The 41,043-nt window shown below is 65.1% G+C and carries 45 protein-coding genes and 1 tRNA gene; 35 read left to right on the top strand and 11 right to left on the bottom strand.

Annotation, left to right across the window (positions count from 1 at the left end; translation table 11 throughout):
• The 13 genes from nuoH to JNN06_RS00735 form a co-directional block, all read left to right on the top strand.
• The coding region (nuoH, locus tag JNN06_RS00795; RefSeq protein ID WP_291237695.1) for an NADH-quinone oxidoreductase subunit NuoH at positions 1 to 928 on the top strand (928 nt) is incomplete at its 5' end.
• A 2-nt stretch (positions 929 to 930) separates the two neighbouring features.
• Entirely contained in the window at positions 931 to 1,434 is a 504-nt protein-coding gene (gene nuoI / locus JNN06_RS00790) for an NADH-quinone oxidoreductase subunit NuoI (protein ID WP_291237694.1), read from the top strand.
• 9 nt (positions 1,435 to 1,443) lie between these two features.
• Positions 1,444 to 1,950 (top strand): hypothetical protein, encoded by a 507-nt coding sequence (locus tag JNN06_RS00785; RefSeq protein WP_291237693.1) that lies wholly within the window; start codon positions 1,444 to 1,446, stop codon positions 1,948 to 1,950.
• Entirely contained in the window at positions 1,947 to 2,357 is a 411-nt protein-coding gene (locus tag JNN06_RS00780; RefSeq protein WP_291237697.1) for a carboxymuconolactone decarboxylase family protein, read from the top strand. The genes JNN06_RS00785 and JNN06_RS00780 overlap by 4 nt, the downstream gene beginning before the upstream one ends.
• On the top strand, positions 2,354 to 2,968 hold the full coding sequence (locus JNN06_RS00775; RefSeq protein ID WP_291237692.1) for an NADH-quinone oxidoreductase subunit J: 615 nt from the start codon (positions 2,354 to 2,356) through the stop codon (positions 2,966 to 2,968). The genes JNN06_RS00780 and JNN06_RS00775 overlap by 4 nt, the downstream gene beginning before the upstream one ends.
• 82 nt (positions 2,969 to 3,050) lie before the next feature.
• Positions 3,051 to 3,644 carry a hypothetical protein gene (locus JNN06_RS00770; protein WP_291237691.1) on the top strand — a complete coding sequence of 198 codons (594 nt, stop codon included), beginning with the start codon at positions 3,051 to 3,053 and terminating at the stop codon, positions 3,642 to 3,644.
• A 69-nt stretch (positions 3,645 to 3,713) separates the two neighbouring features.
• A complete protein-coding gene (nuoK, locus tag JNN06_RS00765; RefSeq protein ID WP_054302297.1) occupies positions 3,714 to 4,019 on the top strand; it encodes an NADH-quinone oxidoreductase subunit NuoK in 306 nt (101 codons plus the stop codon).
• A gap of 4 nt (positions 4,020 to 4,023) precedes the next feature.
• Positions 4,024 to 6,258, top strand: coding sequence for an NADH-quinone oxidoreductase subunit L (gene nuoL / locus JNN06_RS00760; protein ID WP_291237690.1), 2,235 nt, complete (start codon positions 4,024 to 4,026; stop codon positions 6,256 to 6,258).
• Positions 6,258 to 7,799: an NADH-quinone oxidoreductase subunit M gene (locus JNN06_RS00755; protein WP_291237689.1), complete on the top strand. Its 1,542-nt coding sequence runs from the start codon at positions 6,258 to 6,260 to the stop codon at positions 7,797 to 7,799. Before nuoL ends, JNN06_RS00755 begins: the two co-directional genes overlap by 1 nt.
• Before the next feature lie 12 nt (positions 7,800 to 7,811).
• The gene (gene nuoN, locus JNN06_RS00750) at positions 7,812 to 9,251 is read left to right on the top strand and encodes an NADH-quinone oxidoreductase subunit NuoN (RefSeq protein WP_291237688.1); all 1,440 of its coding nucleotides are present in this window, start codon (positions 7,812 to 7,814) and stop codon (positions 9,249 to 9,251) included.
• A complete protein-coding gene (locus JNN06_RS00745) occupies positions 9,241 to 10,002 on the top strand; it encodes a biotin--[acetyl-CoA-carboxylase] ligase (protein WP_291237687.1) in 762 nt (253 codons plus the stop codon). The genes nuoN and JNN06_RS00745 overlap by 11 nt, the downstream gene beginning before the upstream one ends.
• Before the next feature lie 16 nt (positions 10,003 to 10,018).
• The gene (locus tag JNN06_RS00740; RefSeq protein WP_291237686.1) at positions 10,019 to 10,798 is read left to right on the top strand and encodes a type III pantothenate kinase; all 780 of its coding nucleotides are present in this window, start codon (positions 10,019 to 10,021) and stop codon (positions 10,796 to 10,798) included.
• Positions 10,795 to 12,474, top strand: coding sequence for a ribonuclease J (locus tag JNN06_RS00735; protein ID WP_291237685.1), 1,680 nt, complete (start codon positions 10,795 to 10,797; stop codon positions 12,472 to 12,474). The genes JNN06_RS00740 and JNN06_RS00735 overlap by 4 nt, the downstream gene beginning before the upstream one ends.
• 69 nt (positions 12,475 to 12,543) lie before the next feature.
• Here JNN06_RS00735 and JNN06_RS00730 read toward each other — a convergent pair whose 3' ends face one another.
• From JNN06_RS00730 to JNN06_RS00710, 5 genes are all read right to left on the bottom strand, one after another.
• Positions 12,544 to 14,244 carry a DEAD/DEAH box helicase gene (locus tag JNN06_RS00730; RefSeq protein ID WP_291237684.1) on the bottom strand — a complete coding sequence of 567 codons (1,701 nt, stop codon included), beginning with the start codon at positions 14,242 to 14,244 and terminating at the stop codon, positions 12,544 to 12,546.
• A gap of 144 nt (positions 14,245 to 14,388) precedes the next feature.
• A complete protein-coding gene (locus tag JNN06_RS00725; protein WP_291237683.1) occupies positions 14,389 to 15,393 on the bottom strand; it encodes a glycosyltransferase family 2 protein in 1,005 nt (334 codons plus the stop codon).
• Between the two features lie 24 nt (positions 15,394 to 15,417).
• Positions 15,418 to 16,065 carry a hypothetical protein gene (locus JNN06_RS00720; protein WP_291237682.1) on the bottom strand — a complete coding sequence of 216 codons (648 nt, stop codon included), beginning with the start codon at positions 16,063 to 16,065 and terminating at the stop codon, positions 15,418 to 15,420.
• Complete coding sequence (locus JNN06_RS00715) at positions 16,062 to 17,660, bottom strand: peptide chain release factor 3 (RefSeq protein ID WP_291237681.1); 1,599 nt, start codon at positions 17,658 to 17,660, stop codon at positions 16,062 to 16,064. The genes JNN06_RS00720 and JNN06_RS00715 overlap by 4 nt, the downstream gene beginning before the upstream one ends.
• A gap of 179 nt (positions 17,661 to 17,839) precedes the next feature.
• Entirely contained in the window at positions 17,840 to 18,835 is a 996-nt protein-coding gene (locus JNN06_RS00710; protein ID WP_291237680.1) for a Hint domain-containing protein, read from the bottom strand.
• Positions 18,836 to 18,974: 139 nt separating this feature from the next.
• On the opposite strand from JNN06_RS00710, the gene JNN06_RS00705 reads away from it, so the two are divergent.
• Both JNN06_RS00705 and JNN06_RS00700 read left to right on the top strand, forming a co-directional pair.
• Positions 18,975 to 19,754 carry an SDR family oxidoreductase gene (locus tag JNN06_RS00705; protein WP_291237679.1) on the top strand — a complete coding sequence of 260 codons (780 nt, stop codon included), beginning with the start codon at positions 18,975 to 18,977 and terminating at the stop codon, positions 19,752 to 19,754.
• A gap of 62 nt (positions 19,755 to 19,816) precedes the next feature.
• Positions 19,817 to 20,899: an ABC transporter ATP-binding protein gene (locus tag JNN06_RS00700; RefSeq protein ID WP_291237678.1), complete on the top strand. Its 1,083-nt coding sequence runs from the start codon at positions 19,817 to 19,819 to the stop codon at positions 20,897 to 20,899.
• Here JNN06_RS00700 and JNN06_RS00695 read toward each other — a convergent pair.
• Positions 20,853 to 21,572 carry a YafY family protein gene (locus tag JNN06_RS00695; RefSeq protein ID WP_291237677.1) on the bottom strand — a complete coding sequence of 240 codons (720 nt, stop codon included), beginning with the start codon at positions 21,570 to 21,572 and terminating at the stop codon, positions 20,853 to 20,855. The genes JNN06_RS00700 and JNN06_RS00695 overlap by 47 nt on opposite strands.
• A gap of 437 nt (positions 21,573 to 22,009) precedes the next feature.
• On the opposite strand from JNN06_RS00695, the gene tatA reads away from it, so the two are divergent.
• The 4 genes from tatA to JNN06_RS00675 are packed head-to-tail and all read left to right on the top strand — an operon-like array spanning position 22,010 to position 24,400.
• On the top strand, positions 22,010 to 22,225 hold the full coding sequence (tatA, locus tag JNN06_RS00690) for a twin-arginine translocase TatA/TatE family subunit (protein ID WP_291237676.1): 216 nt from the start codon (positions 22,010 to 22,012) through the stop codon (positions 22,223 to 22,225).
• Positions 22,226 to 22,231: 6 nt separating this feature from the next.
• Positions 22,232 to 22,672, top strand: a complete 441-nt coding sequence (gene tatB / locus JNN06_RS00685) for a Sec-independent protein translocase protein TatB (RefSeq protein ID WP_291237675.1) — start codon at positions 22,232 to 22,234, stop codon at positions 22,670 to 22,672.
• Positions 22,673 to 22,676: 4 nt separating this feature from the next.
• Positions 22,677 to 23,561: a twin-arginine translocase subunit TatC gene (gene tatC, locus JNN06_RS00680; protein WP_291237674.1), complete on the top strand. Its 885-nt coding sequence runs from the start codon at positions 22,677 to 22,679 to the stop codon at positions 23,559 to 23,561.
• Positions 23,558 to 24,400, top strand: coding sequence for an ATP-binding protein (locus JNN06_RS00675; RefSeq protein ID WP_291237673.1), 843 nt, complete (start codon positions 23,558 to 23,560; stop codon positions 24,398 to 24,400). The genes tatC and JNN06_RS00675 overlap by 4 nt, the downstream gene beginning before the upstream one ends.
• A gap of 63 nt (positions 24,401 to 24,463) precedes the next feature.
• Here the strand turns inward: JNN06_RS00675 and JNN06_RS00670 are convergent, their stop codons facing one another.
• The 3 genes from JNN06_RS00670 to JNN06_RS00660 form a co-directional block, all read right to left on the bottom strand.
• Positions 24,464 to 25,708 carry a peptidoglycan DD-metalloendopeptidase family protein gene (locus JNN06_RS00670; RefSeq protein WP_291237696.1) on the bottom strand — a complete coding sequence of 415 codons (1,245 nt, stop codon included), beginning with the start codon at positions 25,706 to 25,708 and terminating at the stop codon, positions 24,464 to 24,466.
• A gap of 220 nt (positions 25,709 to 25,928) precedes the next feature.
• Positions 25,929 to 27,218: a serine--tRNA ligase gene (gene serS / locus JNN06_RS00665; protein ID WP_291237672.1), complete on the bottom strand. Its 1,290-nt coding sequence runs from the start codon at positions 27,216 to 27,218 to the stop codon at positions 25,929 to 25,931.
• Between the two features lie 291 nt (positions 27,219 to 27,509).
• A complete protein-coding gene (locus JNN06_RS00660) occupies positions 27,510 to 27,875 on the bottom strand; it encodes a helix-turn-helix domain-containing protein (protein WP_291237671.1) in 366 nt (121 codons plus the stop codon).
• Positions 27,876 to 27,974: 99 nt separating this feature from the next.
• Here JNN06_RS00660 and JNN06_RS00655 point away from each other — a divergent pair, with 99 nt between their 5' ends.
• The 10 genes from JNN06_RS00655 (at position 27,975) to JNN06_RS00610 (ending at position 35,414) form a co-directional block, all read left to right on the top strand.
• The gene (locus JNN06_RS00655; RefSeq protein WP_291237670.1) at positions 27,975 to 28,991 is read left to right on the top strand and encodes a zinc-binding alcohol dehydrogenase family protein; all 1,017 of its coding nucleotides are present in this window, start codon (positions 27,975 to 27,977) and stop codon (positions 28,989 to 28,991) included.
• Positions 28,992 to 29,159: 168 nt separating this feature from the next.
• Positions 29,160 to 29,486, top strand: coding sequence for a preprotein translocase subunit YajC (gene yajC, locus JNN06_RS00650; protein WP_291237669.1), 327 nt, complete (start codon positions 29,160 to 29,162; stop codon positions 29,484 to 29,486).
• A gap of 83 nt (positions 29,487 to 29,569) precedes the next feature.
• A complete protein-coding gene (secD, locus tag JNN06_RS00645) occupies positions 29,570 to 31,267 on the top strand; it encodes a protein translocase subunit SecD (RefSeq protein ID WP_291237668.1) in 1,698 nt (565 codons plus the stop codon).
• Positions 31,268 to 31,279: 12 nt separating this feature from the next.
• A complete protein-coding gene (gene secF / locus JNN06_RS00640) occupies positions 31,280 to 32,248 on the top strand; it encodes a protein translocase subunit SecF (protein WP_291237667.1) in 969 nt (322 codons plus the stop codon).
• Positions 32,249 to 32,251: 3 nt separating this feature from the next.
• On the top strand, positions 32,252 to 32,605 hold the full coding sequence (locus JNN06_RS00635; protein WP_291237666.1) for an Mth938-like domain-containing protein: 354 nt from the start codon (positions 32,252 to 32,254) through the stop codon (positions 32,603 to 32,605).
• 49 nt (positions 32,606 to 32,654) lie between these two features.
• Positions 32,655 to 33,278, top strand: coding sequence for a heme ABC exporter ATP-binding protein CcmA (ccmA, locus tag JNN06_RS00630; protein WP_291237665.1), 624 nt, complete (start codon positions 32,655 to 32,657; stop codon positions 33,276 to 33,278).
• Positions 33,275 to 33,931 (top strand): heme exporter protein CcmB, encoded by a 657-nt coding sequence (gene ccmB, locus JNN06_RS00625; RefSeq protein ID WP_291237664.1) that lies wholly within the window; start codon positions 33,275 to 33,277, stop codon positions 33,929 to 33,931. Before ccmA ends, ccmB begins: the two co-directional genes overlap by 4 nt.
• Before the next feature lie 40 nt (positions 33,932 to 33,971).
• Positions 33,972 to 34,703: a heme ABC transporter permease gene (locus JNN06_RS00620; protein WP_291237663.1), complete on the top strand. Its 732-nt coding sequence runs from the start codon at positions 33,972 to 33,974 to the stop codon at positions 34,701 to 34,703.
• Positions 34,700 to 34,855, top strand: a complete 156-nt coding sequence (ccmD, locus tag JNN06_RS00615; RefSeq protein ID WP_291237662.1) for a heme exporter protein CcmD — start codon at positions 34,700 to 34,702, stop codon at positions 34,853 to 34,855. The genes JNN06_RS00620 and ccmD overlap by 4 nt, the downstream gene beginning before the upstream one ends.
• A gap of 7 nt (positions 34,856 to 34,862) precedes the next feature.
• Positions 34,863 to 35,414 (top strand): DsbE family thiol:disulfide interchange protein, encoded by a 552-nt coding sequence (locus JNN06_RS00610; RefSeq protein WP_291237661.1) that lies wholly within the window; start codon positions 34,863 to 34,865, stop codon positions 35,412 to 35,414.
• A 90-nt stretch (positions 35,415 to 35,504) separates the two neighbouring features.
• Here the strand turns inward: JNN06_RS00610 and JNN06_RS00605 are convergent, their stop codons facing one another.
• Complete coding sequence (locus tag JNN06_RS00605) at positions 35,505 to 35,639, bottom strand: hypothetical protein (protein ID WP_291237660.1); 135 nt, start codon at positions 35,637 to 35,639, stop codon at positions 35,505 to 35,507.
• A gap of 317 nt (positions 35,640 to 35,956) precedes the next feature.
• Here JNN06_RS00605 and JNN06_RS00600 point away from each other — a divergent pair, with 317 nt between their 5' ends.
• The 3 genes from JNN06_RS00600 to JNN06_RS00590 all read left to right on the top strand — a co-directional run bounded on the left by JNN06_RS00600 (position 35,957) and on the right by JNN06_RS00590 (position 38,239).
• Complete coding sequence (locus JNN06_RS00600) at positions 35,957 to 36,274, top strand: hypothetical protein (RefSeq protein WP_291237659.1); 318 nt, start codon at positions 35,957 to 35,959, stop codon at positions 36,272 to 36,274.
• A gap of 301 nt (positions 36,275 to 36,575) precedes the next feature.
• A complete protein-coding gene (locus JNN06_RS00595; protein WP_291237658.1) occupies positions 36,576 to 37,406 on the top strand; it encodes a YdiY family protein in 831 nt (276 codons plus the stop codon).
• A 356-nt stretch (positions 37,407 to 37,762) separates the two neighbouring features.
• Entirely contained in the window at positions 37,763 to 38,239 is a 477-nt protein-coding gene (locus tag JNN06_RS00590) for an MmcB family DNA repair protein (RefSeq protein WP_291237657.1), read from the top strand.
• 44 nt (positions 38,240 to 38,283) lie between these two features.
• Here the strand turns inward: JNN06_RS00590 and JNN06_RS00585 are convergent, their stop codons facing one another.
• A complete protein-coding gene (locus JNN06_RS00585) occupies positions 38,284 to 38,499 on the bottom strand; it encodes a DUF6324 family protein (RefSeq protein ID WP_291237656.1) in 216 nt (71 codons plus the stop codon).
• A gap of 104 nt (positions 38,500 to 38,603) precedes the next feature.
• Between JNN06_RS00585 and JNN06_RS00580 the strand changes: the two genes are divergently transcribed.
• The 3 genes from JNN06_RS00580 to JNN06_RS00570 form a co-directional block, all read left to right on the top strand.
• A tRNA-His gene (locus JNN06_RS00580) sits at positions 38,604 to 38,680 on the top strand.
• Positions 38,681 to 38,778: 98 nt separating this feature from the next.
• The gene (locus tag JNN06_RS00575) at positions 38,779 to 39,798 is read left to right on the top strand and encodes an acyltransferase (protein WP_291237655.1); all 1,020 of its coding nucleotides are present in this window, start codon (positions 38,779 to 38,781) and stop codon (positions 39,796 to 39,798) included.
• 59 nt (positions 39,799 to 39,857) lie between these two features.
• Positions 39,858 to 41,043 (top strand): Tex-like N-terminal domain-containing protein (locus tag JNN06_RS00570; RefSeq protein WP_291237654.1); only part of this gene is annotated, 1,186 nt, incomplete at its 3' end.

The following is a 41,043-nucleotide window of genomic DNA, read 5'->3' as shown; positions in this document are numbered from 1 at the left end:
CCGCAAGATCTGGGCCGCCGTGCAAATGCGGCGCGGGCCGAACGTGGTGGGGGCCTTCGGCCTGCTGCAATCGGTGGCCGACGCGCTGAAATATGTGCTGAAAGAGGTGGTTGTGCCCGCAGGTGCCGACCGCCCGGTGTTCTTCCTGGCGCCGATGCTGTCCATCGTGCTGGCGATGATCGCCTGGGCCGTAATCCCGTTCAATGACGGTTGGGTGCTGTCGGACATCAACGTGGCCATCCTGTTCGTCTTCGCCATTTCCTCGCTGGAGGTTTATGGCGTGATCATGGGCGGTTGGGCCTCGAACTCCAAATATCCCTTCCTCGGCTCGCTGCGCTCGGCTGCGCAGATGATCTCCTATGAGGTCAGCCTTGGCCTGATCATCATCGGCATCATCATCTCCACCGGCTCGATGAACTTCTCGAACATCGTGGCGGCGCAGGATACCGGCTGGGGCCTGTTCGGCTGGTATTGGCTGCCGCATCTGCCGATGGTGGCGCTGTTCTTCATCTCGGCGCTGGCCGAAACCAACCGCCCGCCCTTCGACCTGCCGGAAGCGGAATCCGAGCTGGTGGCCGGCTATCAGGTGGAATACAGCTCGACCCCGTTCCTGCTGTTCATGGCCGGCGAATACATCGCCATCTTCCTGATGTGCGCGCTCATCTCGCTGCTGTTCTTCGGCGGCTGGCTGTCGCCCATTCCGGGCGTGCCGGATGGCGCGCTGTGGATGGTGGGCAAGATGGCCTTCTTCTTCTTCCTCTTCGCCATGGTGAAGGCGATCGTACCGCGCTACCGCTATGACCAGCTGATGCGGATCGGCTGGAAAGTGTTCCTGCCGCTGTCGCTGGGCTGGGTGGTGCTGGTGTCATTCCTTGCAAAATACGAAGTCCTCGGCGGCCTCTGGGCACGCTGGACCATCGGAGGCTGATCATGGGCGAGACCCGCGCAATCGACTTCAACCGCGCCGCCAAGTATTTTCTGCTGGTGGATTTCATCAAGGGTTTCGGCCTTGGGTTGAAATACTTCTTCGCGCCGAAGGCCACGCTGAACTACCCGCATGAGAAGGGGCCGCTGTCGCCCCGCTTCCGCGGCGAACATGCGCTGCGCCGCTATCCCAATGGCGAAGAGCGCTGCATCGCCTGCAAGCTGTGCGAGGCTGTCTGCCCGGCGCAGGCCATCACCATCGACGCGGAACCCCGCGAAGATGGCAGCCGCCGCACCACGCGTTATGACATCGACATGACCAAGTGCATCTATTGCGGCTTCTGCCAGGAGGCTTGCCCGGTGGATGCCATCGTCGAGGGGCCGAATTTCGAATTCGCCACCGAGACGCGCGAAGAGCTGTATTACACCAAAGAGAAACTGCTGGAGAATGGCGCCCGCTGGGAAGCCGAGATCGCCCGCAATCTCGAACTTGACGCGCCCTATCGGTAAGGCATTGGCATGACGATTCGTCTCAACACTTTGGCCGCAAAGGTTCTGGCGTCAGCTGTGACGCTGGCTTGCCTGTGCGGGCAAGCTGTGTCCGCGGACGATTTGCTTGACTGGAATAAGGCGCGGGCCAAGCTGTTCTCGCAGGTTTGCATGAAAGCCGCGCCTGATTTCGGGGCTTTTGCTCGCCTTGCTGCAAAGGCAGGGTTTCAGCAGACAGGGGACGATCTTCTGTATCAGCCGGAGGTCGTCATCAGTCTCCAACAAGATCAGGGTGCCTGCACCTGCATGATGACAGCGGGCGCCCCTGAACCGGCAAGCTTGGTCGTGGCAATGTTTGAGAGGATGCAGGCTGATTTTCCGGGGGCGTGGATGCCCAAATCCCAATCAGGAAGCGTCAACAATACGGTTTTCAAGCGCGGTGGCGTTGATGTCGCCGTGCGATTGATGCCGGCTGAGGTGGACGGGCAGCCTTGGATTCTCGCGACTGCCACGACCCCGGGGGCATGTCCAAAATGACCGAGGATTTCACCAAGCTTTTCAAGTCGATGATGGAGCAGGGCCAGGAAATGGTCCGCGCCTTCAACCCTGCGCTTGAAAATCTGTCGGTGAAAGGCTTCGAGAGCCTCTTCCCCACCATGACGAAAGACATGATGGAGATGTGGTTCGGAAAAACCTTCAACCGCGATGGTCTGGATGCCAAGACGAGGCTTCTGGTCACCATCGCGGCGCTGACCGTTCTGGGCGCCCAGGCCGAGCCGCAGTTGAAGCTGGCGATCCGGCACGCGCTGGAGGCAGGGGCGACCCAACGCGAGATCGCGGAAGTGATCTGGCAGATGAGCATGTTCGGCGGCTTGCCCGCCATGCAAAAGGCGCTTGAGCTGGCTCAGGCTGTTTTTGCGGAAACCGAGGAGAAAGCGCCATGAGCGTTGCCGATATCGCCTTTTACTGCTTTGCCGTCGTGACGGTGGCGGCGGGTCTGATGGTCACCGTGTCCCGCAATCCGGTGCATTCGGTGCTGTGGCTCATCCTCGCCTTCCTGTCTTCGGCGGGGCTCTTCGTGCTGCTGGGGGCGGAATTCGTCGCCATGCTGCTGATCATCGTCTATGTCGGCGCCGTGGCGGTGCTGTTCCTCTTCGTGGTCATGATGCTGGACGTCGATTTCGCCGAGCTGAAGGGCGAGATGGCGCGCACCATGCCGCTGGCCTTGCTGATCGGGGTGATCCTGATCCTGCAATTCGGCATGGCCTATGCCGCCTGGGTGCAGGCCGATGGCGCGCTTGGCCTGCGTCAGGCCGTGACGCCGGACATGGCGCAGGTAGAGAATACCCGCGCGCTTGGCCTGCTGATCTATGACAAATACCTGTATCTGTTCCAGGCCTCGGGGCTGGTTCTGCTGGTCGCCATGATCGGCGCCATCGTGCTGACGCTGCGCCACCGCAAGGACGTGAAGCGCCAGAACGTGCTGCACCAGATGTGGCGCGACCCGGCCAAGGCGATGGAGCTGAAAGACGTGAAACCGGGGCAGGGGCTGTAAGACTTTAGCAACGGGCGGGTGCGTGCCAAGGCGCGCACCTTACGGAAGATGCGGGGCTAATGCCTTGGGAGACAAATTGAGAATGCGCAAGCAGGCAAAGATCAAAGCAGAGCGTCGCGCGGTCATTAGACCGCTGCTTGCGCTTGCCTTTGGCCTTGCTTGTGTTTCTTTTGTTACCCCTGCGGCTGCGTGCATGCCATATGAGAACGAAGCATCCCAAAGCATTCGGAGCAAGGATTGCTCTGTTTCGCATCGGGCCAAGGGGGAATATGGTGGAGAGTTGCTGAGCGAGCCGGTCGACCTTGGTGGCGGCTTTGTGCTTCAGACCTACGGGAACGGTTCTGTTTGCGGGGCCAGTTACATGCCATTGCTGACGGATTGTTCCACGGGGGAGACGCTCGCAGTCGGATATGCGAGTTCATCTTTCGACGATCAGGGCGATGCTGATCCGGTTGCGGATTTCCAACAAGCAGCCACGCAACGGATAGCCAAAGGTGGTCCGAACGTGTTGCAAGACATGCAGAAGCTCGCGGCGAAATCCTTTGAGGAAACCTCGATAGTCTCAATGCGCAATGGGTTGCGCCTCTCGATAGGATCGCAGAAGCCCAAGCATAGCTACAACCTGCGCTGCGGTTGCAAGCGCTTCTATCCTGAAAGCTCTGTCGCGACTGACTGAGCTTTGAAAGACGACGGGGCCACGGCCCCGCACTGTAAGAAATACGGGCAAACACCCGGAGGGACGAGAATGGTAGGACTGGAACATTACCTGACGGTGGCGGCGGCGTTGTTCGTCATTGGCATCTTCGGCATCTTCCTCAACCGGAAGAACGTGATCGTCATCCTGATGTCGATCGAACTCATGCTGCTGTCGGTCAACATCAATCTCGTCGCCTTCTCGTCCTTCCTGGGCGATCTGGTGGGGCAGGTGTTCACCATGTTCGTGCTGACCGTCGCCGCCGCCGAGGCTGCCATCGGGCTTGCGATCCTGGTCAGCTTCTTCCGGACCCGCGGCACCATCGACGTCGAAGACGCCAACGTGATGAAAGGCTGAACGAATGGCCACGATCATTCTCCTCGCGCCCCTTGTCGGGGCCCTGATCTGCGGCTTCGGCTGGCGTTTCATCGGTGAGAAGGCCGCGCAGGTCTTCACCACCGCCATGATCTTTCTGGCCGCCGCGCTGTCCTGGGTGATCTTCCTCACCTTCAATGGCGAGACGCAGCATATTCACCTGCTGACCTGGATCCAGTCGGGTAGCCTTGACACCGAATGGGCGATCCGGCTGGACCGTCTGACCGCGATCATGCTGGTGGTTGTGAACTCGGTCTCGGCCTTGGTTCACCTCTATTCCTTCGGTTATATGGCGCATGACGACAATTGGCATGAGGGCGAGCATTACAAGGCGCGCTTCTTCGCCTATCTGTCCTTCTTCACCTTCGCCATGCTGACCCTGATCACCAGCGACAATCTGGTGCAGATGTTCTTTGGCTGGGAAGGCGTGGGCGTGGCCTCTTACCTGCTGATCGGCTTCTACTACCGCAAGCCCTCGGCCAATGCGGCCGCGATGAAGGCCTTTGTGGTGAACCGTGTCGGCGATTTCGGCTTTGCGCTTGGCATTTTCGGGCTGTTCATGCTGACCGACAGCATCCGTCTGGATGATGTCTTCGCCGCTGCGCCGCAGCTGGCGGAGACCCAGATCCGCTTCCTGTGGACCGACTGGAACGCCGCCAACCTGCTGGGCGTGCTGCTGTTCATCGGCGCCATGGGCAAATCGGCGCAGCTGGGTCTGCACACATGGTTGCCCGACGCGATGGAAGGCCCGACCCCGGTGTCGGCGCTGATCCACGCCGCGACCATGGTGACCGCCGGGGTGTTTCTGGTGTGCCGCATGTCGCCGCTTTATGAATTCGCCCCCGATGCCAAATCTCTGATCGTGGTGCTGGGTGCCACCACCGCCTTCTTCGCCGCGACCGTGGGTCTGGTGCAGAACGACATCAAGCGCGTGATCGCCTATTCGACCTGTTCGCAGCTGGGCTATATGTTCGTGGCGGCGGGTGTGGGCGTCTATTCGGTGGCCATGTTCCACCTGTTCACCCATGCCTTCTTCAAGGCGATGCTGTTCCTCGGCGCCGGTTCGGTGATCCATGCGACGCATCATGAACAAGACATGCGCAATTATGGTGGCCTGCGGAAGAAAATCCCGGTGACCTTCTGGGCCATGATGATCCGCACGCTGGCGATCACCGGTGTGGGCATTCCGCTGACCCATTTCGGCTTTGCCGGCTTCCTGTCGAAAGACGCCGTGATCGAAAGCGCCTGGGTTGGGTCGTCCTATGCCTTCTGGCTGCTGGTGATCGCCGCTTGCTTCACCAGCTTCTACAGCTGGCGCCTGATGTTCCTGACCTTCTACGGCGAAAGCCGGGCGCATGGTCACGCTGCCCACGGGCATGACCATCACGGGCACGATGCGCACGGGCACGATGCGCACGGCCATGATGCGCATGGTCATGACGACCACGGCCATGGCCATCACGAGCCGCATGAAAGCCCGCTTGTCATGCTGATCCCGCTGGGCGTTCTGGCGCTTGGGGCGATGTTCTCGGGGATGCTGTGGTATAACGTGTTCTTTGGCGACGAGGCCAAGATGCGCAGCTGGTTTGGCATGGAGCAGGCGGCTGCCCATGGCACCGAACATGCTGCACCGGCTGCCGAGGCTGAGGGCCATGCGGCCCCGGCGGCGGAAGGCCATGCGGCACCTGCGGCAGAGGCGGTGGCGACTGAGGGCCATGCGGCCCCGGCTGATGCGGCTTCGACCGAAGCCCATGCTGCGGCAGCAGCTCCGAAAGGCGCGCTCTATCTGGCGGCGGACAATCACATGATCCACGCCGCGCATGAGGCGCCGAAATGGGTCAAGGTTTCGCCCTTCATCGCCATGCTGATCGGCTTTGCAACGGCCTGGCTGTTCTACATCAAGAACCCCAGCCTGCCGGGGCGTCTGGCCGCCGCGCAGCGCCCGCTGTACAACTTCTTCCTGAACAAGTGGTATTTTGACGAGCTTTACAATGCGGTCTTCGTGAAGCCTGCGCTGTGGATCGGCAATTTCCTGTGGAAGAAGGGCGATGGTGTGGTGATTGACGGGGCCATCAATGGCGTCGCCATGGGCCTCATCCCGGCGGTGACCCGCATCTTCAACCGGGCGCAATCCGGTTACATCTTCCACTACGCTTTCGCCATGGTGCTGGGCATCGCTGCCCTCGTCACCTGGATGTCGCTCTCGGGGGGCGCGCACTAATGGAACACCTCCTTTCCATCATCACCTTCATCCCTGCGGTGGCCGCGCTGATCCTGGCGCTGTTCCTGCGGGGGGATGACCCGGCGGCGCAGCGCAATGCCAAATGGGTTGCCCTGCTCGCCACTGTCGCGACCTTCCTCGCCTCGATCCCGGTGCTGACGAATTTCGATCCGGCCAATACCGGTATGCAATTTGTCGAAGAGGCCGACTGGATTCTGGGCCTGAAATACAAGATGGGCGTGGATGGCATTTCGGTGCTGTTCGTCATGCTCACCACCTTCCTGATGCCGATCACCATCGCCTCTTGCTGGGGCGTGGAGAAGCGGGTGAAGGAATACATGATCGCCTTCCTGCTGCTGGAAACGCTGATGCTCGGCGTGTTCTGCGCGCTGGATCTGGTGCTGTTCTACCTGTTCTTCGAGGCCGGTCTGATCCCGATGTTCCTGATCATCGGCATCTGGGGCGGCAAGGAACGCATCTATGCCGCGTTCAAGTTCTTCCTCTATACCTTCCTCGGCTCGGTGCTGATGCTGGTGGCGATGATCGCCATGTATGCGGATGCGGGCACAACTGACATTCCGACGCTGATGACCCACACTTTCGCCAGCGAGACGCTGGAGATTGCGGGTTTCCATGTGGTCGGCGGCGTGCAGACCATCCTGTTCCTGGCCTTCTTCGCCAGCTTCGCGGTGAAGATGCCGATGTGGCCGGTGCATACCTGGCTGCCCGATGCGCACGTGCAGGCCCCGACCGCAGGGTCAGTGGTTCTGGCGGCGATCCTGCTGAAAATGGGCGGCTACGGCTTCCTGCGCTTCTCGCTGCCGATGTTCCCGGTGGGGGCCGACACGATGTCGGGCCTCGTGCTGTGGATGTCGGCCATCGCCATCGTCTATACCTCGCTGGTGGCGCTGGCGCAGCAAGACATGAAAAAGCTGATCGCCTATTCCTCGGTCGCCCATATGGGCTATGTGACCATGGGGATCTTTGCCGCGAACCAGCAGGGCATTGACGGCGCGATCTTCCAGATGCTGTCGCACGGCTTCATCTCGGGCGCGCTGTTCCTCTGCGTCGGCGTGATCTATGACCGGATGCACACCCGTGACATCGACGCCTATGGCGGCCTTGTCATCCGCATGCCGGCCTATGCGCTGATCTTCATGTTCTTCACCATGGCCAATGTGGGCCTGCCGGGCACCTCGGGTTTCGTGGGCGAGTTCCTGACGCTGATGGGCATCTTCCAGGTGAATACCTGGGTCGCCGCTGTCGCAACCTCGGGCGTGATCTTCTCGGCGGCCTATGCGCTGTATCTGTATCGCCGGGTCGTGTTCGGCGATCTGGTGAAAGAGGCGCTGAAGTCGATCACCGATATGGAGGCGCGCGAGCGTCTGGTCTTCGCGCCGCTGGTGGTGATGACCCTGCTTCTGGGCGTCTATCCCTCGCTGGTGACCGACATCATCGGGCCTTCGGTGAAGGCGCTTGTTACTGACTATCACGCAGCACTGCCCGTCCTTGCGGATGTGGCCGAAGCGGCATCGCATTAAGGGCTTGGGGACATGACCGGCACTGATTTCAACACCGTTCTGCCCGAGGTTCTGCTGGCCATCTATGCCATGGCCGCGCTGCTCTTCGGGGTTTACACCAGCAAAGACAAGGCGGCGGGGCTGCTGACCTGGGTGACGGCAGGCGTCATGGTGGCGCTGGCCTTCTGGATCGGCACCACGGGCGAGGGCGCCCGCACCGCCTTTGGCGGCATGTTCAACGATGATCCCTTTGCGCGTTTCGCCAAGGTGACCATCCTGCTCTCCGCCGCCGCCGTGCTGGTGATGAGCCAGGATTACATGCAGCGCCGAGATCTGGCGCGGTTTGAATATCCGATCCTGGTGGCGCTGTCGGTCATCGGCATGATGATGATGGTGTCGGCAGGCGATCTGATGGCGCTTTATGTCGGGCTGGAGCTGCAATCGCTGGCGCTTTACGTCATCGCCTCGTTCCGCCGCGACAGCGCGCGGTCCACCGAGGCGGGCCTGAAATACTTCGTGCTGGGCTCGATGTCCTCCGGCCTGCTGCTGTACGGCGCTTCGCTGACCTATGGCTATGCGGGCACCACGCTGTTCTCGGGCATCCTGTCCACCCTGGGCCAGGGCATCCCGACCGGCCTGCTGTTCGGTCTGGTCTTCATGCTGTCGGGTCTGGCCTTCAAGGTCTCGGCCGCGCCCTTCCACATGTGGACGCCCGACGTCTATGAGGGCGCGCCGACCCCGGTGACGGCCTTCTTCGCCACCGCGCCGAAAGTTGCCGCCATGGCGCTGTTTGCCCGGCTGGTGCATGACGCCTTCGGCACCATCCCCGGCGATTGGGGGCAGGTGATTGCCGCCATGGCTGTGCTGTCGATGTTCGTGGGCGCCATTGCCGCCATCGGCCAGAAAGACATCAAGCGCCTGATGGCCTATAGCTCGATCGCCCATATGGGTTACGCGCTGCTGGGTCTGGCGGCGGGCACGGCTTACGGCGTGCAGGCGATGCTGGTCTATATGGCGATCTATGTCACCATGAATATCGGCACCTTCGCCTTCATCCTGTCGCTGGAGCGCGATGGCCGCCCGGTCTCCGATCTGGCTTCGCTGAACATGCTGTCCAAGCGCGAGCCGCTGAAGGCGCTGGCCGTGCTGGTCCTGATGTTCAGCCTGGCGGGCGTGCCGCCGATGCTGGGCTTCTTCGGCAAGTTCTACGTGCTGAAAGCCGCGCTGGATGCCGGGATGATGTGGCTGGCGATTGCAGGGGCGGTGGCCTCGGTGATCGGCGCCTTCTATTACCTGCGCGTGGTGTTCTTCATGTATTTCGGCACCGAAACCGAAGGCGTCACCAGCCGCATGGCCCCCGTGCAATGGGTGGCGCTGATGGGCGTGGCGCTGATCGTGCTGGTCGGCTCGGTCTATCCCTTCGGCGTGATCGACCCGAAAGCAGCCGTCGCGGCGGAAGCCCTTGTCCGCTGACGATCCGACATGGCCCGAGGGCGTGGCCCGCCACGCCTTCGAGACTCTGGGCAGCACCAATGCCCATGCCACTTCCCTTGCGCCGGGCCTGACGGGTCCGGCGTGGGTCATTGCGGGCCAGCAAACCGAGGGGCGGGGGCGTCGCGGGCGGCCTTGGCAAAGCCCGGCGGGCAATTTCTATGGCAGCCTGGTGTTTCGCCCCGCAGGCCCGCCCGATCAGGTGGCGCTTTACAGCTTTGTCGCCGCGCTGGCCCTGCATGAGGCCTGCACCGGCCTCACCGGCCTGCCGCAGGCCTTTGCGCTGAAATGGCCCAATGATGTGCTGCTGAATGGCGGCAAGCTGGCGGGCATCCTGCTGGAAAGTGCCGGGCAGGGCGGGCGCGTCAGCCATCTGGTGATCGGCATTGGCGTCAACCTGATCGGCGCCCCGCCGCTGGAGGCGGTGGAGCCGGGCGCAGTGCCGCCGGTCAGCCTGCTGGGTGAAACCGGGCTGCGCGTCACGCCCGAGCGCTTTGGCCTGCATCTGGCCGCCGCCTTTGCCCGCTGGCAGGCGCTGTTTGTCGCCCAGGGCTTTGCGCCGATCCGCAGCGCATGGCTCGACCGCGCCGCCCGTCTGGGCGAGGTGATCCGCGCCCGCACCGGCGCGACCGAACGGCGCGGCATTTTCGAGACCATCGACGAGACCGGCGCGCTGGTCCTTTCCTCTGACGGGCGGCGCGAGGCGATCCCGGCGGCGGATGTGTTTTTCTGAAACAGGGGGCAGACCCATGCTGCTGGCCATCGACTGTGGCAATACCAACACCGTTTTCTCGATCTGGGATGGAACGGCGTTCATCGCCACATGGCGCATCGCCACCGATCACAAGCGCACGGCGGATGAATATTACGTCTGGCTGCACACCCTGATGACGCTGAAAAAGCTGGATGTGACGGTGACCGAGGCGATCATCTCCTCCACCGTGCCGCGCGTCGTGTTCAATCTGCGGGTGCTGTGCAACCGCTATTTCGACTGCCGCCCCTATGTGGTGGGCAAGCCGGGCTGCGACTTGCCGGTGGCGCCGCGCGTCGATCAGGGCACCACCGTCGGCCCCGACCGGCTGGTGAACACGGTCAGCGGCTTTGACCGCCATGGCGGCAATCTGGTGGTGGTCGATTTCGGCACCGCCACCACCTTCGACGTGGTGGATACCGACGGCGCCTATATTGGCGGGGTGATCGCACCCGGCGTCAACCTCAGCCTTGAGGCATTGCACATGGCCGCCGCCGCCCTACCTCATATCGACATCGCGCGCCCGGCGCTGGCCATCGGCACGAATACGGTGGCCTGCATGCAGGCGGGCGTGTATTGGGGGTATATCGGCCTTGTCGAAGGCATCGTGCGGCAAATCCGGGCCGAGCGTGACCGCCCGATGAAGGTCATTGCCACCGGGGGCCTCGCGCCTCTCTTTGCGCAGGACACTGCGATTTTTGATTTTGTTGAGGACGATCTGACCATGCATGGCCTCGTCCTCATCCACCGCTACAACAAGGAACTGGAAACCGCATGAGTGTGAAAAACCGCCTGATCTATCTGCCGCTGGGCGGCGCCGGAGAGATCGGGATGAACACCTATGTCTATGGCTACGGGCCGGAAGATCGGGAACGCCTGATCGTCGTCGATCTGGGCGTGACCTTCCCCGATATGGACACCACGCCGGGTGTCGACCTGATCATGGCGAATGTGCAATGGCTGGAAGAACGCGCCGAGCGGATCGAGGCGATCTTCATCACCCATGCCCATGAGGACCATATCGGCGCGCTTGGTCATCTGTGGCCTAAGCTGAAGAAGCGGGTCTATGCCCGCCGCTTTACCGCTGCCATCGGGCGGCTGAAATTCGAGGAACATGGCCATCCGACTGATGTGATCCACACGGTCGAGGCGCGGCCCACCGTGGTGGAGGCTGGGCCGTTCCGCGTGCAATTCGTGCCGGTGGCGCATTCGATCCCCGAAAGCTCGGCCCTCATCATCGACACGCCCGCCGGGCGCATCGTCCATTCGGGCGATTTCAAGATGGACCCGACCCCGGTGGTGGGCGAGGGCTGGAACGAGCCGCTGTTCCGCGAGATCGCCGCCGAGACCCCGGTGAAGGCGCTGATGTGCGATAGCACCAACATCTTCTCGCCCCATGCGGGCCGGTCGGAGGCGACGCTGGCCGATCCGATCCACGGGTTGATCGCCAATGCGGGCGGCATGGTGGTGGCGACGACCTTCGCCTCCAACGTGGCGCGGCTGAAAACCCTGGCCGAGGCGGGCCGGGCGGCGGGGCGGTCGGTCTGTCTGCTGGGCCGTGCCATGCAGCGCATGGTCAAGGTGGCGACCGAAACCGGCGTGCTGACCGATTTTCCGCCGACCATCCCTTCCGAGGCCGCCTCGGAGGTGTCGCGCCAGAACCTGATGCTGATCGTGACCGGCAGCCAGGGCGAGCGTCGCGCCGCCACCGCGCAACTGTCGCGCGGCAAATATCTGGGGCTGGAGCTGAAAGAGGGCGATCTGTTCCTGTTCTCCTCCAAAACCATCCCGGGCAATGAGCGCGACGTGCTGCGCATCATGAACAGTTTCTCGGAAATGGGCGTGGATGTGGTGGATGACACCAATGGCCGCTATCACGTCTCCGGCCATGCCAACCGCCCGGATCTGGAGCTGATGCACGAGGTGCTGCGGCCCCAGATGCTGATCCCGATGCATGGCGAGCATCGCCACCTGCGCGAGCATGTGCGTCTGGGCGAAACGCGCGGCATCGCGGGCGAGATTGCCACCAATGGCATCATGCTGGATCTCACCGGCGACACGCCGGAGATTGCCGAATATATCGACACCGGGCGGCTCTATCTGGATGGGTCGGTGCTGATCGGCGCGATGGACGGGGTGATCCGCGACCGCATCCGCATGGCGCTGAACGGGCATGCGATGGTCAACGTGATCCTCGATGAGGAAGACGCCCCGCTGGGCGAGGCCTGGGTGGAGCTGATGGGCCTGCCGGAAATCGGCAAGCGCGGGCAGGGTCTGGCCGAGCTGATGGAGGCCGAGGTCACCGAGTTCCTGGAAACCGCATCGGCCAAGGTCTTGCGCGATGATGACAAGCTGGAGGAGGCGCTGCGCCGTATCCTGCGGCAGGTCTCGGTCGAGGAAATCGGCAAGAAACCCGAGGTCACCGTGGTGGTCAGCCGTCTCTCGGCAGAGTGACGGCGCCGCCCCGGCGCCACTGGATGCAGCAAAAGAAAAGGCGCCCCGCGGGGCGCCTTTTTCGTCTGCTTATTCCGCGTCGCCCGCTTCGGCCATTTCGGGCCGGGCCATTTCGGCCGAGGCCTCGGGGCCCTCATCCGACAGGGCCGGGCGCTCTTTCAACTTGAAGCTGCGCAGGATGAAATCGGGCACATGATCGCCCATGCCCACCACGCGGTCGTCGCGGTCATGGCGGCGATCCTCGCGGCGGCGGTCGTCGCGCCGATCTTCCCGCCGCTCTTCGCGGTGGTGGTGACCATGCGGCGCGCTGCCATGGGTATGGACATGCGGGCGCGGGCCGCGCTCGTCGCGACGGTCTTCGCGGCGCTCGTCCCGACGGTCATCGCGCCGATCCTCACGCCGATCCTCACGACGGTCTTCGCGGCGCGGTTCTTCCTTGGCGACCTCGACCACGGCCACCGGGGCCACGGCCTCGCGCGGCTCGCGGCCCGAGTCACGACCCGAGTCACGACCCGACTCGCGGCCACCTTCACGGCCCGAACGACCGCCACGGCCCTTGCCGCCCCGCTCGTCCCTGCGCTCGCGCCCGCCGCCGCCCTCGCGGGCCTCCGGCATGGTAAAGCCCTCGGGCAGGCTGCCGCGCGGGATCGCCTGTTTCACCAGATTTTCGATATTGGTCAGATACTTCTCATCCGAAGGCGTCGCGATGGAGAAGGCCTTGCCCTTGCGGCCGGCGCGGCCGGTGCGGCCAATGCGGTGGACGTAATCTTCCGGGTGCGACGGCAGATCGAAGTTGAACACATGGCTGACCGAGGGCACATCCAGCCCGCGCGCCGCCACATCCGAGGCCACGAGGATTTGCAGCGTGCCTTCGCGGAAGCCATCCAGCGTGCGCATACGCTGCGACTGGTCCAGATCGCCATGGATCGGAGCTGCGTCAAACCCATGCGATTTCAACGATTTCGCCACCACATCCACATCCATCTTGCGGTTGCAGAACACGATGGCATTGGTGCAGGCCTCGCCCTCGGCCCGGATCAGCGCCCGCAGCACGGCGCGCTTTTCGGTAAAGCTGCGATCCTTGCGGCTGGGGGTGAACTGGATCAGCGCCTGTTCGATGGTGTCCGAGGTGGTCGATTGCCGCGCCACTTCGATCTTGGCCGGGTCGCGCAGGAAGGTTTTGGTGATCCGCTCGATCTCGGGCGCCATGGTGGCCGAGAAGAAGAAGGTTTGGCGCGTGGCGGGCGTCAGGCTGAAGATGCGCTCGATATCGGGGATGAAGCCCATATCCAGCATCCGGTCGGCCTCATCGACCACCATGATCTGCACGCCCGTCAGCAGCAGCTTGCCGCGCTCGAAATGGTCCAGCAAGCGGCCGGGCGTGGCGATCAGCACATCGACGCCGCGGTCGATCAGCTTGTCCTGCTCGCCAAAGGCCACGCCGCCAATCAGCAGCGCCTTGGTCAGCTTGGTGTGTTTGGCATAGGTGTCAAAGTTCTCGGCCACCTGCGCCGCCAGCTCGCGCGTGGGGCACAGCACCAGGCTGCGCGGCATCCGCGCCCGCGCCCGGCCCTTGCCCAGCAGCGTGATCATCGGCAGCGAGAAGCTCGCGGTCTTGCCGGTGCCGGTCTGGGCGATGCCCAGCACATCGCGACCTTCCAGCGCATGAGGGATCGCCTGCGCCTGAATCGGGGTCGGGGTTTCGTAACCCGTCTCAGCGACGGCTTGCAGCACGCGCGCATCCAGCGCGAGATCGGAGAATTTGGTCATCAGCGTCCTGTGGCAGCGGGATCGGCCCGCAAAGGTCTTGAAGGGACGCGAATATCCGGGCGCCCCGGCGTCTGGCCGCCCCGCAGGGCAGACCTCACTTGGCCGTTATCGGAAAAACCGCTGCGCGTCAAGTATCGGCTTGCCTTACAGGTATTCCGCATAGGGCCCGACGACCGGCACATGGCCCTCGAATTTCGCGCAATCGCGGCGCAGCTGGCGGGTTTCCGGCTCTTCCATCAGGATCACGAATTTCTCCTTGTGGATCGCCACCGATTGCCGTCGCAGCCGCATCAGCCGCCCGCCCGAGGCCGCATCCAGCGCCTGCATCCGCGCGCGCAGCCGCTCCATCCAGGGGCTGATGCTGCGATCTTCCACGAAGTTGCGGTTGCGATAGGCCCAATATTTCACGCCCACCGTGCGGTCGTCATTATGGGCCGAGCCGCGCGCGGTTTTCACGATGAACGTATCCAGATCGCGCACGATATAGTGGTTGATCTGCACGAGGCTTTGCCCGCCCGGATCGGTCGAGTTGTAATTCTTCACCTGATACTGGTCGAGCTTCAGGCCCGAGCCATTGACGACGCGCAGCCCCGGCATCTCCTCCTCGGCCTCGGGCGGTTTATGAACGCCGGGGCGGCTGAACAAGGCGGGGCGGAACAGCGCCTTGTAGGCGTTGAAATGGTCGTTATCCGCCATGACGTAATCGCACATGGTGAAGCGTTCGGATTGCAGCTGGAAGCCCTGCATCTTCTTGCCAGAGCTGCCGAACAGCCGCCAATTGGCCATCATCAGGTCAAAGGGCGGGGCGGCGGCGATCAGGTCGGCCAGCCGCCCGTCGCCCACCTTCACCACCAGCATCTCGTCCAGATCCAGTGCCATGGCGAAATCGGCGGCCTTGTATTCGGGCAATTCCGCCGCGCGGGTATAGGCCTTCACCTGATGCGCCCCGCGCCGCGCCGGGTTGGGGAAATATTGCACCACCCCCAGCCCGGCCAGGGTCTTCATGATCTCATGCGTCAGATCATCGGAATCGTTCTGATACAGGGCAATATCGGTGAAACCGACCTCAAGGTGATGGGCGACCCATTCGAGGATCCAGGGCCCCTCGTTCTTTGCGGTGCCCACCAGAAAAGCGCGGGGGGGGATCATCCGGCCTCCAATCAACCTCGGGCGTCAAGCCTGTCCTGTCTGCCCGTCATAGGGGGTCGCGGGGCGCGATGGCAAGCTGGCATGTGGCCGCAGGACATAGCCCGCCGCCAGAACTGCCAAAGTCGGCGCCGGGGTGAGGATGGTTTGCGAGCCCTGGGGCAGGGGTTCTGCCGGGCCATAGCCTTCGGGCGACCAGCCATGCAGGGCGCCGTGCCAGATCAGGGCCGGGCCGCTGGCGCGCAGTATCACCGCGCCCTGTGGCAGGTCTTGCGCGGGCAGGGACAGCCGCAGCTGCGTGCGATTGCGCCGCACCCGCGCGGCATGCAGCGCGCGGTCCATCGCCTTGGCATCGGTCGGGCCAAACACGGCCTCCCAGGCGCTGCGATAGCGGGTGTAATCGGCGCGGCGGCATTCGGCGCAGGGGCGATGCCCGGCGGCGAGGGCCTGTGCCTCATCATAGAAAAACAGCTCTGTATAGCGGCCCGGCGCCATCACCGCGCGTTTGCGGCCCTCGAACGACAGCGCGCAGCAGACCCAGTTCTGGTGCCGCCAGCGCGCCGGCCCGAGCTGCCGGTTGTCATCATGCAGGATGCCGCGATTGCCCATCCATGCCCCGCGCCAGCCCGCCGCGACAATCTCGCCATCGGCCTGAACGCGGTTTTGCAGGGTCACACCATCATTTCCTTGGTCGCGGTCAGCTTCACCTCCGGGTAGTCGCGCTCCACCCGGTCGATGTCCCATTGCAGGCGCGTCAGGAACACCGCGTCGCCGTCGTGATCCTCGGCCATATGGCCCTTGTTCACATTGATCAGCTTGTCCAGTTCCGCCTTGGGGCCGGAAACCCAGCGGGCCGATTTGAACTGGCTGGGTTCAAACCGCACCGGCAGGCCATATTCCTGCTCGATCCGGCTGGCCAGCACGTCAAATTGCAACGCCCCCACCACGCCCACGATGAAGCCCGAGCCGATCATCGGCTTGAACACCTTGGCCGCGCCTTCCTCGGCAAACTGCATCAGGGCCTTTTCCAGATGCTTGGCCTTCATCGGATCGCCCGCCCGCACGCCTTGCAGCAATTCCGGCGCGAAGGACGGAATGCCGGTGAAGCGCAGCTTCTCGCCCTCGGTCAGCGCATCGCCGATGCGCAATTGCCCGTGGTTCGGAATGCCGATGATGTCGCCCGCCCAGGCCTCCTCGGCCAGTTCGCGGTCGGCGGCCAGAAACAGCACCGGGTTGGTGATCGCCATCGGCTTGCCGCTGCGCACATGGGTCAGCTTCATCCCGCGCTCGAAATGCCCGGAGGCGAGGCGCACAAAGGCCACGCGGTCGCGGTGCTTGGGGTCCATATTGGCCTGCACCTTGAACACCACGCCGGTCACCGCGCTTTCTTCCGGCGCCACCTTGCGCCCGGCGGTCGGCTGCGGCTGCGGCTCGGGGCCGAAGGCGCCGATGCCATCCATCAATTCCTTCACCCCGAAAGAGTTGATGGCCGAGCCAAACCAGATCGGCGTCATCGAGCCATTCAGCAGCGCTTCGCGGTCAAAGGCGGGCAACAGCTCGCGCGCCATTTCCAGCTCTTCGCGCAGTTTTGCTAGCAGATCGGCGGGCACATGCTGTTCCAGCAGCGGGTCATCCAGGCCCTTGATCTGGATCGTCTCCGCCACCCGGTTGCGGTCGGCGCGGTCCATCAGCTCCAGCCGGTCGTTCAGAATGTCATAGCAGCCCAGAAACTCGCGCCCCGAGCCGATGGGCCAGCTGGCAGGCGACACGTCAATGGCCAGGTTTTCCTGAATCTCGTCGATGATCTCGAAGGTGTCGCGCGCCTCGCGGTCCATCTTGTTACAGAAGGTCAGGATCGGCAGGTCGCGCAAGCGGCAGACCTCGAACAGCTTGCGGGTCTGGCTTTCCACCCCCTTGGCGCCGTCGATCACCATCACCGCGCAATCCACCGCCGTCAGGGTGCGATAGGTATCTTCGCTGAAATCGCTGTGGCCGGGCGTATCCACCAGATTGAAGCGGAACTCGCGGAAATCAAACGACATGGCGCTGGCCGAGACCGAGATCCCGCGCTCCTGCTCCATCTTGATGAAGTCCGAGCGCGTGCGCCGCGCCTCGCCCTTGGCGCGCACCTGACCGGCCATCTGAATGGCGCCGCCGAACAGCAGGAACTTTTCGGTCAGCGTGGTCTTGCCGGCATCGGGGTGTGCGATGATCGCAAAGGTCCGACGACGGGCGATTTCGGGCGGGAGGGAGGGGCGATTGTCCAGCATGGCCGGGAAATAGCGTGGCCTTGCCATTTTCGCAATGGCCCCGGCGCGCGGCACAGGAAAGGGCGCAATGCACCCCTTCATCTTGGCCCAAATATCCGTCTTCACCTTGCCGCCCGCGCGCCCTGCACAGACTGTCGCAAGGTGGATATTTAAGCCAAGATGAAGATGGGGCGTTCGGATCAGCGCCCGCCGCCGCGCCTGTTCAGCGGGGGCAGCGCATCCAGCACCTGCCGCCCGGCCTCGGTGCCGAAATGCTGCACCTGGCTCAGGCCGGGGAACCGCGCCTTCACCTCGCCCGACAGTTCGGGCGGCAGGCGATTGATCACCGCCTCCGACACCATCAGGCTTTCGGCGGGGATGCCCTCGGCATAGACGATCTCATGGCGGTCGAAGACGAGGCTGAAATAATCGACAAAGCCACCCTCGCGGATGAACACCGCCTCGCCATCCACCAGATGCCGCGCCTGCACCAGAAGCTCCGACGTGGCGATACCCGCCACGCGCTGCCGCTGATAGAGGAACATCCGGTGTTGCTGGCTCACGATCAGATCGCCCGCATTGCCCATCGCCCCCGCCGAGATCACCACCGGCGCAAAGGCGCCCACGCCGCGCAGCGTGGCATGGCCCACCCACAGCACCGGCTGCGGCCCGTGATCGCGCGTCAGCACCCGGTCGCCGCGCGCCAGCGTCTCGATCGGGCGCTGCGCCCCGTCAGCCATGGTGATCATGGTGCCGCGTGCAAAGCTGACGCAAAGCAGATCGGACAGCGCGGTCTCCTCCGGCGCTTCCTCAACCTTCAGCAGCTGATAGCCCAGCCCCTGACCCATCGGCGACAGCGGCAGTGCGAACAGTTCTTGTGCTACCCGCAGCGCCAGCAGCTCCACCCGGTTGCCATCATCACCCATCAGCGTATAGCGCGCCACGATCTCCACCGTCGCGCCCGGCGCCCCAAAGGCCGAGCCTTCGGCCACCGCGCCGCCCGCCACCACCAGACGCAGCGGCTGAGCGCCATGCTCCAGCTCGTAAATATCGCCGGGGCAGATGTCATCGGGCAGCGACAGGGCCTCGCCCGCATTCACCCCATGGGCGACAAAGATCAGATCGGCCGGAAAGACCATGCAGGCCTGGCCCGGCGCGGTCTGGCCTTGCTGGTCGCGGTCTTGCGGTGCAGTCATCGCGGCCTCTCCCTTCCGGTGCTTCGCGGCGCTTCTACCGTTGCTTGTGCCGGATGAATACAGCAAATTTCTGGCAGAGTGCGGCCAGGGGCAGGGCCACGGGCCCGCGATCAAGGATTTTCACCCGCAGGAGGGGCCAATGGATCTGGGCATCAAAGGCAAGCGCGCATTGGTTTGCGCGGCGTCAAAGGGGCTGGGGCGGGGCTGCGCCGAGGCTTTGGCCGAGGCGGGCGTGGCGCTGGTCTTGAACGCGCGCGGCGCATCGGCGCTGGAGGAGACGGCGCAGGCGATCCGCGCCCGCTATGGCGTGGAGGTGACGACCGTTGCCGCCGACATCACCTCGGAGGCGGGCCGCGCGCAGGTGCTGGCGGCCGCCGGGCCGGTGGATATTCTGGTCACCAATGCCGGTGGCCCGCCGCCGGGCATGTGGAGCGATTGGGAGCGCGAGGATTTCATCCGCGCGCTGGATGCCAATATGCTGACCCCGATCGCGCTGATGAAGGCGCTGCTGCCCGGCATGATGGCGCAGGGCTGGGGGCGGGTGATCAACATCACTTCGGCCTCGGTGCGGGCGCCCATCGGGGTGCTGGGCCTGTCGAACGCCGCGCGTTCGGGCCTTACCGGCTATGTGGCGGGCACGGCGCGGCAGGTGGCGCCGCAGGGGGTGACGATCAACAACCTGCTGCCCGGCATCCACGACACCGACCGCGCCGCCGCGCTGGATGGCGCGGTGATGCAGGCGCAGGGCATCCCGCTGGACGAGGCGCGGGCGCAGCGCATGGCGACGATCCCGGCCCGGCGCTATGGCACGGCGGCCGAGTTCGGCGCCGCCTGCGCCTTCCTCGCCTCGCAACATGCGGGCTTCATCGTGGGGCAGAACCTGCTGCTGGATGGCGGCGCCTTCCACAGCACGGTGTGAGGCTTGCGCCTCCCCGGCGGGGCTGTTAACCGCATCTGCGATGCATTTTCCCGGATAGACCCGTGACGCAGACACCCCGCCTGGAAATCGACGGCCTGACCCGCAGCTTCGGCGCGCGGCCTGTGGTCGATCAGGTCTCGCTCACCATCGCGCCGGGGCAGGTGACCTGCCTGCTCGGGCCCTCGGGCTGCGGCAAATCCACCACGCTGCGCATGATCGCCGGGGTCGAAACGCCGGATGCCGGGCGCATCCTGATCGACGGGGCCGAGGTCTGCGGCCCCGGTCGCATGCTGCCGCCCGAGGCGCGCGGCATCGGGCTGATGTTTCAGGATTTCGCGCTGTTTCCGCATCTGACCGTGGCGCAGAATGTGGGCTTCGGTCTGCGCGGCGAGCGGGAGGCGCGTCTGAGCCGCGTCGCGGAACTTCTTGAAAAGGTAAGCCTTTCTGGTTATGGCGCCAAACACCCGCACGAGCTTTCGGGCGGCGAGCAGCAGCGCGTGGCGTTGGCCCGCGCGCTCGCGCCGCGCCCCAGGCTGATGCTGATGGATGAGCCGTTTTCCGGCCTCGACAACCGGTTGCGCGATGGCATTCGTGACACCACGCTGGCGGTGTTGAAGGAAGAAGGCGCCGCCGTGCTGCTGGTGACGCATGAACCCGACGAGGCGCTGCGCATGGCCGATGAAATCGCCCTGATGCGCGGCGGGCGAATCGTGCAGCGCGGCTCGCCCTATAATGTCTATAACAGCCCGGCGGATAAGGCTGCGGCGGCTTTTTTCAGTGACATCAATGTGATACGCGGTGTTTCTCATGGGGCGCTGACCCAGACGCCTTTTGGCGCCTTCCTCACCCCCGGCCATGCCGATGGTGCGGCGGTCGAGATCGTGATCCGGCCGCAGCATCTGAAGATTGACTTTGACCGGGCCGGGCGCGGCCCGAACCCGACCCCGCAGGATGGCACGCCCGCGCGCGGCACAGTAAGGCGCGCGCGCTTTCTGGGGCGCGAAAGTCTGGTCGAGTTTTCAATGGATTACGAGGGCGCGACCCTCACCGCCGCCGTGCCGGGCGTGTTTTTGCCCAAGGCGGGCACGGTGCTGTGGCTCATGATCCGGCGGGATCGCTGCTTCGTGTTTCCGGCGAAACTGTAAGCTCTGCCTCGATCCGGGCGCGGTAATCGGCAAGGCTGCGGCCCGGCTCTTCTGGGAAGCGCTCGCCGGTATCCTGCACCGCCACGATGCGATCCACCCGAAAGGCGCGAAAATCCTCGCGCGCCTCGCAATAGGCTGCCAGCGTCCAGACCCGGCCCCAGAATTCCAGCTGCAAAGGGCGAATGTCGCGAAAACTTTCGTGGTTTTGAATGTCTATGTAACTAATTGAAAGGCGGTGCTTTTCTCGGATTGCGGCGCGGATCAGCGGCAGATGCGGTGCCGCGCGCGCGGTCTCGTCGCCACTATAGATAAACAGCTCATCGGGCTCAGGCTCGGTGGTGGCAGGGGTCACAGCGGCGATTTTCGAGGCCAGCGTCCGCGCCGCCCGTGCCAGACCGGGATCGGCGCCCTCGGCCACCAGCCGCACCCCCAGACGTAGCGCCTCCATCTCGGCGCTGGTCAGGATCATCGGCGGCAGGGTGATCGGCGCGCGCAGGATATAGCCCACCCCGCGCTCGCCCTCCAATGGCAGGCCAGACCCCATCAGCGTCGCCATGTCGCGCCAGATGGTGCGCACCGAAACCCCAAGCTTTTCAGCTAGTTCCGAGGCACGGTGCAAGCGCCCGTCGCGCAGGATCTGGATCAGTTCAAACAGGCGGTCAGTGCGGCGCATGACCCATGCTGACCCCTCGCGCCGCAGGCGTCAACCGCCATCATGGCCTCGTTCTGCTGCGGGCACATGTGGCGTTTGGTAACCTCAGAGCTTGTGAACGCGGCAGAGCGATGCCTCTTGCAAGAACCGAGGCTTGGATCGGTATCTTGATGTTTTGCATTCAAAGAGGTCTGCAAGACATTGCTTAATAATGAATATATGGAATTTTTCTCTGATCTTCGCCAATCTCGCGATGCCGCAATGCCAACACTGTGCCCCGGAAACCTCCCTCCGGCCTCAGGCTCTTCCCGACACAGGGCAACTGACATATACCTGTCAGCAAGATCGCCGCCGCGACCCCGTTTCGCATTGCGCCGCCGGGTTCAAGGCGTAAGGGTCTGGGCAAGTCATCGGGGCCCATGTCATCGGGATCGCGGCCCCGCGCAAAGGAGACCGTCATGGGACGTTTCGGACCGTTGGAAATTCTGATCATCGCCGTCGTGCTGCTGGTGCTGTTTGGCCGGGGCAAGATCTCGAACCTGATGGGCGAGGTCGGCAAGGGGATCACCGCCTTCAAGAAGGGCGTGAAGGACAGCGCGCAAGAGGTCGAGCAGGCCGCCGACCCCCGCGACGTGACCCCCGCGCCGCAGCCGGTCGAGAAAGACAAGGTCTGATCGCCCATGCTGGATATCGGCTGGAGCGAGCTTGTCCTGATCGGCATCGTGGCGCTAATTGTGGTTGGTCCCAAGGACTTACCGCGCATGTTTCACACATTGGGCCGGTTCACCGGCAAGCTGCGGTCGATGGCGCGCGAGTTCCAGTCGGCGATGAATGACGCCGCGCGCAGCACCGGGCTGGATGAGGTGCGCCGCGACATGAATGACATCGTGTCGAAGAAAAGCCTCGGCCTCGATGCGCTGGAAAATGCCGCCAGCAAGTTCGAGCAATGGGATCCGACCAAGCCGCGCAGCGCGGCACCGGGCGCGGCAGCCGTGGCTGCGGCGACGGCGGCCGAGGAAGATGCCGATGCGGGGCTGGCGGAGGAGCTGATCGACAGCGCCTTGCAGCCCGGCACCGCGCCCAGGCCGCCGGTAGCACCTGCGCCCGCCAAGAAAGACTGAGGACATGTTGCAAGACGACACGCTGGACGATACCGCCGCGCCGCTGGTCGAACATCTGGCCGAGCTGCGCAAGCGGCTTTTGTGGTCTGTGGTGACCTTCATTGTGGCCATGTTCGCCGTCTATCCCTTTGCGATGACGGTGTTTAATTTTCTGGCCCGTCCGATCTGCAAGGCCTTGGCGGAGAGCGGGCAGAATTGCCTGTTGCAGCTGATCTCGCCGCAGGAGGGCTTTTTTGTCGCGATCAACATCTCGCTGTTCGGGGCCTTGATCCTGTCATTTCCGGTGATCGGTTTTCAGCTGTGGCGCTTTGTGGCGCCGGGCCTGTATCGGTCGGAAAAAAATGCCCTGCTGCCCTTTCTGATCGCCTCGCCGGTGATGTTCATGATCGGGGCGACATTCGCATATTATGTTGTCTTGCCAATGGCTTTTGGCTTTTTCCTCACCTTTCAGCAGATGGGGCAGGAGACCGCCGGCGCGCTGGCCATGGGGACTGATGCCGTGACCTCGGGGGTGGCTGCGCCGGGCGAGACGCCGCTGCCGGGCATCGTGTTCCAGGGCTCGGCGCAGGAATATCTGGGCCTGACGATGAAATTCGTGCTGGCCTTTGGCCTGTGCTTTCAGCTGCCGGTCTTGCTGGTGCTGCTGGGCAAGGCGGGGATCGTCAGCTCCAGGGGGCTCGCCGCCTTCCGCAAATATGCCATTGTCGGCATTCTGGTGCTGGCCGCCGTTGCCACCCCGCCCGATGTCATGAGCCAGGTGATCCTGTTTGCCGCCGTTTACCCGCTTTACGAATTGTCGGTCGTGCTGATCCGCATGATCGAGAAGAAGCGCAAGGCCCGCTTGCAGGCCGAGGGGCTTTGGGACGAAGAGGACGAGGACGAGGCATGACCGACGCCAGCCTGTTGCGCATCGCCGAGGCGCTGGAGCGGCTGGCGCCGCCCGCACCGCCGCTGCCCGATGTGGGCGAGGCGGAGGCCTTTGTCTGGCATACCGGCCCCGACCGGCTGGAGCCGGTCGCGCAGGTCAGCCGGGTGGATCTGCGGCTGTTGGTGGCGGTGAATCGCTCGCGCGATACGCTTTTGGCCAATACGCTGCATTTCGCGAAAGGACTGCCTGCCAACAATGCGCTGCTCTGGGGCGCGCGCGGCATGGGAAAATCCAGCCTTGTCAAGGCGGTGCATGCCGAAGTTCGCGCGCGCGGCCATGATCTGAAGCTGGTGGAGCTGTCGCGCGAGGATCTGCCCTCGGTCAGCCGTCTGCTGGCGGTGTTGCGGCAGGCCAAGGCACGTTTCGTGCTGTTTTGCGATGACCTCTCGTTCAGCCATGATGATCAGCATTACAAGAGCTTGAAGGCCGTTCTTGATGGCGGACTTGAAGGGCGGCCCGAGAATGTGATCCTCTATGCCACCTCGAACCGTCGCCATCTGATGCCGCGCGACATGATCGAGAATGAACGCTCCACCGCGATCAATCCGTGGGAAGCGGTGGAGGAGAAGGTCTCGCTCTCGGATCGTTTCGGGCTGTGGCTGGGCTTTCATCCATGCAGCCAAGACGAATATCTGGCGATGATCGACGGCTATTGCGCGGCGCATGGCGTGCAGGTCGCGCCCGAGGTGCTGCGCGCCGAGGCGATCGAATGGCAGGCGACGCGGGGCGGGCGCTCGGGCCGGGTGGCCTGGCAGTTCTTCACCGATCTGGCCGCACGCCATGGGGTGCGGCTGGCCTGATTGCGGGGGCTGCGGATTGCGCCAAAAGCAAGGGGGAAAGGCCGCGCCTTTCCCCCTTTGGCTTTATTGCAGATATTTGGTCGGATCGACCGAGTCAAAGCCCTTGCGCACCTCGAAATGCAGGAAGGCCGGGCTGCCCGCGCGCACTTTGGCAATGCTTTGGCCGCGCTTCACCGTGGCGCCCTTGCTGACCGCCACCGCATCGATGCCGCCATAGACCGTCAGCAGATTGTCGGCATGGCGGATCACCAGGATCGGTACGCCATCGGTGTTCTTGGTGATGGCGGCCACGGTGCCGTCCCCGGCGGCGGCGACGCTGGTGCCTGCGCTGGCGCCGATGTCGATACCGTCATTGCGGCCCTTGGAATAGCCGCGGATGATCTGGCCCGAGACCGGCATGCCAAATTTCGCGCCCGAGGCCGTGCTGCGGGTGGCGCCCAGATCGGCCACCGGCTTGGGTGCCGGGGCGGCGGGGGTGACGGCGCTGCCCTTGACGGCGCCGGGGGCGGCGGTGGTAGCACCTGCGGCCACTTTGGGCGCGGCGGCCACGGGGGGCTCGTCCACGGCGGGCAGGGGTTTGGCAGCCGAGGGCGGCACCGGGGTGGGCGAGCCTGCGCCCGGCGCGGTCACCGGCTCGGGCACAGCCGCAGCCACCGGCGTGACCGGCGCGGCCGCCATCACCGGGATCAGCAGATATTGCCCTTCACGCACCGAGAGGTTGGCATCGAGGCTGTTCCAGTTCGCCAGATCCTTGGGCGCCACATTATAGGCGCGCGCAATGGTGAAGGCGGTTTCGCCGCGCTGCACCTGGTGGCGGGTGGGTTCCACGCCGGGGGCCTGGCTGGCCGAGGCGGCGCCGGTTTGCCAGCCCTGCGGCGCGCCCTTGGGGGCGGCCTTGTTGATGGCATTGCCCGCCACCGAACTCACGTCGATGGCGCCGGATTTGATGGCGCCGCCCGTGATCGCGCCGCCCGTGATCGCGCCGCCGGTGATGCCGCCCGTGGCGGCGCTGGCCATCGGGGCGCTTTCGGCCACGCGGCGGGGCAGGGCCATGATCTCGCCGTCGCGCAGCTGGTTGCCCGGCTGCACGGCGTTATAACGCGCCAGCTCCCCGGCATCGACACCGACCCGCGCCGCGAGGCTGGAGACCGTATCGCCGCGCCGCGCCACCGCGACCTGATAGCCGGGATAGGAGATCACGCCGCGCCCGTCCGGCGCCGGGCGGCTGGCCGCCGCGCCGCGCGCCGCTTCGGCAGTGGAGAGTTTGCCGGGCCGGAAGTCCCAGTCAAAGGCCTTGCCGCCGCCCATTGAGCAGGCCCCCAGCAGCACCAGCATGCCAGAGAGCCCGGCCAGGCGCAGGGCAGGCGAAAACGAAACGGGTTTCACAGCAATATCTGACATGGCTCGCCTCATGACTGCCCGGTTGGCCCGGGTCATACCCTTGGAACATTGGCGCATATTGTGCGCAATGGGGGGCAGGACGCAAGCCCTTCGATTTGCGCCCTGCATGTGTTTGCCGGGGTCTGGCTTATTCCAGCGCGCCGGTTGCGCTGATCCGGGTCTTGCCGCCCAGATAGGGGTGCAGTGCTGCGGGCAGATCGACCGAGCCATCGGCCTGCTGGCCGTTCTCCAGCACCGCAATCAGGCAGCGCCCGACCGCCAGCCCCGAGCCGTTCAGCGTATGCACGAATTCCGGCTTGCCCTCGGCGCGGCGGAAGCGCGCATTCATCCGGCGGGCCTGAAAATCACCGCAGACCGAGACCGAGCTGATCTCGCGATAGGTGTTCTGGCCCGGCAGCCAGACCTCCAGATCATGCGTCTTTGTGGCGCCAAAGCCCATATCGCCGGTGCAAAGCACGATGGTGCGATAGGGCAGCTCCAGCTTTTCAAGGATCGCCTCGGCGCAGGCCGTCATGCGCGCATGTTCGGCCAGGCTGTCCTCGGGCCGGGTGATCGACACCATCTCGACCTTCTCGAACTGGTGCTGGCGCAGCATGCCGGTGGTATCCTTGCCCGCCGAACCCGCCTCGGAGCGGAAGCATTGCGTATGCGCGCACATGCGGATCGGCAGGGTGGCCTCGTCCAGCACATCGCCCGCGACGGTATTGGTCAGCGTCACCTCGGAGGTCGGCACCAGCCACCAGCCATTCGTGGTCTGATAGCTGTCCTCGGCGAATTTCGGCAGCTGGTTGGTGCCATACATCGCCTCTTCCTTGACCAGAACCGGGGTCCAGGTCTCGGTCAGCGCATGTTCGGTCACATGGGTATCCAGCATGAATTGCGCCAGCGCGCGATGCACGCGGATCACCGCGCCGCGCAGCACCACAAAGCGCGAGCCCGAGAGTTTCGCGGCGGTGGCGAAATCCATGCCGGGTTTCACGCCCGCGATGTCGAAATGCTCTTTCGGCGCGAAATCGAGGGTGCGCGGCGTGCCCCAGCGGCGGATTTCCACATTCCCGGCCTCGTCGGCGCCTTCCGGCACCTCGGGCAGCGGGCTGTTCGGGATGCGCAGCAGCATGTCGCGCAGCTCGCCATCCTTGACGCCGGCCTCTGCCGTCATCGCGGCGACCTCGGCCTTTTTCTCGGCCACCAGCGCGCGCAGGCGCTCGAATTCCGCATCATCGCCGCGTGCCTTGGCGGCGCCCACCTCTTTGGAGGCGGCATTCTGTGCAGCCTGCGCGGTTTCGGCGGCGCGGATCGCGGCGCGGCGCGCCTCATCCAGCGCCAGCACATCCGACGAGAGCGGCGAGAGGCCCCGGCGCGCCAGAGCGGCGTCAAAAGCGGCAGGGTTTTCGCGGATCGCGCGGATATCGTGCATGGTATCACCTTTGGATTGCAGGTGCCCTTCTATGCAACATTGAGGGGGCGGGGTGAAGGGGGCACCGCGCGCCTTGGCAGAGGCCATCGCCTCTGCCATGCGAGACAGTGGCCACCGGATGCCGGGTGCCCCAAAGGCACCCGGCCAGCGCCCGCCCTTCGGGCGGCGGGCGCTTCGCACCCGCCAGGGCAGGCGCTGGCCTCTGGGGGCACAGGGGACCCGATTTGCCGGGCCAATGGCGCGCAGGGGCGGGGAAACGCGGTGCGTTTCCAGTTTCCGCCCCCTTTGGGATCACGCCCCCGCCACCTCATGCGGCTTGCCGTAAAGCCCGATATGTGCATCGCCCCAAGCCTTCAGCGCCATCAGCACCGGCTCCATGCTGCGCCCCAGCGGTGACAGCGCGTAATCCACCCGTGGCGGCACCTGCGCAAACACCGTGCGGGTGATCAGCCCATCCGCCTCCAGCTCCCGCAGCTGATTGGTCAACATGCGCGGCGTGACATTGGGGATCAGCCGGTGGATCTCGCCAAAGCGCAGCGTGCCCTTCAGCAATTGATAGAGGATGATCGACTTCCACTTGCCGTCGATCAACCCCACCGCCGCCTCCACCGCACAGCCGGGCGCGCAGTCAAAGCGGGAGTGGCGCAGCTTGGCCATCATGCTATCCTTTATGATAGTATAGGCTGATTTTGTGCATATTGCCTGCATCCGCGTGCAAGGGCAAGCTCGGCGCATGACACCCATCAGGAGGCCATCATGAAAGCCATCGGCTATACCCAACCCGGCAGCATCGACCGCGCGGGCGCCCTTCAAGACATCACCCTGCCGCGCCCGCAGCCCGGCCCGCATGACCTGCTGGTGAAGGTCGCCGCCGTCTCGGTCAACCCGGTCGATACCAAGGTGCGCCGCGCTGTCGCGCCGGATGCGGGCCAGTGGAAGGTGCTGGGCTGGGATGCGGTGGGGCAGGTGGAGGCCATGGGGGCCGAGGCCAAGGGCTTCGCCGCCGGGGATCGCGTTTGGTATGCGGGCTCCATCGCGCGGGCCGGGGCCAATGCCGAATATCATCTGGTGGATGCCCGCATCGCCGCCCTCGCTCCGCCCAGCCTCAGCGACCCGGAGGCCGCCGCCCTGCCGCTGACCGCCATCACCGCCTGGGAAATGCTGTTTCACCGGCTGGAGGTGGCGCGGCCCGTGCCGGGCGCGGCGCAGGCCATCCTCATCATCGGCGGGGCTGGCGGGGTCAGCTCCATCGCCGTGCAACTGGCGCGGCAATTGACCGGCCTGACCGTGATCGCCACCGCCTCGCGGCCCGAGACGACGGCCTGGGTGCAGGGCCTGGGCGCCCATCATGTGCTGGATCACGCCAAACCGCTTGCCGCCCAGGTGGCCGCCCTGGGCCTTGGCGCCCCCGCTTTCGTCTTTTCCACCACGCAAACCCATCAGCATCTGGCCGAGATCGCCGAGCTGATCGCGCCGCAGGGCCGCTTTGGCCTGATCGACGATCCCGATCAGCTGAACATCATGCCCTTCAAGCGCAAATCGGTGTCGATCCACTGGGAATCCATGTTCACCCGCCCGGTGTTCCAGACCGCCGACATGGCGGCGCAGGGCGCGCTGCTGGCCGAGGTGGCGGCGCTGGTCGAGGCGGGCCGGTTGCGCAGCACGCTGGCCGAACGCTTTGGCCCGATCACGGCGGCGAACCTCACCCGCGCCCATGCGCTGATCGAGACGGGCCGCGCCAGGGGCAAGATCGTGCTGGAGGGTTTTGCCTGAGCGCAGGCCCCAACCTGTTTGCGATCACAACCGGGTCACTCTGCGGCGGCGCCTTCGGGCGCCGCCTTGCGCTTGGCCCCTTGCATGGATAGGGTGCGCCACCAAATTGGGCCGAAATGCCCGTGAAAACCACCCCGGCCCGACCGGGAAGAACCCAAAGGACGCCCCATGTTCGTGACCCCCGCTTTTGCCCAGGCCGCCGGTGGCGCCGGTGCCGCCTCGGCCTTTGGCAGCTTTGTTCCGCTGATCCTGATCTTCGGCATCATGTATTTCCTGATGATCCGCCCGCAGCAGAAAAAGATGAAGGATCATCGCGCCATGGTCGATGCCCTGCGCCGCGGCGATCAGGTGCTGACGCAAGGCGGGCTGATCGCCAAGGTCGTGAAGGTGCATGACGATGGCGTGCTGGAGCTGGAAATCGCCCCGAATGTCGTGGTGAAAAGCCCGCGCGCAACCATCGCGCAGGTGATGAACAAGACCGAACCGGCTGCCTGATCGCCTGTTCCCCCGGGGGCCGCGCAGGCCCTCGATGGGCCTCCCGCGCCGCGCCCGATCTCGACGCCTGAACTGGATACGCCATGAGTGACACGCCCCTGTGGAAAACCCTGCTGATCTGGGCGCTCTGCGCGCTTGGTCTGGTGTTTGCCCTGCCCAATGCCTTTTATGACCGGGTAGAGCGGCATAATGACGCCGTGGCCGCGATCGAAAAGACCCGCGGCCCCGAGGTGGACGGGGTGAGGCCCGAGGGCACCGCCACGCCGGAACAGGCGGCGGATCGCGCGCTTTGGCCCGATTGGGCGCCCTCGGCCATCGTGCCGCTGGGGCTTGACCTGCGCGGCGGCGCGCATCTTCTGGCCGAGGTGCAGGTGGCCGATGTCTATGCCGCCCGCATCGACGGCATGTGGCCCGATGTGCGCGACGCCCTGCGCGATCTGCGCGACCAGATCGGCAATGTGCGCCGCCAGCCCTCGCCCGAGGGCGTGCTGCGCGTCGCCATCTCCAACCCCGCCGGGCTGGAGGCCGCCGTGGCCAAGGTGCGCAGCCTGGCCGCCCCCGTCACCACCCTGACCGGCATGGGGCAAAGCGACATCGAGGTCTCGACCGACAATGGCGAGATCGTGGTGCAACTGTCCGAGGCCGAGCGTCTGGCCACCGATCAGCGCACCTTGCAGCAAAGCCTTGAGATCATCCGTCGCCGGGTGGATGAGGTCGGCACCCGCGAACCCACCATCCAGCGCGTCGGCGATGACCGCATCCTCATTCAGGTGCCGGGCATCGGCTCGGCGGCCGAGCTGAAATCGCTGATCGGCACCACCGCCAAGCTGACCTTCAACCCGGTGGTGCGCGTCACCTCGGATGCCGGCGCCCGCCCCGGCCCGCGCGAGGCGCTGCTGCCCGCGCAGGATGATCCAAACACCTATTACATCGTCGAGAAGACCCCGGTGGTGACCGGCGAGGAGCTGACCAATGCGCAGCCCTCTTTCGATCAGAACAGCCGCCCCGCCGTCGAATTCCAGTTCGATCCGACCGGCGCGCGCAAATTCGGCGATTACACCGCCAACAACATCGGCAAACCCTTCGCCATCGTGCTGGATGATCAGGTGATCTCGGCCCCCGTCATCCAAAGCCATATCCCCGGCGGGCGCGGCATCATCACCGGGCAATTCACCGTCGAGGAAAGCACCGAGCTGGCCGTGCTCTTGCGCGCAGGCGCGCTGCCCGCCGAGATGACCTTCCTGGAAGAACGCACCATCGGCCCCGAACTGGGCGCCGATTCGGTGCGCGCGGGGCAGGTGGCGGCGGTGGTCGGCGCGGGCCTCGTGGCGCTTTACATGATCGCCTCTTACGGCCTGTTCGGCACCTTCACCGTCATCGCGCTGGCCATCAACATCGCGCTGATGTTCGCCATCCAGTCGCTGATCGGCGCCACGCTCACCCTGCCGGGCATTGCGGGCATCGTGCTGACCATGGGCATGGCGGTGGATGCGAACGTGCTGATCTATGAACGCATGCGCGAGGAACTCCGCGCCGGGCGCAGCCCGCGCGTCGCCATCCACGAGGGCTATGACAAGGCGTTGTCGGCCATCACCGATTCCAACGTGACCGGCATGCTGACCGCGCTGATCATGTTCTTTGTCGGCACCGGCCCGGTGCGCGGCTTTGCCGTCACCACCGCCATCGGCATCGTCACCTCGATGTTCACCGCCGTCTATGTCACGCGCGCGATCATCGCCATCTATATCGGGTGGCGTCGCCCGAAGACCATCATCGTCTGAGGAGGGGAAACCATGGCATTCCGTCTGAAACTGGTTCCCGAAAAGACCAATATCGACTTCTTCAAATGGCAATGGCTGACCTTTGGCGCCTCGATTGCCGCCGTTGTGATCTCCATTCTGGCCGTGGCGATCATGGGCCTGAACTTCGGGGTGGATTTCAAGGGCGGCACCACGATCCGCGTTGAAAGCACGCAGGCTGTGGATATCGCCACCTATCGCACCGCGCTGGACGAGCTGGGCCTGGGCGAGGTGGCCATCACCGAGGTCTTTGACCCTTCGTTCCGCGCCGATCAGCATGTGAAGATGCTGCGCATCGCCCCGCAGGAAGGCTATGAGGCGGTGACCCCGGAAACCATCGTCGAGGTGGAGCAGGCGGTGCTGAAGATCGACCCCGCCGCCACCTTCCCGTCTGTCGAATCGGTCGGGCCCAAGGTCTCGAACGAACTGATCTGGAAGGCGTTTCTGGCAGTGACGGCGGCCTCGGCGGGGATCTGGATCTATGTCTGGCTGCGCTTTGAATGGCAATTCGCCGTCGGTTGCGTGGCCGCGCTGATCCATGATGTGATCGTCACCGTCGGCGTCTTCGCCATCTTCCAGTTCAAGTTCGATCTGACCATCGTGGCGGCGCTGCTGACCATCCTTGGCTATTCGGTGAACGATACCGTGGTGATCTTTGACCGCCTGCGCGAGAACCTGCGCAAGTTCAAGGAGATGCCGCTGCGCGACCTGATGAACCTGACCACCAACGAGACGCTTTCGCGCACCATCATGACCATGACCACCACCGCGCTGGCGCTGACCGCGCTGGTGATCTTTGGCGGCGATGTGATCCGGGGCTTTGTCGGCGCCATGCTGTTTGGCGTGTTCATCGGTGCCTATTCGACGCTCTATGTGGCCAAGAACATCGTGCTGATGCTGGGTCTTGACCGCAGCAAGCACGAGGGCGAGCCGGGCGCGGATGCCGAAGTGGCGGAGGCCTGAGCCATGCGCCTGACCGAGATCGCCTTTGGCTCTGCCCAGCCGGTCGAAAGCTATGGTCCGGGGTTTTTCCGCATCGGCGGCAAGGTGCTGAACGGCGCCGTCATCATCACGCCAGAGGGGGCGGGGGCCTGGGGCGGGCTGGAGGATCTGGCCAGCCTGATCGCCCTGGCCGATCAGGCCGATGTGCTGTTCCTGGGCATGGGGGCCGAGATCGCCCACCCGCCGCGCGCCCTGCGCGAGGCGGTGGAGGCCACGGGGCTGGGGCTGGAAGTGATGTCCTCGCCCGCCGCCTGCCGCACCTATAACGTCCTGCTCAGCGAGGGGCGCCGCGTGGCGCTGGCGCTCCTTCCCGTATGATGCACCATGCCGCAGCGCCAATCCGCGCGGCATCGGATAAAGAGGGGCCATGGAACTGGTCGTGCAAGATCTGGCGGTGGCGCGGGGCGGCCTCTGCGTGCTGGAGGGCCTGGGCTTTGCCCTTGCCCCCGGCGCGGCGCTGATCCTGCGCGGCGCCAATGGCATCGGCAAGACCACCCTTCTGCGCACGCTGGCGGGCCTGCAACCCGGCCTGCGCGGCACCATCTCGGCGCCGCCCGAAAGCATCGCCTATGCCGCCCATGCCGATGGGCTGAAAGCCACGCTGACCGTCACCGAAAATCTGGCCTTCTGGGCCGCCGTGCATGGCACCTCTGGCGTCGAGGCAGCCCTGGCGCACATGAACCTCACCCTCCTGCGCGACCGCCGCGCCGCCAACCTCTCGGCCGGGCAAAAGCGGCGGCTGGGGCTGGCGCGGCTTCTGGTCTCCGGGCGGCCGATCTGGCTGCTGGATGAACCCACCGTCAGCCTCGATACGGCCTCGGTCGCGCTGTTCGGCGCGGTGGTGCGGGCGCATCTGGCGGCGGGTGGGGCGGCGGTGATCGCCACCCATATCGACCTCGGCCTGCCCGAGGCGCAACTGCTGGACCTCACCCCCTTCCGCGCCCGCGGCGAGGTGCAGGCCAGCCACGGCTTTGACGAGGCCTTCCTGTGATCGCGTTGCTGATCCGCGACCTGCGGCTGGCCTTGCGCGCCGGCGGAGGCTTTGGGCTTGGCCTCGCCTTCTTCCTGCTGCTTGCCGTGCTGATCCCCTTGGGCGTCGGCCCCGAGGGCGGCACCCTGGCGAAAATCGCGCCCGGCATCCTCTGGGTCGGGGCGCTGCTCGCCTGCCTGCTCAGCCTTGATCGCATCTTCGCGCTGGATTTCGAGGATGGCTCGCTTGACCTGCTGGCCACCGCGCCGATCCCGCTGGAGGGCGCGGTGGCGGTGAAGGCCTTGGCGCATTGGCTGGTGACCGGCCTGCCGCTGACACTCGCCGCGCCGCTGCTGGGGGTGCTGCTTCATCTGCCGGGGCAGGGCTATGGCTGGCTTCTGGCCTCGCTGGCGCTTGGCACGCCTGCGCTTTCCAGCATCGGCGCCTTTGGCGCGGCGCTGGTGGTGGGGGTGAAGCGCGGTGGCCTGCTGCTCTCGCTCCTCGTGCTGCCGCTTTATGTGCCAACGCTGATCTTCGGCGCCGAGGTGGTGAAACGCGGGGCTGCGGGCATGGATGTGGGCGTGCCGCTTGCCCTGCTGGCCGCCATCACGCTGGGCGCCATGGCGGCGCTGCCCTTCGCCTCGGCCTTAGCCCTTCGTATCAACCTGCGATAAGGGCCTTGCCCCGTCGCCCGCAAGGATTTAGCCAAGCCCCATGTCACTCTGGGAATATGCCAATCCAAAGAAGTTCAGCGAGACCGCTGCGCGCGTGCTGCCGGTGGTGGCGCCGCTGGCGGGGCTTTGTCTGGCGGTCGGCCTGATCTGGGGCTTTTTCTTCACGCCCGAGGATTACAAGCAGGGCGCGACCGTCAAGATCATCTTCCTGCATGTGCCCGCCGCCATGATGGCGATCAATGCCTGGATCATGATGCTGGTGGCCTCGCTGGTCTGGATCGTGCGGCGCCACCATGTTTCGGCGCTGGCGGCCAGGGCGGCGGCGCCGGTGGGCATGGTGTTCACCCTGATCGCGCTGGCGACCGGGGCCTTCTGGGGCCAGCCGATGTGGGGCACCTGGTGGGAATGGGACCCGCGCCTGACCTCGTTCCTCATCCTGCTGCTGTTCTACCTTGGCTATATCGCCCTGTGGCAGGCGGTCGAAGACCCCGACACCGCCGCCGATCTGACCGGCGTTCTCTGCGTCGTCGGTTCGGTCTTTGCGGTGCTGTCGCGCTATGCGGTGAAGTTCTGGAATCAGGGCCTGCATCAGGACAGCACCATCATGAAGGTCGGCGAGAAAGACCCGCTCGACCCCGCCTATTACTGGCCGCTGATCGTCTGCCTGATCGGCATTGTGGCGCTGTTCGTGGCGCTTGTGCTGCTGCGCACGGTGACGGAAATCCGTCTGCGGCGGCTGGCGGTGATCGAAGCGCGGGAGAAGCAGGAATGATGCCGGATCTGGGGAAATACGCTTTCGCGGTGCTGGCCTCCTATGGCGTCAGCCTGACGCTGCTGGCGGCGCTGGTCGGTTGGTCGGTCTGGCGTTACCGCGCGGTGAAGGCGGCGCTGGAAGCGGCGGAAGCACGGGTCAGGAAGGGCTGAAAGCATCATGGCAAACCGTATCCTGTTCTTTTTGCCCGTCGCGGTGATGGCGGGTTTCGTCGGGCTGATCGCCGGGCCGAAACTCTTGCAACTGGCGGGTTCGCCGGAATCCAATCAGGATCTGCCCTCTACCTTCATCGGGCGCCCCGCGCCGGTGCTGCCCGAAACCGGCCTGCCAGGCGTGCCGCTGCTGAAAGCCGCCGATCTGGCGGGGGGCCAAGTGACGGTGGTGAATTTCTGGGCGAGCTGGTGCCCGCCCTGCCGGGCCGAGCATCCGGTGCTGATGAAGATGGCCGCCGAGGGCATCCGCGTGGCGGGCATCAACATGATGGACAAGGATGCCGACGCCACCGCCTATCTGGCCGAGGAGGGCAACCCGTTCTTTGCCCTCGCCACCGATCCGCGCGGGCGCAACCGCATTGAATGGGGCGTCACCAACCCGCCCGAGACCTTCATCATCGGCAAGGATGGCAAGGTGCTGTTCAAGTTCATCGGCCCGCTGGTCGGCACCGATTACGAGCGCCGCTTCGTGCCTGCCTTGAAAGCGGCGCTGGAGTAAGGCCGCTGCTGGCCGGACCCCGCGCCCCTTCGGGCCGGGTCTGCACGGCGCGCGGCCGCAGGGCTGCCCCTCGCCTTGGCCTTGGCGCGATCACACCAGCGCGTAAAGCAGTGCCGCCATCGCGAAAAGCCCCAGCTCCACCTTGCCCGGCCCTTTGCGGATCGGGCGATGCTGGCGCTGGCGGTGCGGGTGGATGTCGACGATGTGGTGAAACGGGCTCGGCATGGCGGACCTCGGGGCAAAGGGGGCAGGGGGCGTTCGGATGCGGGGTGTCGTGCGGCACCGGGCAAGTGGCCCGGCACCTTTGCCCATCCTGCCGCCACCGGTTTAACGTCTGCCTAATGCCAGCGGCTGTTTGGCCGCGATTTCGGAAACAGGCTGTTGCCTGAAGCGGCGCCCCCCGCTGCGTTGGCCCATCCTGCCGACCCGACCCGCCGCCCGCCCGGCAGCCCTGTCACAGCGATGTCATCCCCGTGACGCTTTGTCTCTGGCCCCTGCCGCCCCACATGCTAGCATCACATCCAGCATCAGGAGGAATCGCCATGCCCAAACTCGTGCGGCTTTACATCGTCAATGTTGCCATCGGCTTTGCGCTGTCGGCGGTGTTTCTGGTGGCGATGGTCTGGCTCAATATCGCCAATCTGGGCCATCTGGTGCTGGAGACCCCCTCGGGCTGGATCGGCGCGCTGATGATGTTCGTCTCCAACGGGGTGATTTTCGCAGGCGCCCAGTTCGGCATTGCCGTGATGCGGCAGGCCGACCGCGACGAGGGCCCGCGCGGCGGCAGCAAGGTCCCGGCGCTGACGCCCATTCCGGTGCGCGTTGAGGCGCCGCGCGGCCCGCTGCACCGCCGCCGCTAAGTCCCTTCACCGCGAAATCCCCGACCCGAACCGAAAGGTTCGGGTTTTTTTGTGCCTTCTCAACCTGTTGCCGGAATTCCACGCTGGAGGAGTGACCCAGGGGAAGCCGAGGGAACCGGGGTGTTTTTGGCAGGATGCCGCCGCGTCCAGACCCCGAAACCAGCGATCCGCCGCCGCCATCCCGGCCCAAACTGGCCCTTCCCTTGTGCGTCCCTTGTGCGCCCCGACCCTCGCCCCAAGTCATGACCACAGCCCGGGCAATGTGCCTCGGGCGCCGTTTGCAAGTGAAAGGAAACGGATCATGACGCATCATCTTCGCCTTCTCGGTGTGTCCGGCCTTGCGCTGGTCCTGGCAGCGCCTGCCTTTGCGCAGGGCGAGTTGCTGGGCACCAAGGCCCTGAATGACCGTGTGGATGACATCGCCGAGGACGTGTCGGATGACATGGCCCGCTCGGAGGATGTGGCCCGCTTTGGTAACCCGGAATTCCGCCCCGGCCTGTCCGGCTCGGCCTCGCTCGGCTATTCGGGCAAGACCGGCAACAATGAAAGCCAGGAGTTTTCGGCCGGCGCCCGCATGCGCTATGCCTCCGGCCCCTGGGTGCAGAACGTCGCCATCGCGCTGGATTTCGCCGAGGACAATGACGAGAAAACCAAGGAAGACGTGCTGGGCGTCTATGATGCCAGCTATTTCTTCAACGACCGGCTCTATGCCTTCGCCCTTGGCCGGGTGGAGACCGACGGTCTGGCCTCGACGGCAGAGGACACCAAGACCGACGCCTTCCTCGGCTTCGGCCCTGGCTACCGGGTGGTGAATACCGATGACATGGCCTGGCGCGTGCAGGCCGGGATCGGTGTGAGCTATCTGAAAGACGGTCTGGACCAAAGCGAGACCGAGACCGGCTACATCGCCTCGTCGCGCTTCTTCTACAAGTTCAACGACAATGTCTTTGCCACCAATGACACCGATGTCCTGTATTCCGACACGGCGCTGCGGGTGAACAACGATCTGGGCGTGAACTTCAAGATGACCGACGCCTTCGCCACCCGCGTCAGCTATCTGACCGAGTATAACGAGGCCCGCGCGATCCGCACCGACAACAAGCTGGGCGTGTCGCTGGTGATGGGCTTCTGACAGGCCCGCAGCCCGCACTTTTTCATCGCGACTGGGGCAGGGAAACCTGCCCCTTTTTCATGGGGGGAAAGGGTGGCGGGCCCGCAGCAACCGTGGGTGACGGTGTTTTCCCGAGAGCCAGAGGTCTCAGGTGGGCGCCAGGTAACAAGACCAGGATCTTGCCAGAGCCAGCCCCCATGCGTTTGCTTATCGGCCACTGGAAAAGTGCCCCGCACGCGAGGAGCAGCACCCGCCACGTTCAGAGATAGGCGCCGCCGCAGGGCAGGGCAAGGGCGCATCGGCGGAGCTGCGATTTTTCGTCGAAAAATCGGCGGCGCGCGCTTGACCGATGTTCACCTTTTATTCATGCTGGCGGCATGATCAGCGCATCGCCTCTCCTCTTGCCCGGCCAGCGCCTTGCGCGCGGTGTGTGCCGGCATTTGCTCAGCCTGGGTTTCGTCACTGTCGAGGAGCTTGTGCCCGCGCCGGGCCTGCGCGTCGATGTGATGGCGCTTGGCCCCAAGGGCGAGATCTGGGTAGTGGAATGTAAATCCAGCCGCAGCGATTACACCGCCGACCGCAAATGGCAGGGCTATCTGGAATGGTGCGACCGGTTTTTCTGGGCGGTGGATGCCGCTTTCCCGGCCACGATCCTGCCCGAGGGCAGCGGCCTGATGGTCGCCGATGATTACGATGCCGAAATCCTGCGCATGGCGCCCGAAACCCCGCTGGCTGCGGCCCGGCGCAAGGTGGTGACGCGCAAATTCGCCAGCCATGCCGCGCTGCGCCTGCAAGCCCTGCGCGATCCCGCCGCCTTCGGGCGGGATGCGGCGCTGGTGGCGGGGCAGGGCTGAAAGGCTGGGGCGGAAAGACTGGGGCTGAACGCGAAGCCGGCGCCTCAGCGCCCCTTCTTGCCGCCGCGATCTTCTGCCATCAGCCGCGCGGCCTCGGCGGCGGCGCGCAGTTCCTCGGCAATTTCCTCCGCCTCATCGGGGTCGAAATCCAGCGGCAATTCAATGCCGCCCTCGGCCTCCACAAAGATTCGCACCATCCCCTGATCGGTCGGCCCGATCTGGATATTCGCCGCAATATCGCTTTGCTTGTTGATGCTCATGGCTTGCTCCTGCTGTGCCTGCCGGGCGTAGCGCTGAAAAAGCCGCAAGGCAAGCACGAGAGGGGCTTGCAATCCCCGGCGCAGGGGGCTACATCGCCGCCAGTGCCGACTTAGCTCAGTAGGTTAGAGCACCAGATTGTGGATCTGGGGGTCCCCCGTTCGAGCCGGGGAGTCGGTACCATCTTCAAAAAGCCTCGCGGTCACGCGGGGCTTTTTTGTTTTCGTTGCTTTGTGGCCCGTCTTGCGCAAGGTGGCACGATGACGGGCAGGGAGTGACCAGTGACACCGATTTCAAGCCATACCGGGTTGCGCGGCCTGGCTGCCAGCGCCGTGACGCTGGGCCATTTCACCGAGATTTTCGCCCCGCGCTGGTTTCCGCCCCATACCCATGTCGCGGTGGATTTCTTCTTTCTGCTCAGTGGCTTCATTCTGGCGCATGTCTATGGTGGCACCTTTGCGCAAAGCCTGCGGCTGCGCGACATGCTGTGCTTTCTGGTCCGGCGTCTGGCGCGAATCTACCCGCTGCATCTGGCCACCCTGCTGGCGATCCTGCTGATCCTGCGCTTTCGCATGACGCCCGAGGAGGCGGGGCAATTGCTGCCGCAACTCACGCTGACCCATGCCTGGGGCCTGTCAGAACGCTATGTGTTCAACGCGCCCAGCTGGTCGATCTCGGTGGAGTTCGGCGCCTATCTCGCCTTCCCGCTGCTGGCCTTCGTGCTGGCGCGGCGGGGGGGCTGGCTGGCGCTTCTGGCGCTCAGCCTCGCCGGGCTGGCGCTGGTGTGGCCCTTGGGCGCGGGCAGCCTTGATCTGCATGTCACCGGCTCGCGCCATGCCTGGCTGCGCGGTGTGGTGGCCTTTCCCTTGGGCATGGTGCTGGCGCAACTCGCGACCCAAGCCCCCCCGGCAGGCCGCGCCGGTCTGGCGCAAACCCTCGCGCTCGCAGGCTTCGCCGCCGTGCTGGTGCTTGGCGCGCCCGAGGCCCTGCTGCTTGCGCCCATGGCGCTGATGGTCTGGGCCACGGCGCAGGATCGCGGCTGGATCGCCCGCGCCATGGCCACCCGCCCGATGGTCTGGCTGGGCGAGATTTCCTACGGCATGTATCTCATTCAATGGGTTGTGATTCTCGTGCTGTACAACCTCATCCCGAAACTGGGCTTCCTGCCCGCCGCCGCGCTGCCCTGGGTCTCGGGCGCGCTGTTCTGGGCGGGGGTGCTGCTGGGCGCCACCCTCTCGGCCCGCTGGTTCGAGCCGGTCTTCACCCGATGGGCGCGCGCCTGCCGCCTGTCACGCAGCTGACTTGCGCCCGCCGCCCGGCGGGCTATGGTCGCCCCCCGACCTTCAGCCAAGGACTGCCCATGATTCCGGACACCGCCCGCCGCATCCCCCTGACCATCGCGCGCGAGATCGGCGCCCAGCCGGGGCAGGTGGTTTCGGCCATCGAGCTGCTGGATGGCGGCGCCACCGTCCCCTTCATCGCGCGCTACCGCAAGGAGGTGACGGGCGGTCTGGATGATACGCAATTGCGCAATCTGGCCGAACGCCTGACCTATCTGCGCGAGATGGAGGCGCGCCGTGCCGCGATCCTCGCCTCGATCACCGAACAGGGCAAGCTGACCGAGGATCTGTCCAAGGCCATTCTGGCGGCGGATACCAAGGCCACGCTGGAAGACATCTATCTGCCCTACAAGCCCAAGCGCCGCACCCGCGCGATGATTGCGCGCGAAAACGGCCTTGGCCCGCTGGCCGAAGCCATTCTGGCCGACCGCCGCGCCGATCCTGTCGCGCTGGCGGCGGGCTATCTCTCCGAGGCTGTGCCCGATACGAAAGCCGCCCTTGAAGGCGCGCGCGACATCGTGGCCGAGGGCCTGTCGGAAAACGCCGACCTGCTGGGCCGTCTGCGCGGCCATATGAAACAGGTGGCCGAGCTTTCCGCCACCGTCATCGCAGGCAAGGAGGTCGAAGGCGCCAAATTCTCCGACTATTTCGCCCATCGCGAGAAATGGGAAAACGCGCCCTCGCACCGCGTGCTGGCCATGCTGCGCGGCCGCAATGAGGGCTTTCTGAACCTCGACCTCGAAATCGACGCCGAGGCCCCGCGCGGCCAATCCCCCGCCGAGCGCATCTGCGGCGCGGCGCTGGAGGCTGGCAGCCCCGGCGCGGGCGATCAATGGCTGCGCGAGGTGGCCAGCTGGGCCTGGCGGGTCAAGCTGAAAACCTCGCTCACCCTCGATCTGATGGCCGATCTGCGCGACCGGGCCGAGGCCGAGGCGATCAACGTCTTTGCCCGCAATCTCAAGGATTTGCTGCTGGCGGCACCTGCGGGCGGCAAGGCCACCATGGGGCTTGATCCCGGCATCCGCACTGGCGTGAAGGTTGCGGTGATCGACGCCACCGGCAAGGTGCTGGGCACCGAGACCGTCTACCCGTTCCAGCCCAAGAACGACCTGCGCGGCGCGCAAGTCACCCTCGCACAGCTCATCGCCAAGCATGGGGTGAAGCTCATCGCCATCGGCAATGGCACCGCCTCGCGCGAGACCGAAA

This window comes from Gemmobacter sp. (assembly GCF_016792925.1).
In the GTDB taxonomy this organism is placed as follows: domain Bacteria; phylum Pseudomonadota; class Alphaproteobacteria; order Rhodobacterales; family Rhodobacteraceae; genus Gemmobacter.
The sequence above is the reverse complement of the archived record's forward strand: the minus strand, read 5'-3'. Positions and strand labels throughout refer to the sequence as shown.

What these genes read in the sequence shown, in the direction of transcription:
- nuoI (WP_291237694.1), top strand. Translation starts at nt 931, where the DNA reads ATGGGCGAGACCCGCGCAATCGACTTCAACCGCGCCGCCAAGTATTTT.
- JNN06_RS00785 (WP_291237693.1), top strand. Translation starts at nt 1,444, where the DNA reads ATGACGATTCGTCTCAACACTTTGGCCGCAAAGGTTCTGGCGTCAGCT.
- JNN06_RS00780 (WP_291237697.1), top strand. Translation starts at nt 1,947, where the DNA reads ATGACCGAGGATTTCACCAAGCTTTTCAAGTCGATGATGGAGCAGGGC.
- JNN06_RS00775 (WP_291237692.1), top strand. Translation starts at nt 2,354, where the DNA reads ATGAGCGTTGCCGATATCGCCTTTTACTGCTTTGCCGTCGTGACGGTG.
- JNN06_RS00770 (WP_291237691.1), top strand. Translation starts at nt 3,051, where the DNA reads ATGCGCAAGCAGGCAAAGATCAAAGCAGAGCGTCGCGCGGTCATTAGA.
- nuoK (WP_054302297.1), top strand. Translation starts at nt 3,714, where the DNA reads ATGGTAGGACTGGAACATTACCTGACGGTGGCGGCGGCGTTGTTCGTC.
- nuoL (WP_291237690.1), top strand. Translation starts at nt 4,024, where the DNA reads ATGGCCACGATCATTCTCCTCGCGCCCCTTGTCGGGGCCCTGATCTGC.
- JNN06_RS00755 (WP_291237689.1), top strand. Translation starts at nt 6,258, where the DNA reads ATGGAACACCTCCTTTCCATCATCACCTTCATCCCTGCGGTGGCCGCG.
- nuoN (WP_291237688.1), top strand. Translation starts at nt 7,812, where the DNA reads ATGACCGGCACTGATTTCAACACCGTTCTGCCCGAGGTTCTGCTGGCC.
- JNN06_RS00740 (WP_291237686.1), top strand. Translation starts at nt 10,019, where the DNA reads ATGCTGCTGGCCATCGACTGTGGCAATACCAACACCGTTTTCTCGATC.
- JNN06_RS00735 (WP_291237685.1), top strand. Translation starts at nt 10,795, where the DNA reads ATGAGTGTGAAAAACCGCCTGATCTATCTGCCGCTGGGCGGCGCCGGA.
- JNN06_RS00730 (WP_291237684.1), bottom strand. Translation starts at nt 14,244, where the DNA reads ATGACCAAATTCTCCGATCTCGCGCTGGATGCGCGCGTGCTGCAAGCC.
- JNN06_RS00725 (WP_291237683.1), bottom strand. Translation starts at nt 15,393, where the DNA reads ATGATCCCCCCCCGCGCTTTTCTGGTGGGCACCGCAAAGAACGAGGGG.
- JNN06_RS00715 (WP_291237681.1), bottom strand. Translation starts at nt 17,660, where the DNA reads ATGCTGGACAATCGCCCCTCCCTCCCGCCCGAAATCGCCCGTCGTCGG.
- JNN06_RS00710 (WP_291237680.1), bottom strand. Translation starts at nt 18,835, where the DNA reads ATGACTGCACCGCAAGACCGCGACCAGCAAGGCCAGACCGCGCCGGGC.
- JNN06_RS00705 (WP_291237679.1), top strand. Translation starts at nt 18,975, where the DNA reads ATGGATCTGGGCATCAAAGGCAAGCGCGCATTGGTTTGCGCGGCGTCA.
- JNN06_RS00695 (WP_291237677.1), bottom strand. Translation starts at nt 21,572, where the DNA reads ATGCGCCGCACTGACCGCCTGTTTGAACTGATCCAGATCCTGCGCGAC.
- tatA (WP_291237676.1), top strand. Translation starts at nt 22,010, where the DNA reads ATGGGACGTTTCGGACCGTTGGAAATTCTGATCATCGCCGTCGTGCTG.
- tatB (WP_291237675.1), top strand. Translation starts at nt 22,232, where the DNA reads ATGCTGGATATCGGCTGGAGCGAGCTTGTCCTGATCGGCATCGTGGCG.
- tatC (WP_291237674.1), top strand. Translation starts at nt 22,677, where the DNA reads ATGTTGCAAGACGACACGCTGGACGATACCGCCGCGCCGCTGGTCGAA.
- JNN06_RS00675 (WP_291237673.1), top strand. Translation starts at nt 23,558, where the DNA reads ATGACCGACGCCAGCCTGTTGCGCATCGCCGAGGCGCTGGAGCGGCTG.
- JNN06_RS00670 (WP_291237696.1), bottom strand. Translation starts at nt 25,708, where the DNA reads ATGGGCGGCGGCAAGGCCTTTGACTGGGACTTCCGGCCCGGCAAACTC.
- serS (WP_291237672.1), bottom strand. Translation starts at nt 27,218, where the DNA reads ATGCACGATATCCGCGCGATCCGCGAAAACCCTGCCGCTTTTGACGCC.
- JNN06_RS00660 (WP_291237671.1), bottom strand. Translation starts at nt 27,875, where the DNA reads ATGGCCAAGCTGCGCCACTCCCGCTTTGACTGCGCGCCCGGCTGTGCG.
- JNN06_RS00655 (WP_291237670.1), top strand. Translation starts at nt 27,975, where the DNA reads ATGAAAGCCATCGGCTATACCCAACCCGGCAGCATCGACCGCGCGGGC.
- yajC (WP_291237669.1), top strand. Translation starts at nt 29,160, where the DNA reads ATGTTCGTGACCCCCGCTTTTGCCCAGGCCGCCGGTGGCGCCGGTGCC.
- secD (WP_291237668.1), top strand. Translation starts at nt 29,570, where the DNA reads ATGAGTGACACGCCCCTGTGGAAAACCCTGCTGATCTGGGCGCTCTGC.
- secF (WP_291237667.1), top strand. Translation starts at nt 31,280, where the DNA reads ATGGCATTCCGTCTGAAACTGGTTCCCGAAAAGACCAATATCGACTTC.
- JNN06_RS00635 (WP_291237666.1), top strand. Translation starts at nt 32,252, where the DNA reads ATGCGCCTGACCGAGATCGCCTTTGGCTCTGCCCAGCCGGTCGAAAGC.
- ccmA (WP_291237665.1), top strand. Translation starts at nt 32,655, where the DNA reads ATGGAACTGGTCGTGCAAGATCTGGCGGTGGCGCGGGGCGGCCTCTGC.
- JNN06_RS00620 (WP_291237663.1), top strand. Translation starts at nt 33,972, where the DNA reads ATGTCACTCTGGGAATATGCCAATCCAAAGAAGTTCAGCGAGACCGCT.
- ccmD (WP_291237662.1), top strand. Translation starts at nt 34,700, where the DNA reads ATGATGCCGGATCTGGGGAAATACGCTTTCGCGGTGCTGGCCTCCTAT.
- JNN06_RS00610 (WP_291237661.1), top strand. Translation starts at nt 34,863, where the DNA reads ATGGCAAACCGTATCCTGTTCTTTTTGCCCGTCGCGGTGATGGCGGGT.
- JNN06_RS00605 (WP_291237660.1), bottom strand. Translation starts at nt 35,639, where the DNA reads ATGCCGAGCCCGTTTCACCACATCGTCGACATCCACCCGCACCGCCAG.
- JNN06_RS00600 (WP_291237659.1), top strand. Translation starts at nt 35,957, where the DNA reads ATGCCCAAACTCGTGCGGCTTTACATCGTCAATGTTGCCATCGGCTTT.
- JNN06_RS00595 (WP_291237658.1), top strand. Translation starts at nt 36,576, where the DNA reads ATGACGCATCATCTTCGCCTTCTCGGTGTGTCCGGCCTTGCGCTGGTC.
- JNN06_RS00590 (WP_291237657.1), top strand. Translation starts at nt 37,763, where the DNA reads ATGATCAGCGCATCGCCTCTCCTCTTGCCCGGCCAGCGCCTTGCGCGC.
- JNN06_RS00585 (WP_291237656.1), bottom strand. Translation starts at nt 38,499, where the DNA reads ATGAGCATCAACAAGCAAAGCGATATTGCGGCGAATATCCAGATCGGG.